We start from the raw sequence: 57,671 nt of genomic DNA on the forward strand, positions 1-57,671 counted from the left end.
GTCGAAGGCAATCAAGCGGGCGCGTCATCTGGCACTTTTGCCGTTTGTTATTAAATAGCGTGTTTTGGATGGCTTTTGGGATGGCTTGCAGGCCGCTCCCTTAAGTTGCCAAACTTGCCGGAAACAGTTTTGGGCGCATCAGTACGCTGATGGCCCAGCCAAAAGGTTCCAGCCATGCAAAAAGATGCCTTACTCGCCATAGCCGCAGGGCTTGCAAGTGCGGTTCTGCATCTTTCCACCCAGTGGAGCGTGATTGGCGCATTGTTTTTTACCCTTCTGGCCCCACTGCCTTTGTTTATGGCGGGATTTGGGCTGGGACTTACCAGAGCATTGCCGGGACTTGTCGTCGCAGGCATTGTTGTTTGGGGGGGAGCCGATTTTAATCGGTTTGTTTTGTTTTTAGCAGCCGACCTGTTGCCGGTGGCTTTGGTTGTACGGTTCGCCCTTTTAAATCGCCAAACGGGTGATAGCGAAACCGACGTACAGTGGTATCCGCCGGGTCTGGTTCTGACCTGGATTGCACTGTACGGGGCCGGGGCCTTTGTTTTGGCGATGGTGATTACCGGATCAGGCCCAGGTGGGCTTCAGGCATCGGTGAACCAATATGTGGACGGATTTCAGAATCTGTTTGCAAAAGCAAGCCAGAACAAGCCGGCTTTGGTTCAGATGCTGGATTCCATCAAGCGGGTGTTTCCCTTCTTGGTGGTCACATGGTGGATCATCATTGTCGCCGCCAACGCGGCCTGGGGGCAAAAAATTCTGGTCCGATTGGGCCAAAACCGGCGGCCAACGCCGGATTTCAGGACCATTGAACTGGCGCCATGGCTGGCGTCTGGAATGGTTGCAGCCACAGTGGCTGGATTGTTAGGATCGGGATGGCTGGGCTTTGTGGCAACCAATGTTGCCCTTATCCTCGGTATCCCCTATTTTCTCGTCGGACTTGCGGTCATTCACGCTGTTTCGACGAAATGGAAAGGGCGGACGGCTGTTTTATTAAGCGTCTACCTGATGTTATTTATGTTTGGATGGCCGGCACTGTTAATTGCCGGATTGGGTGTTATGGAGCCTTGGGCTAGGGTTAGGGCGCGTTATGGTGCGCCAAACCACACAGACCGGGCCTGATTGGGTTAATGAAAGGAAGATCGTAATGGAAGTTATTTTGCTGGAGCGTATTGAGAAACTGGGACAGATGGGTGACACCATCACGGTCAAGCCGGGCTTTGCCCGCAATTACCTGTTGCCCCAAAACAAAGCCCTTCGCGCGACCAAAGAAAATCAGAAAAGTTTTGAAGCGCGGCGCGGTGAACTCGAAGCTGCCAATGCCGAACGACGGAGCAGTGCAGAAAAATCTGCGGGCACGATTGATGGCATTACGGTGATTTTGGTTCGCCAAGCCAGTGATTCAGGCCAGCTTTATGGTTCTGTCCGTCCCCGCGATATCGCTGCTATTTTGCGCGAAAAAGATGCCGAGGTTGACCGCACCCAGATCCGGCTTGATATGCCCATCAAAATGGTTGGCATCCATACCGTCCGTGTGGCCATCCACCCGGAAGTGGTCGTGGAAGTCACCGTCAATGTGGCACGTTCTGAAGAAGAAGCAGAACTTCAGGCCCAGGGTAAATCCATGATTGGCTCCGGTGCCGCCGATGCTGTTGCGGAAGCCGCCTTTGCAGACGAAGCAGACGAAAGCGCCGACGAAGAATTAGCTGAAGACGGTGCAGAAGAAATCGCTGAAGATGGCGCAGAAGACGTTGCAGAAGTTTCCGAGACAGAAGAAAAATCTTCCGAAACGGAATAACCAGACTGTTCCTAAACCGCCCAGGCGTTCCAGCACGCCTGGGCGGTTTTGTTTTATCCCCATAGTTATCAAGGTGTGGATTATTTTTTTGAGCATATGCAAATTGCTTGATGCTCCGATCCACGTAAGCCTGTACCCTCTCCTTCATGGTTGATCTAACGCCCGAACAGAATGTCACGCCGCTTCGCGGTAATGGCCCCCACGATACTTACGTTGATGTGCCCGATCTGCCCCATAATTTTGAGGCAGAACAAGCCCTTTTGGGTGCCATCCTTATCAACAATGAAGCCCACACCCGGGTTTCCGAATTTCTGCTGGGCGAGCATTTTTATGATCCCGTTCATGGCCGCATTTATGATGCCTGCGCAAAATTGATTGAACGCCATCAGGTTGCCAATCCGGTTACGCTGCAAAGCTTGTTTGAGGGCGATGAAGCCCTGAGCGATGCGGGGGGAGCCAAATATCTTGGCCGTCTCGCCGCTACTGCCGTCACCGTGATCAATGCGGGGGATTATGGGCGAACCCTGTTTGACCTGCATCTGCGGCGCAAATTAATCGAATTGTCGGGCGAAATCCGCACCGAAGCCGCCAGCCCCGATCTAGATACCTCCGCCATCCGCCAGATTGAAACCACGGAACAACACCTGTTTGATCTGGCCACCACCGGTGAATATGAAGGCGGGTTTCGGTCCTTTACCGATGTCCTGACCACCACCATTGAAATGGCCGAAGCCGCCTATAAACGTGACGGCAAGCTGACGGGGACAACCACCGGGTTCACAGATATGGACAAGCTTTTAGGCGGGTTGCAGCCATCCGATCTGGTTATTCTGGCGGGACGCCCATCCATGGGCAAAACCGCCCTGGCCACCAACATTGCCTATAATGCAGCCAAGGCATGCCGCATGGTGGTCAACGAACAAGGCCAAAAAACTGTCGCTGACGGTGCGGTTGTCGGGTTCTTTTCCCTTGAAATGTCATCAGAACAATTGGCAACGCGTATTCTGGCCGAAGCCTCTGGCATATCATCTGACCGCATTCGCAAGGGCGAATTGTCCAATAAGGAATTCCAGAAAGTGGTCGAAGCCAATCAGGAACTGGCGCGCATTCCGTTCTTTATCGATGACACCCCTGCCCTTTCTATTGGCCAGTTGCGCACCCGCGCCCGGCGTCTGAAACGCCAACACGGGCTTTCGATGATCGTGGTGGATTATCTGCAATTGCTGCGCGCCACCCTTGACCGTTCCAGTGAAAACCGGGTTCAGGAAGTTTCCGAAATTACCCGTGGCCTGAAGGCATTGGCAAAGGAACTGAATGTGCCGGTGGTAGCCCTGTCACAGCTATCGCGTGCGGTTGAACAACGCGAAGACAAACGGCCCCAATTATCAGACCTTCGGGAATCTGGCTCCATTGAACAAGACGCCGATGTGGTGATGTTTCTCTATCGTGAAGAATATTATCTGTCCCGTCTTGAGCCAGAAATGGGAACAGAAGACCACGAAAAATGGCAGATGCGGATGGAAGAAAGCCACAATTTGGCAGAAGCCATCGTTGGCAAACAGCGCCATGGCCCGACCGGAACCATCAAGATGGTCTTCACCGGCGAATTGACCCGCTTCAGTGATTACATCCCACCTGACCGTCTGCCCGATCAGAACGTGCCCTTCTGATCCCATGTCATTGCAAGATCAGGCATCAAGCGCCGGCGGCATTCTCACCATTGACCTTGATGCCATCAAAGCCAATTACCACCAGCTGAATGATCGGCTGAGAGATGGCTGTACGCTGGGTGCCGTGGTCAAGGCCGATGCTTATGGATTAGGGATGGCGCGCGTTGCACCCGCACTTTGGTCCGCAGGCTGCAAAACTTTCTTTGTGGCACTGATGCATGAAGGCCTGGCGCTTCGTGCCTTGCTGCCCGATGCCCAAATTCAGGTCTTTAACGGCACCGATGCGGAAAGCGCACCGGCAATGGCTGCGGCCGGGTTAATCCCCGTGCTCAACCATCCGGGACAGATTGAAGCCTGGCACATGGAAGCCACACGTCTTGGCAAATCCCTCCCCGCCATAATTCATGTCGATACCGGCATGACCCGTCTGGGTCTGGATGGCCAAGAGATCAAGGCGCTGGTTGAAGCGGGCAAGCACCGGGATGGCCTCAATATTGGTACCATCATGAGCCACCTTGCCTGTGCCGATGATGCGGATCATGCCATGAATGCCCATCAGCTTGAAAATTTCAAAACAACCCTCAAAATCATGGCCCCATTGGGCGATCTGGGCGCAAGCCTCGCCAATTCATCCGCCATCTTTCTTGGGGATCAATATCACTTTGATCTAACCCGTCCTGGCTCTGCCCTTTACGGCATCACCCCCCATGGATTGAAGGATGGCACCCCCCCGAACCCGATGGCGCAAGTCATTACATTACAAGGAAAAATTCTTCAAATCCGTGGAATTGACACGCCATCAAGCGTTGGTTATGGTGCCACCCATCAAGCAGAGAAAGGCCAAAAAATTGCCATCGTTGGGGTCGGTTACGCCGACGGTTATCTCCGCTCTCTTTCGAATTCGGCCACTGCCATCCTTGGCGGCATCCGGGTTCCCGTGGTAGGCCGCGTATCCATGGATTTGATCACTCTTGATGTTACCAATGTTCCCGACCAGGTTGCCCGTCCCGGCGCCTTGGTGGACCTGATTGGACCGGATCATTCCGTCGATACCCTCGCGCGCGAAGCAGGCACCATTGGCTATGAAATCCTGACGGCTCTTGGCCCCCGGTTCCACCAAAACTATTTGGAAACCGCATGAGCGACGCTGCAAAAGCCAGAACAACAAAAGACGGAGCACCCCCCCCCGAGCCAATCATTGTTCGGATGCTGGCCCCGTTTGGTCGCGTCTTTCTGGACTTTCTAGCCACCGTTGGAAAATTATCCATCTTTACCGGGCGCGCCCTTCGCCATTCTGTCACAGCCCCCTTTTATTGGCGCCTGACGCTCCGCCAGATGATCGACATCGGCTATTATTCACTGCCCGTTGTGGGCATGACAGCAATTTTCACCGGCATGGTTTTGGCCTTGCAGAGTTATTCCGGGTTTTCACGGTTTTCTGCCGAAGGGGCCGTTGCGACCGTCGTGGTTTTATCCATGACCCGGGAATTAGGCCCCGTGCTGGCCGGGCTGATGGTTGCCGGGCGCATTGGCGCCTCTATGGCTGCCGAAATTGGCACCATGAAGGTCACCGAACAGATCGATGCCTTAACAACGCTTTCGACCAACCCTTACAAATATCTGGTCGCCCCCAGGCTTATTGCCGGGCTTTTGATGATGCCTTTATTGGTGGCGGTGGCCGATATCATTGGCGTGTTTGGCGGGTTTTTGATTGCGGTTAACAAACTTGATTTCAATGCTGCCAACTATCTGACCCAGACCTTTGAATTTCTGGAAACAAAAGATGTGGTTTCTGGTCTGGTTAAGGCTGCCGTTTTTGGCTTCGTCATCTCTTTGATGGGGTGTTATCACGGCTATAATTCCAAGGGCGGTGCTCAGGGTGTGGGAACGGCCACCATCAATGCCGTGGTTTCATCGCTGATTTTGATCTTGATTTTCAACTACATCATCACGGAAATGTTCTTCGACATATGACCGAAATTCCGCCAAAAATTCGCCTTCGGGGTGTCAAAAAATCTTTCGGTCCAAAGGTCGTGCTCGATGGCGTGGATTTAGATATTGCTGTGGGCGAGTCCGTCGTGGTGATCGGTGGATCCGGCACTGGCAAATCGGTAATGCTTAAATGCATTCTTGGCCTTTTGGAACCCGATGAAGGGTCCATACAAATTGACGGCCAGGAAGTCACCGACATGTCCACTGCGGACCGTGAACAGATGATGACTAAATTTGGCATGTTGTTTCAGGGCGGCGCATTGTTTGACAGCCTGCCGGTTTGGCAAAACGTGGCCTTTGGCCTGATGCAGGCGCAACGCATGGATGCCGATATTGCCCATGGCATTGCCATAGAAAAGCTTGCCTCCGTTGGGCTTGGCGCGGATGTGGCAGCCTTATCGCCTGCAGAATTATCCGGCGGCATGCAAAAGCGTGTGGCACTGGCCCGGGCGATTGCCACACGCCCGGAGATTATCTTTTTTGATGAACCCACGACCGGCCTTGATCCGATCATGGGTGATGTCATCAACGACCTGATCGTCAAATGTGTGCAGGAATTGGGCGCATCCACCCTTTCCATTACCCACGACATGGCAAGTGCCCGAAAAATCGCCAACCGCGTGGCCATGCTGCATCAGGGTGAAATTGTTTGGCAAGGGCCGGTTGCCGACATCGATCATTCAAACAATGATTACGTTGATCAGTTCATTCATGGGCGGGCCGAAGGTCCCATCCAGATGCAAATTTCATCATGATGGTTTCAAACGCGGGACACTGATCATGGCGCAACCGCAATCAAGATATGTATGCCAGCAATGTGATGCCCAGCACCGCCAATGGATGGGACAATGTACCACCTGCGGTGCCTGGAATGCTGTGGTCGAAGAAGCCGTCCCCACCGCAACCCCCGGGTCTGGCCTTAAAAAGGCCAAAAAGGGCCGCACGATTGAGCTGGAAGGCCTGAAGGGTTCCACCAGCCCCCCCCAACGGTTTTTGACCGGAATTAAGGAACTGGACCGGGTGCTGGGCGGTGGGTTGGTCCCGGCATCAACCATTTTGGTCGCAGGCGATCCCGGCATTGGCAAATCCACCTTGTTGCTTCAGGCCAGCGCCAGACTGACCGAAGGCACCACCCTTTATATTTCAGGCGAAGAAGCCACGGCACAATTGCGCATGCGGGCGCAACGAACGGGCTTGGCTGATCAGCCTGTGCGCCTTGCCGCGGCCACCTCCATCAACGACATCCTGACCACGCTTGAGGCCATCCCGGTGGCAGAGAAACCCCGGCTTTTGATCATTGATTCGATCCAGACCATGTATGTGGACGGGCTGGAATCGGCCCCTGGCACGGTCAGCCAGGTCCGCGCCGCTGCCCAGGGGCTGATCGCTTTGGCCAAACGCACAGGCATTGCCATCATCATGGTGGGCCATGTCACCAAGGAAGGGCAGATCGCAGGCCCCCGGGTGTTGGAGCACATGGTTGATACCGTGTTGTATTTCGAAGGAGAACGCGGCCACCAGTTCCGGATCTTGCGCGCCGTCAAAAATCGCTTTGGCCCGACCGATGAAATTGGTGTGTTCGAAATGACCGATGCAGGATTGAGCGAGGTCGCCAATCCATCGGCGATGTTTATGGGGCGCGGCCCCAGTGATGATGCAGACGGCGATCAGGGCAGCCCGGTCCCAGGTGCCGCAGTGTTTGCCGGTATTGAAGGCACCCGCCCCGTCTTGATCGAAATACAGGCCCTTGTGGCCCCATCCAGTCTGTCATCACCCCGACGCGCCGTAGTGGGTTGGGATTCAGCACGCCTCGCCATGGTGATTGCCGTTTTAGAGGCGCGCTGTGGCATGGTGCTATCGGGACATGATGTCTATCTCAGCGTCGCGGGCGGGCTTCGGGTTTCTGAACCAGCAGCCGATTTGGCCGTGGCAGCCGCGTTAATTTCATCGCTGACAGATAGCCCGGCCCCCAATGCCACCCTGTTTTTCGGTGAAGTTGGGCTTTCAGGAGAGGTCAGGCCCGTAAATGGGCGCGAAGCACGGCTTAAAGAAGCCGCAAAGCTCGGGTTTAAGAATGCCGTCTTGCCCTTCAACCCCCCATCGGGGACGGGTCGCAAATCAGGCAAATCCGGCAAACCCGTCAGTGGCATTAAAACAATAGAATTAAGGGTCCTGAGCGAATTGTTACCGTTATTCGCGAATGCACCGGGCACCCCCGGGCAAGGGCGCGTTACCCAGATGAAACCTCGGCAAAAAATGGCCGGGGATTAAGGATCACGTTTTACCATGGCAACTGAAACCATTATCGATCTAGTCATTGTCGGCATTGTCCTGCTTTCAGGCCTGTTTGCGCTGTTCCGGGGGCTGGTCAAGGAAGTGCTTTCCATAGGCAGCTGGACCGGTGCCGTTTTTGTTACCCTTTATGGGTTTACCCCTGTACGGCCCATTTTCAGAGACCTGATTTCCTGGCCCGGGGCCGCCGACATCACCACATGGGCAACCCTGTTTATCGGCAGCCTGTTCATCTTCTCATTGATCGCCCACCAGATATCCAAACGGGTCCAGAATTCGGCCATTGGTGCCCTGGATCGGACCCTTGGATTTGTTTTCGGATTGATACGAGGGGTGCTGATCTCTGTGGTCCTGTTTATGGCCATCAGCTGGGCCGTGGGCACGACGGATCAACCCCGCTGGTTCCGCCAAGCCCGCACGTTGCCTTTGGTTGCCGCCAGTGCAGAACTGATTTTAGCCCTGGTTCCTGACACCGTTCGCAAGTCCCTGCCCAAAATCACCAAGCCAGAGCCAGCAACAAAAGAAAAAGAAATAACAAAAACAGGACAACAGGGATATCGCCCTTCGGTTCGCCGTGGTATGGAACGCTTGATTGACGGAACCCAATAGGGAAATCATGACCGATCCTCGCCTGCCAACGACAAATCCTTTTGAAGACGATGCCTTCCATGATGAATGTGGCGTTTTTGGAATCTCTGGCCATGAGGATGCTTCGGCACTCACGGCATTGGGCCTGCACGCCTTGCAGCATCGCGGGCAAGAGGCCGCTGGCATGGTCAGCGTTCATAACAACCATTTCCATTCCCATCGCGGTCTTGGCCATGTTGCCGATAATTTCTCCAGCATAGAAGCCATTGCCCGTTTGCCAGGGATGTCAGCCATTGGACACAACCGCTATTCCACCAGCGGCGACACGGTGGAACGCAATATCCAGCCTTTGTTCGCCGATTTTGAATTTGGCGGCTTTGCCATTGGCCATAATGGCAATCTGACCAATGCTGTATCTATCCGGCGTGAACTGGTCAAACGCGGCAGCCTGTTCCAATCCACCACCGACACAGAGGTGATCGTTCACCTGATCGCCACGTCGACCTATGTCACCGTCATCGACCGTATCATTGATGCCATCAAGCAAATCGAAGGGGGCTATTCTCTGGTCGCCATGACCCATGACACATTGTTTGGCATTCGCGATCCCTTAGGCTTGCGTCCGCTGGTTCTTGGCAAGCTTGATTCTGCCTATATCATGGCATCAGAAACCTGCGCACTGGATATCATCGGGGCTGATTTCATTCGCGATGTGGAACCCGGCGAAATTATCATCATCAAAGACGGCCAAATTGAAAGCCTGCATCCCTTCCCGCCCCAGGCAAGTCGAAATTGCATTTTTGAATTCATTTACTTTGCCCGCCCTGACAGCGTTATGGAAGGTCGCAGCATCTATGAAACCCGCAAACGCATCGGGGTAGAACTTGCACAAGAAAGCCATATCGATGCCGATGTGGTGATCCCCATCCCCGATTCCGGCACACCCGCAGCCATTGGCTACGCGGCACAATCAAAAATTCCTTTTGAATTGGGCATCATCCGAAATCACTATGTCGGGCGGACCTTTATTGAACCAACAGACCAAATCCGCCATCTTGGGGTTAAGCTCAAACACAACGCCAACCGTTCTTACGTTGAGGGCAAACGCGTTATTTTGGTTGATGACAGCATTGTGCGGGGCACCACGTCCCTGAAAATTGTTGAAATGATGCGAAATGCCGGGGCCCGTGAAGTCCATATGCGGATCGCCAGCCCACCGACGGTTAATCCTTGTTATTACGGTGTCGATACGCCGGAAAAAAGCGAGTTGATTGCAGCCAACATGACGCTGGAAGAAATGCGCCAGGCCATTGGCGTCGACACGCTGGCCTATCTTTCCATTGATGGCTTGTATCGGGCCATGGGTGAGCCGGGCCGCAACAAGGATTGCCCCCAAAATTGCGATGCCTGTTTTTCTGGCGACTATCCTGTCCGTTTGACCGATCAAGAGGGCGGGTCCCAGTCCGCGCAGCTTTCGCTGTTGACGGAAAACTCTGCCAAACGATGACAAAATCTGGTCGACTTGAAGGTCGCATTGCCTTGATCACCGGCGCATCACGGGGAATCGGTGCCGCAGTGGCCCGGTTCATGGCCCGTGAAGGCGCACACGTAATTGCCACCGCCCGAACCCAGGGTGGATTAGAAGAAATGGATGATTCCATCCGTGCATTTGGTGGATCAGCAACGCTGTTTCCCGCAGACCTGACCGATGGAGATGTCATCGACCAAATGGCTGTGGCCATTCATGAACGGTTCGGGCGCATTGATATTCTGGTTGGCAATGCGGGCATCCTTGGACCGCTTTCCCCCATGTCCCATATTGACCCCTCCGCATGGGATGAGGTCATGGCGATCAATTTAACAGCCAATTGGCGGCTGGTTCGAGCCTTTGATCCCTTGCTCCGTCTTTCTGATGCAGGGCGGGCCATCTTTGTGACCTCTGGTGCTGCCGATGGCCAACACGCCTATTGGGGGGCCTATGCCGCCAGCAAAGGGGCCCTTGAAATTATGGTCAAAACCTGGGCCCAGGAACTTGAAAACACCAACATTTTAGCCAACCTTCTAAATCCGGGGGGCACAGCCACACGGATGCGGGCAGAAGCCTTCCCCGGCGAAGACCCAGCCAGTTTGCCCACGGCCGATGCCATTGCTGAAGCCTTCATACCCATGGCCATGGAAAACTATGACAAAAATGGTGTTGTGGTGAATGCCCGCGAGGCCATCCAAAAATAGCCCTAGCTTTTTTTGCCGCCTTTTGGCGCATAAGGGTTTTTCCCTGCACGAAGGGTCAGACGCAAAGGAACCCCTGACAGACCAAAGTTCTGGCGCAGGGAGTTTTCCAAATACCGAACATAACTCGCCGGCACTTTATCCGGTCGACTGGCAAACAGCACAAAGGTTGGCGGGCGACTTTTCACTTGGGTGATATAGCGCATGGGCAACTGGCGCCCCCCAACTGCGGGCGGCGGATGATGTTCCATGGTGTTGGAGAACCAACGGTTCAGCTCCCCTGTGGGAACCCGTTTATTCCACACATCAAATGTCTTGAACACCGCCGCCATCAACGAGCCAAGATTGCGCCCCTCCAGTGCAGACAGAGTCACCGTTTCCACCCCCTTGATTTGGGGCAGGGATGTTATCAACCTGTCTTTAAGAGTTTCTAGCTGCGCGACCGGATCGTCTACCAAATCCCATTTGTTGGCTGCAATAATCAGGGCACGGCCTTCATCCACCACATGGCGGGCAATGGCCAGGTCTTGGCGTTCCAACATGACTGTGGCATCAATCACCAGCACGGCCACTTCGGCCAGACGAATGGCACGGATCGTTTCTGTCCCAGATAGTTTTTCCAACTTTTCCGTAACATTGGACCGACGCCTGAGCCCGGCTGTGTCCACAAGCCGGACGTTGCGGTCTTTATATTTCCAATCTACGGGAACGGCATCGCGGGTGATCCCCGGTTCCGGCCCAGTCACCAGGCGATCTTCCCCGATCAACCCATTGACCAGGGTTGATTTGCCAACATTGGGGCGACCAACAATCGCCATCCGGAGAACCCCATCGGAGGTTTCAGGTAAATCGTCTTCTTTGGTTTCCGGTGGACCAAAATCGATTTTTGCAAAGGCATCGACAAGGGCATCATAGAGAACCCCCATGCCATCGCCATGTTCCGCAGACACCATAATCGGTGTCCCCTGGCCCAGCGAAAAGCCTTCCAGCGCCCCTTGCTTGCCGGTTATGGCTTCGCATTTGTTGGCGATCAGAATAACCGGCTTGCCGCTTTCCCTTAGCCAGCGAGAAAAGTGTTCGTCCATCGGAGTCAGCCCTTTGCGGGCATCAAACACCATCAATGCCAGATCGGCTTGCTCTAAACCATGTTCGGCCTGTGCGCGCATTGCGGCCTCAACCGTGCCCTGACGCGCTTCTTCAAGGCCAGGTGTATCCAGCAGGCGGAAATCAAGATCCCCAAGATGGCCATCCCCTTCTTTCCAGTCCCGGGTGACCCCGGGGCTTGGCTCGACGATGGCGATATGCTTCCCCACCAGCCGATTGAACAGGGTTGATTTGCCCACATTGGGGCGGCCAATAATTGCTACGGTTACGGTCATAATTCAGCGCCTATATACGACACCTGATTAGGCGCCCATAGGGTTTATCTCCAGGCGTAAAGGTCTGCGTCTTCGGTCAAGACATACAAGGTATTGCGGGCCACCAGAGGCGAAATGCCCACCCCGTCGGATAAGCGAATTTGTCCCAACAGATCACCGCTATAGGGGGAAATTGCCAACACTTCTCGATTGGTCCCGGCAAGGACAAGACGGTCCCCGGCCAAGATCGGACCCGACCAGGAAATGCGGCCTTTCAGATTTTTTTGGTCTTTATAAACAGGCAAAGAGCGCGACCAACGAATGCGTCCATCTTTGCGGGTCAAACACACCAAAATATTGCCCGTGGTCAGAAGGTAAATGAATTCGCCCCCAACCCATGGACTGTTAATGGCCGCGATCTTGCGTTGCCAAATTCGCACGCCTGTGTTGAGGACCAGAGAAAGCATTTGGCCTGCATTGTTCACCACAAAAACACGACCACGATCAATAATCGGGGCGCCCCGAATATCGGCAATGGTTGCAATGGCACTGGTCCGGCGCGTCTTTGTCAGAAAATCTGACCATAATTCACGCCCGGTGCTGCTGCGTAATCCAAAAATTTCGCCCGAAGAATACGCGACCACAAGAACCCCCGCATGGTAAGCAGGTGACGCACCCCCCAAAAGGGCCGCCTGCTCTGCTGTTCCCCGGTGTGTCCACATGACCTTTCCAGAACCCGCATCAAGCGCATGGGTTCGATTGTCGATAGAAACCGCATAGACCCGCCCGTCAGAAACAGTGGGGGCGGATCGGAAGGGTGCGGAAAGCTTGCGCCGCCACAGCAGATCACCCCGTTCTGCATCCAGTGCCAGAACCTGGGCAAATCCGGTGGTGGCAAATAATTTTCCGTCAACAACCGCAAGGCCTGCACCTAAGGTGCCATCACGCTCTTCTTTGGGGCGCAGATCACGACGCCATATACGCTTGCCCGTATCACCATTAAAGGCGGTTACCCGGGCGTGGGCATCCATCACATAGATCCGGCCCTTTGCATCCACAACCGGTTGGGACAAAAGGCGGTGTTCCTTAGCCGACCCCCGACCAGCACCAACCCGGAACAACTGCCTAGGCGCCGCTGCCAGTGCCAGATGATAAGACGTGTGGGTAGGGCCTCCACCAACCTGGGTCCAGTCGGGGTTAGCCGTTGGGGGTGCGGTAATGACGGGCATTTTAGAAATTTCAGGATCAGCTAGATACGCCGCCCCCTGAGCCATGACAGAAATGCGCTCACCCGGCAGGGGTTTTACCTTTTTCTTGGCCAAAATCCCACAGCCGCCAAGCATCAAGGACACGGCAAGAATGACAAACAGCTTTCCAGAGACGCTCAAGCGTTCAGGACGTCCCGGATTGTTCCGATCTGTGGGCATGCCCCAAACGGTGACCATCAAAGTCCCTAACCGCCAATGATTGCCAAAGATTCTGCGGCCCGCGCACGAAGCCGTGGCGGAGTCGCTGGATCATCGGCCAGGCGTTTATAAATTTCTTTGGCGCCCTTTTGGTCCCCACGTTTTCCAAGCAACATAGCCGTAATTTCAAGGGCCGAAAACCGCCATGGGCTGGTTTTCAGCGTCAGGGGTTTAATCCGGGCGATCAGGGCTTGGGGGGCAGCATTGTCAGCCATATTCAGGGCATAAAGCACCAGCGCCAAATCGCGCAACATTTCATCTATGGCACTGTTTTTGGAAATGCCGTCGTAAACCTTGGCTGCTGCCGATGTGTTTCCCATGGATGCCAGCAAAGCGGCTTCACGGAAATGGGCCAGATCGCCAAAACCGCTCGCGCCATTTTTGCTAATGTCCCGGAATGCAGCGAGGGATTCCTTCGTCTTGCCCAAGGCCAACAATTCACCGGCAGCCATGTATTCAAGGCCGGTTTTTGTTCTCTCATTGGTTTGATACTGACGCCAACCAATAAAGGACGAGACCGAAATCAACCCCAGAAGAACCACAGCAAGCGCATATCTGCCATATTTGCTCCACAACGCAAGCTGGCGCTCACGTTTTAGCTCTTCATCTACTTCATCAATAAAATTATCCATTGGCAAATCCACTAATTTCAACACGTTCAGGCATCAGCGCCGCTACCATAACCATACCTTGAAGGCCGGGCAAGGCCGGGCAAACAGGCTCTTTTCCCCTGATTTCGCCGATCTATCTGATCGCGAACCTAAATCCCGTAATTTTAAGAGAAGGGAACCTAGACACCGGGGTCAGAATCGACAACAATAATCGGTGCCTATTGGTTTTTAGGCCTTAACCATTTTCAGTAAGGAGCAGCCACCCCCCCGATGCCAAAGGTTCTCCGCCTCTCTGATTACCGGCGCAAGAAGGGCATTTTCTGCTTTTCCCGCCAAGAAATGGTCTTGTTGTTATCTGTCTATAGCCAGCGAGTCATCTCCGGAGAATGGAAGGCCTATGCCATCGATTATGAAGGGGGGATGGCCCAGTTCTCAATCTACGTCCATGCCAATGCCCAACCGCTCTATGCGGTGGTCAAATTCGCCGCCCCCACAAACCGGGTTCGCAAATTTGTGGTTTTCAAAGGCAGTAAGAAAATCGCCCAAGCCGACACCCTGTCCGCAGCCCTAACTGTGTTCAATCGGAACCTGAAACTGGTCTCTTCCTGACGCGCTTAACCGGCTCGCTTAACCAGTTCTGTGAATCAAGTGATACCCAAAATCGGTTTCCACGATTCCCGATGTTGCCCCGACGTCCATTCCGAAAACGGCTTCGTCAAAAGCGGGAACCATCTGGCCGCGACTGAATTCCCCAAGATCACCGCCTCTGGCGCCTGATGGGCAATCCGAATTTTCCTTCGCCAATTCCCCAAAATCACCACCAGCGGATAACGCCTGTTCCAATTCCTGGATTTTAGACAACGCTTCTTCCTTGCTGCGATCTGCACTGGACCGCATGGACCCTTCATACATCAAAAGGATATGGGATGCTTTTACCTGATCTGACATTGTCCTGCCTCATCTTGTTTGTGTCGTGTTGAATTCATTTTACTGTATTCTTTATTCCCACTCAATAGTGCCCGGTGGTTTGGAAGTTACATCATAGACCACTCGGTTGACGCCCCGCACCTCATTGACGATGCGGTTGGAGACACGCCCCAGAAAATCGTGATCAAACGGATAATAATCCGCCGTCATACCATCGGTGGAGGTCACCGCGCGAAGGGCCAGCACATATTCATACGTGCGTTCATCGCCCATGACGCCCACGGTGCGCACCGGCAACAACACGGCAAATGCCTGCCAGATTACATCGTATAAGCCCGCCTTGCGGATTTCTTCCAAATAGATCACATCGGCATTACGCAGAATTTCCAGCCGTTCCCGGGTAATTTCACCGGGAACCCGAATGGCCAGCCCCGGGCCCGGAAAGGGGTGTCGCGAAACCATGTGGTCGGGCAAACCCAGTTCACGGCCGAGTTCGCGGACTTCGTCTTTGAACAATTCGCGCAAGGGTTCGACCAGATCCATATTCATGCGCTCAGGCAGCCCACCAACATTGTGATGGGATTTAATGGTCGCGCTGGGCCCGCCGGCAACAGATACCGATTCAATCACATCGGGATACAAGGTTCCTTGTGCCAGAAAATCGGCCCCGCCAATCTTTTTGGCTTCGGCCTCGAACACATCGATAAAGGTGGCGCCGATAATTTTGCGCTTTTGTTCGGGGTCGGTAACGCCCGTGAGTTTATCCAGAAACAAATCCGTCGCATCATTGTGGACCAGTGGAATGTTGTAGGAATCGCGGAAGGCCTTAACCACGTCTTCTGCTTCGCCTGCGCGCAACAACCCGTTATCAACAAATACACAGGCGATCTGGTCGCCAATGGCTTCATGAAGCAAAACGGCGGCAACGGACGAATCAACACCGCCGGAAACGCCGCAAATAACCCGTTTGTCCCCCACTTGTTTGCGGATGGCCTCAATGGCTCTTTCCCGGAAAGCCCCCATGGTCCAATCCCCCGAAAGCCCGGCCACCTTGGACAGGAAATTACCGATCAAAGCCGCCCCATCTGGGGTATGCACGACTTCTGGATGGAACTGGAGGCCATAGAATTTGCGGTCAACATCGGCGATGGCCGCATACGGTGCCCCTTCGGAACTCGCAATGGCTTCGAACCCTTCGGGCAGGGCCATGACACGGTCGCCATGGCTCATCCAAACCTCTTCGCGCGCGCCCACAGTCCAGACCCCGTCTAGCAGGGGCGCGTCTTTCAGAATATCGATATAGGCCCGGCCAAATTCGCGGTCATCAGCATTTTCGACCCTGCCGCCCAATTGGTTGACCATGGTTTGCTGGCCATAACAGATGCCAAGCACCGGAACCCCATGGGTAAATGCCTCATCAGGGGCGCTTGGCGATGATCCGGCAATGACCGATGCTGGCCCGCCTGAAAGGATAATGGCAGCGGGATCAAGGGCCTTGATGGCGGCGGCCCCTTTATCAAAGGGCACAATTTCGCAATACACCCCTGCTTCGCGGACACGTCGCGCGATAAGCTGGGTTACCTGTGAACCAAAATCAAGAATCAGAACTGACTGATGCGTTGTCATAGGGCCGCCCTAGTCCTTGCCCCTGTAATTCGGTGTCTCTCGGGTGATGTCGATATCATGGACATGGCTTTCGCGAAGTCCTGCACCCGTAATCCGAATGAACGAACAATTTTTTTGCATTTCTGACAGCGTGCCATTGCCGGTATAGCCCATGGCGGCCGACAAGCCCCCGATCAATTGATGAATAACCGTACCTGCGGGGCCTTTATAGGGCACGCGGCCTTCCACGCCTTCTGGAACCAGTTTCAGGCTGTCAGAGACTTCTTCCTGAAAATAACGATCTGCTGATCCCCGGGCCATGGCCCCAACAGAGCCCATGCCGCGATAGGATTTATAGGAACGCCCCTGAAACAGGTAAACTTCCCCCGGGCTTTCATCGGTGCCCGCCAACAAGGACCCCACCATGGCGCAATCGGCCCCGGCAGCAATGGCCTTGGCCAGATCCCCTGAATATTTAATGCCCCCATCGGCGATGACCGGAATGTTGTTTTTGCGACATACCTCAACCACATCCAGAACCGCCGTCAGCTGCGGAACACCAACGCCTGCAACGATGCGGGTGGTGCAGATAGACCCCGGCCCAATGCCAACCTTAACCGCATCGGCACCGGCATCGATTAAGGCCTGCGCCGCATCGGCCGTTGCAATATTCCCCGCCATCACCTGAACCTGATTGGAAAGGCCTTTGACCTGTTTGACCGTGTCCAGGACACCCCTGGAATGTCCATGGGCGGTATCGACCACCACCACGTCCACTTCTGCATCCAACAAGGCCTCGGCACGGGCGATGCCCGGCTTGCCAACCCCGGTGGCGGCTGCCACACGCAGGCGACCTTGTTCATCCTTACACGCGTTCGGATGCAATTGGGCCTTTTCCATATCCTTGACCGTTACCAGGCCAATGCAACGGTAATCGTTATCAACCACCAAAAGCTTTTCGATCCGGTGTTGGTGCAGCAACCGCTGGGCCGCTTCCATCTTCACCCCTTCGGGCACAGTCACCAGATTGTCGCGGGTCATCAGGCTGGCGACGCTGGCCTTGGGATCGGTGGCAAATCGCACATCCCGGTTGGTCAGGATGCCAACCAGCTTTCCGGGCTGGCCTGCGCCATCATTCTTTTCCACAACGGGAATGCCGGAAATATGATGATCGGCCATCAGGCTCAACGCATCGGCCAGGGTCGCGGTCGGCGCAATGGTGACCGGATTAACCACCATGCCACTTTCGAATTTCTTGACGGTCCTGACCTCATTGGCCTGGGCCATAATTTCAAGATTTTTGTGGATCACGCCAATGCCACCGGCTTGGGACAAGGCAATGGCCATGGCACTTTCCGTCACGGTATCCATAGCGGATGAAATAAGGGGAATGCCGAGTGTGATGGAGGCTGTCAGCCTGGTTCCGGTATCAACCTGATTGGGAAGTACGCTTGACGCAGCTGGAACCAGCAATACGTCATCAAATGTTAGGCCTTCTCGGATATCCATGCCACCCTCGGAAGTTCGGTTGGCGCGTTATGTTACATATAAGCGCCTTTTTGCCAAGCGGATTGCGTGCGTTTAACCGTATTTTCCGAAAACAGGTACAAATCTGGGGCTTTACGCCCCTTTGAACCCCAAGGCGATTACATAGATTTCGGCCGATTCTTTTCTGCTGGCAGGCGGTTTGACGTGGCGAATTTCGGTAAAATCACGTTTGAGCATATCCAGCAGCCCTTTTTCTGCGCCCCCGCGCAAAACCTTGCCGACAAATATCCCACCCGGCGACAGAACCTCGCGGGCAAAATCATAGGCAGCATCCAGCAATCCCATGATGCGCAAATGATCCGTCTGGGCATGGCCCATGCTGGGGGCTGCCATATCCGACAACACAACATCGGCCTTTCCCTTCAGGGCCGCGTGGATCAATTCCGGGGCGGATGGGTCCAGAAAATCAATGGTCAGTATCACCGCACCGGTAATTGGCTCTGTTTCCTGAATGTCCACGGCAACGACATTACCGGCCCCGCATTTTTCAACGGCCAGTTGGGACCAACCGCCCGGGGCGGCACCCAAATCAAGGATTCGTTTGCCCGGTTTCAGAAAGCGATATTTATCATTCAGCTCCATCAGCTTGAATGCGGCGCGGGATCGGTATCCCTGAGCGCGTGCCTTGGCGACATACGGATCACGCAATTGGCGTTCCAGCCAGTTCACAGAAGACGTGCCCCGGCCGCGTGCGGTGCGCAATTTTTTGGCGGTAGCCTTTTTGCCCGCAGATTTAGGAACCAGTTTTTGACCGGGCGTTGCCCTTTTTTTAGCAGCCTTTGCTTTGGCATTCGGGCCGGTTGGTTTTACCCCGCCCTTTTTTTTGATGTTGGCCATTGCTCAGGCCCCGCGTGTAAGACCGGCGGGGCGATCCCCATCAAGCCCCATCAGGCCACACAGAATGCCTTCGCGCAGGCCCCGATCCGCCACCCGCAACCGGCCCACGGGCCAGGATAAACAGATGGCTTCTAAAATGGCACAGCCGGCAACGACCAGATCAGCGCGGGTTTCACCAATGCAGGGTTCCTTCGCCCGGCCTTTGGGGTCAAGGGCCATCAGGTGATCCCTGACCGCATTAATTTCATCAAATTCAAGATAGCCGCCATCGACCCGCATCCGATCATACGCTGGCAGGCCCATATGAATGCCAGCCAAGGTGGTCACGGTGCCGGAACTGCCCAGCATCTGCACCGCGCCGCGCGCGATCGCCTCAGAGATTGCATTGCGGGCGCCAAAACCCGCGATCGCTGCCTGAATAACGCCGGTAATGGTATCAAATTCAATTTTCGAAATGTTGTCGCCACCATGAATTTCCGAAAGGTTCACAACCCCGATGGGCAAAGACAGGCTGTCGATCAACCGCGCACCGGCACCGCCTTGGGGGGTTTCAACCCACAGGATTTCCGTTGAACCACCGCCGATATCAAACACCAGCCCGTATTCGAAACCCGGGCGCAATAACGGCGCACAACCGGCCAGCGCCAGACTTGCTTCTTCTTGCGTCGTGATGATCTCAAGGGTCAGCCCGGTTTCAGACCGGATGCGTTTCAGAAAATCGTCACAATTAGCCGCCCTGCGGCAGGCCTCGGTTGCCACATTGCGGGCCTTCAGAACCTTTCTCCGCGACATTTTTGACGCGCAGATGCGCAGCGCCCCAAGGGTGCGCTCCATGGCCTCATCGCTCAACCGACCATGGCGCTCCAATCCTTCGCCCAGACGCACGATTCTGGAAAAGGCATCGACCACCTTGAAGGCCCCCTGATAGGGTTCAGCAACCAACAAGCGACAATTGTTGGTGCCAAGATCAATGGCCCCAAACGTCTCCCTGTTTTGATGCTCACCCTTGGCGGAACCCTTGGTCGTGCCTTTGGCAGAATCCTTTATCGTGCCTTTGGCAGAATCCTTTATCGTGCCTTTGGCACCGGTGTTATGTGTAAGCTGATCGGTTTTCATGGGCCAAAGGTACTGAAACTTTGCGCCTACGGGAAACAGTAACTCGCAATTAATGGAAAAATGATGCCCAAGGATCGAAACAGGGCGCTTTATCACGGTTTATTCAGGCCCAACTCTGAACGGATGCAGATATTTCACCAATATCTTCCTCGCATCTTGTTCAATTCGGGCCTCATGTGGTAAAAGCCCCACTTCTAACGGCTTTTGTCCCCCTGCCTATCGGGGTGCCACAAAAACCCGATTGGGGAATAGTTTAACGGTAGAACGAGTGGCTCTGACCCGCTTAGTCCTGGTTCGAATCCAGGTTCCCCAGCCAATCTTATTTTTTATATCATCAGGTCATGAGCCAACAGCGGACATAAGAAGGCGCTGGTGTCTGGATGCTGATAGGGACTTAGGGACATTCAGCTACGACTACGCCTGATCGAGAACCTGACGAATCTTCTGGGCAAGGTCTGCCTTGCGGTAGGGCTTCTGAAGCAGTTCGGCTTCTTCATCGAAAGCGCTCATATCGACGTTTCCAAGATCGGTGTATCCCGATGTGTAAAGAACCACGATGCCGGGATAGCGTTTCCGGACCTCAGCCGCGATCTCTGGCCCACTCATCCCGCCCGGCAGGACCACATCGGTGAACAACAGGTTAACCCGGGGTGCTGTCTCCAAAACCTTGAGCGCAGATTTACCATCCGTCGCGGCAAGGATCTCATAGCCAAGCCCGCTTAACAGCGCGACCGACAGGGTGCGAACATCGGGATCATCTTCGACCACCAAAATGGTCTCGCCACGGGCTTGGGGCGCATCTTCCTGTTCCACCTGATTTGGGGAAAGTTCAGACCCATCGGACCGCGGCAGATACAGCTTGATCGTCGTGCCTTTCCCTACCTCGCTGTAAATCGTCACCTGGCCATCCGATTGTTTGATGAACCCGTACACCATGGAAAGCCCGAGACCCGTGCCCTGTCCCACCTCTTTGGTGGTGAAGAAGGGATCAAAGACATGGTCGATTACGTCTTTTGGCATGCCGGTCCCGGTATCGCTGACAGCAACCATCACATATGCGCCCTGTGCCACATCAACTTGTGCCGCCGCGTAATCATCGTCGATGCTGACGTTTGTGGCCTGTATGGTGAGCGTCCCGCCCGACGGCATGGCATCCCGGGCATTGATAGCAAGATTTAGGATCGCACTTTCCAACTGATGGGGGTCCACCTTACACAGCCAGAGGTTATCTTCACCCGTGACCTTGATCTCAATGGTCTCTCCCAGGGCGCTGCGCAACAAGTCAGTCATGCCACCTGCCAAAACACCTGCGTCAACCACCTTCGGGAACAGCGTCTGTTTACGGGAAAATGCCAGGAGTTGATTCGTCAAAGCCGCGCCGCGATCACTGGCATTGAGAATGGTGGCAAGGAAGGGCCGCACATCTCCACCGCGCTCGGCCTCTTCCAGCGCCAGTTCAAGATTACCGATACTGACGGCCAAAAGGTTGTTGAAGTCATGGGCCACGCCGCCAGTCAACTGTCCAACCGCCTCCATCTTTTGGGCTTGGATAAGTTGCTTCTCTGCCTCACGCCGCTCGGTGATATCCGTCACCGTCGAGATGTAGCCGCCATCCGGCGTTCGCGTGCGTTCGTAAAAATATGACCGGCCATCGGGGAGGGTGCGCTCGATTGTTTCCACTTGGACAGCATTAGAGAGTTTTTTCGCTACAATGGCCTCAACTTCGCCTTCACCGTAGAACCCTTGCCCGGCCCTATAGCGAATTAGTTCCTCCCGCGTCATACCAAGACGCATGAAATCGTCTGGAAGTCCTGCAATCGCTGCATACTGCGGATTGAAGGAAACTAATTTCAAATCACTGTCAAAAACTGCAATGCCCTGGACCATATGCTCAAAGGTAGCTTCAAGGAGACGGGATTGTTTCGCCGCTTCCTGCTCCGTCAGTTTGCTGCTGGTGATGTCAGTCAGCGCCAATATGTAGCCGCCGCCCGGTGTCGGCGTGCGTTCGTAGGAATAGGACCGGCCATTGGACAGGGTGTGCTGCCGGCCTGCTTGTTCCGGGCCGCGATTGAGTATTCTGTCAATATTTGCATCAATGTCAGGAGCATCCCAACCCCTTAGAGTTGCCTGTGAACGAAGGATTTCATCACGGCCCATGCCCACCTGTATAACGCCTGATGGCAAACCGAGGATTTCCCCATATTGGGGATTGAAGGCAACCAACGTGTGATCGACTGTGAAAACCGCAATGCCTTGGGTCATGTTCTCAAAGGTGACTTCGAGGAGATGGGATTGTTTCCCCGCTTCCTGCTCCACCCGCTTCCGTTCAGTAATGTCGGTATAGGTGACAACACAACCGCCCCCCGGCATCGGCTGACGGTTGTGGATGTAAACCATTCCGTTGGGGAGCGTGCGTTCATCGCTCCGCTCACTCGAATTTTTAGCCCGTTCAAACCGGTCTTTGATGATTTTTTCGACATCCCCCTCGCCGTAGTCTCCCCGCTCGGTGCGATAGCGAATAATCCCTTCTGTGCTTAGTCCAATATGTAAGAGTTCCGGAGGGAGATTGAACAGTTTGGCGTATTGCTCGTTGTACCGCGTAAGCCGCATGTCGCCGTCAAACACCACGACCCCTTGGGACAGGGTTTCGACGATGGTCTCGAGTTCTTCAGTCCTCCCATGTACCAGCTGCTCAGCCTGATGAAGGGTGGTGATATCGGTGAAGGTGGCTATACTTCCACCGTCTGGCATTTCTCGTCGGTAACGTATGAAGGTGGTGCCGTCGGGGAGTGTCCGCTTTTTCGATAGTTCGGATGCGTTTCTGCGCCGCTTTTTAACGAGATGTTTGACCTGTTCTTCGATATTCCCTTCGCCGAAATGGCCCTGCTCTACGCGATAGCGCATAATCTCTTCAAAAGGCATACCAAGGCGCAGAAAACCAGGAGGGAAACTGAATAGGTTAACAAATGTCTGGTTAAAACGAACCAGCCTCTGATCGGCGCTATAGACCACGTAGCCTTGAGCCATGCTCTCGAGTATGGCCTCGTGAAGCTTTAAATCTCGCGCAAGTTCTGCAGATTGTTCTGTTATCTTATCATTATCAGAGGGCGTCATTTAGCTCACATATATAATTACCACACTGTCAGTGAAATTATTACGGCGCGACCTCAGGGCGCATCATTATGCTAATGACACCCTATCGCGTAATATATTAATTTTTATATATTTAAAAATAACTTTGGCTGCCTCTCGTTCTTTAAGAAGGGCCGATCAGACTGAAAAGTCTTGCTTTAGCATCAATTTTTGTCCGCTTTAGGCCAAAAAGAACCATTGCGTTAACCGGGGTTCATCAGTGAACGCTTTTCGGCGGTGACATTTCCTGCAGTTCTTCAACGGCCTTGAAAACAGAAAGTGCCGCATTGCTCGATTAAATTGCCATCATCACCCCCCCATACAATCGCGATGTTGCCTCTTGGCGGGTTCGCTGTAAAATCGGTGGAAACGTCTAAGAACAGGGGAATCAAAAATGGCGCGTTATTCTATTGGCCAGCCGATGACACAGGTTGAAGCACCGAGGTTGTTGGCGGGCAAGGGGAGGTATGCCAATGACATCACCCTGCCCGGCCAGGCCCATGCGGTATTTTTGCGATCCCCCCATCCCCATGCGGAGATTAAAGCCATTGATACGACCGGTGCCCGCGCCATGGCCGGTGTCATCGAGATTTTAACCGGCGAAGATTATGAAAACGATGGTCTGGGCATGGTCGATGGCGCGTCGCCCTTCAAGCGCCGCGATGGGTCCCCCATGTTTAGGCCCCCCCGGCCCGCCATGTCCAAAGACCGCGTGCGCCATGTCGGCCAAACCGTCGCCATCATCATTGCCGAAAGCATCAACGCGGCCAAAGACGCCGCAGAAGCCATTGAGGTCGATTACGCCCCCTTGCCCGCCCAATTTGATACCGGCACGGCCATTGGGCTGGACAATCCCACGGTCTGGGACCAAAGCCCCAACAACGAATCCTTCTTTGTCGATGTGGGCGATAGTGATGCGGTGGATGTGGCATTTGAAACGGCCGCACACGTCGTTAGCGACACCTTTACCGTCAGCCGGGTTGCCGCCAATTCAATGGAGCCCCGGGCTGTCGTTGCTGATTATGATGTGGGGCGGGGCCACACCACCATTTATGCCTGCAACCAGCGCCCCTTTGTCTGGCGCACGATGATTGCAAAACACGTGTTTGATATTCCGGAAAGCAAATTGACCCTGATCGCCAATGATGTCGGTGGGTCCTTTGGCATGAAGGGTGGGCTGTATACCGAAGTGCCGGTGGTGGCCTGGGCATCCAAGCGCGTGGGACGCCCGGTGAAATGGAACTGTGAACGCAGTGAAGGCCATATCGCCGATGATCAGGCCCGCGACATGGTGGTCAAAGCCGAGCTGGGCGTGGATGAAGCCGGCAAGTTTGTCGGCGTTCGGTTTAATTCCTTTAACAATGTCGGGGCATTCCTGACCACCAACGGGGCCAATTCAACCCGTGGCGTGGCGCGTGCCCTGTGCGGCACCTATATCATGCCGACCATCTATGGCACCGGTACGGCGGCGCTGACCAACACCGTGCCCGTTGCCAATTACCGGGCACCGGGTGGGGCGCCAGGGACTTATGTTCTGGAACGCATCATCGATATGGCTGCGCGCAAAGCGGGCATTGATCCAGCCGAAATCAGGCGCAAAAACCATATACCGGCAGATGCCATGCCCTATACCTTGCCCACGGGTGCCAGTTACGACAGCGGCGAATTTACGGCATTGATGGACAAATGCCTGAAGCAGGCCGATTACGAAGGCGTTGATGTGCGCAAGGCAGACGCCAAAAAACGTGGCACCCTTTATGGGGTGGGCATTTCATCGACGGTTGATCCATCCGCGGGACCGGGGCCAGAAACGGCCGAGCTGCGGTTTGATCCCAGTGGCACCGTGACCGTGTTGGTTGGGTCCACAGCGGGCGGTCAAAGCCATGCCACCATTTATACCCAAATTGTTTCCCATCATTTGGGCATTGATGCCGATACCATTTCTGTGGTCGAAGGCGACACCAGCAGGCTTTCCTGGGGCACGGGCACCGGGGCGGCACGGACCGCCACCATTGCCGGCAGCGCGGTTTTTAAATCAACTGAAAAAATCATCGCCAAAGGGAAACGCATTGCCGCCCATTTGATGGAAGCCAGCCTTGACGATATCAGCTTTGAAGACGGCACCTTCAAGGTGGATGGCACAAACCGATCCATCGATTTCACCGAAGTGGCCCAGGCCGCGTTTAAACCCGGAAAAATGCCCGATGATCTTGAACTTGGCCTGTTTGAAACCGCAACCTGGTCGCCAGAGGTCAACAACATTCCCAATTCCTGCCATGTCTGCGAGGTGGAAATTGATCCCGAAACCGGCACAGTTGAAATGTCGCGCTATACAGCCGTTCAGGATGTTGGGGTTGAGCTAAACCCCAACGGGGTTCAAAGCCAGGTCTGTGGCGGCATCGCCCAGGGGGCAGGACAGGCATTGATGGAACAGATGGTCTATGACCCAGAAAGCGGCCAGGTTCTGACCGGCTCATTCATGGATTATACCATGCCCCGTGCCATTGATTTTTGCCACTTTGAACTGGGCTCTCATCCGGTGCCCACCACGCAGAACCCGCTGGGGGTCAAAGGTGCGGGGGAATGCGGAACCGTCGGTGCATTGTCTTCGGTGATGAACGCGGTCAACGATGCATTGGCACCTTTGGGCATCGATAATTTTGCCATGCCCGCAACGCCGGACCGTATTTGGCGCGCCATCCACGATTCCCAATCAGCATAAAAACAGCGCATCAGGCGTTTTTTATGCCCATAAAGCCGCCGGGCGGCCAATTTAGCCCTGAATTATTCATTTGTTTTCAAGGGCTTATATCGATTCTTTATGCTTTCTTTACGGGGCATTAGCAATCGCTATGATATGCATAATTATATACTTCTTTAGCTAGGGGCCATAATTACAGAAGAAGCCTGAAAATACCGCCCACGTTTTGTCTACGCTTTTTGGATTTCACCAGCTGCGAATACGGTCTTATGCACACGCGACTAAGATATGCACGGTGCCTTGTTATTGCCCTGATGGGCCTTTCAGCATTTGCGGTCCCCCAAACCAGTTTCGCCCAAACACCAAGCCCAAAAGCCCTTGAGCATAATTCGCGCAACATTATTGCAGCCATCCCCCGTTCATGGCCACCAGACTACAGCGTGGACAATTATGGCAATCCCAGTGGCTTCGCCATAGACATCATGAATGCTGTCGCGGATCAGATCGGGTATTCCGTTGAATACCGGATCGCACCGAATTTCCCCGAAGCCACCAAAATGTTTGATGCCGGCAAGGCCGATGTTATCCCCCTTGGGGGCATCACGGCCGAACGTCTGAAAACGTCCACTTTCACCGCTCCTGTGGAAACATTTCATCTCTCTATTATCACCCGTAAAAGTACCCATAATTTAAACCGCCAGGATAGGTTTCGGGGCCTTCGAATTGGCGTTGTCAGAAATAATATCGGCGAAAAATTCATGAACAAACACAAGGATGCCATCCTTGTCGTTCACGAAGACATTCAAAAAGCCCTGTTCAGCCTTTTATCGGGGCGTGAAGAAGCCATTATTTTTCCACGTTCCGTCATCATGCGTCTTGCCCACCAAATTGGTGTCGATGGCCAGATCAAGGTATCGGGACCACCATTGCTGGAAATCAAACGCGCCATCCGCATTCATAATCGTCGGCCCGAGCTAGCAAAAGTTTTGGTCCCGGTGGTTGAAAATTTTGTCCACTCCCCCCAATACCACCAGATTTACCTGAAATGGTACGGCACCAATCAGGTTTTCTGGACCGCAGAACATATTGGATGGGCCGTGGGGGCGATCATAATTGGGGTTTTGGTTTTGATGGCCGGATGGCGTTACGCATCGGTCTTTATCCTGAATAAGGAACTTCGTAATGCCATTGCATTACGGGAACAGGCAGAAAAGCAAAGTACGGATCAAACCAGAATTCTGAAAACAACCATCGATGCCATGGCCCAGGGGTTTGTTGCCTATGATGCCGATTTAAGGCTGATTTCATTCAATCAACGGTTCGAAAAACAATTCAACTTTCCAAAAGGGTTCCTTCACCTTGGCCTTTACCTTGAAGACGTGATTCGCAAAACCGGCCCGCATAATTTTAGTGGCCAAGGCAATGACAATGACAAAGTCATCCGGCACCTGGCGCGTGCCAAAGAGCCTGTTGAGCGCACCGGAGAACGCGAAACCGATGCGGGGATCACTTATGTCTATCACCGGACCCCCTTACCTAATGGCGGGTTTGTTACCACCTACACAGACATTACCGAACGCAAACAGACGGAACGTGCGCTTCAGGAAAGCGAAGAACGCTTTCGCAAAGCCTTTGATAATGCCCGTGTCGGGATCGCAATCAGAAACCTTCGTGATGACACCCTTACCGTCAACCCGGCGCTTGTAAATATCTTGGGATATTCTGCCGCTGAAATGAAGCGCATGCGGATGAGAGACATTACGTTGCCCGAAGACTGGTCACAACATACTCTCGAACGTGAAACCCTGATGGCTAAAGGGACAATCAGATACCAAAGTACCATGCGTTATATGCGCAAGGATGAATCCATTGCCTGGATCATTAATGATCGATCTATGGTCAATGATGATGAAGGAAACCCGCTTTACGTTATCAACGTGAACCAGGATGTCACAGAGCAAAAACTGGCCGAAGAAGAAGCGGTAGCGAAAAACCTGTTGCTGGAAACCACCATGGGCACCATGGCCCAGGGCCTGGCTGTTTATGATGCCGACCTTCATTTAATTCGGTTTAACGATCATGTCGGCGAAATTCTTGGCCTGCCCAAAGGGTTTCTGTACGAAGGCATGCCAATGGAAGAAATCCTTCGGGAACGCAAAAAAATGGGCCAATACGAAGGCCGCGACATAGAAAAAATCGTTCATGATCATTACGATGTTCTGGGTGGGGATACCTTTCTGGAACGGACCGCGGAACGCAGAACGAACCACAAAGGCACTGTCTTCATTACCCATCACAAACGGATGCCCGGCAATGTTCTGGTCACCACCCTCACAGATATAACCGATCTGGCCAAGGCCGAAGGAATTGCCGCTGAAAAATCAGCACTTCTGAGCACAACCTTCAACAATGTTGATCAGGGAATTTCGGTATACAATTCGCAGTTGGAACTTGTTGCCTACAATCAGCGCTTTGTTGATTTGGGTGAGTTTCCACAAGACATGATAAAACTGGGTAAAAATTATGAAGACTTGATTCGTTTCAGTGCGGCTCGAAACGGGCTTAGCCCTTCTGAAATTGACCAACAGGTTAGAGATCGGCTGGAAAGTATCCAGAAATGTGAAAAATATGAAAATGAAATCACCCACAATTCCACTGGCACAACCATTCTGATTCATCGCACCACCATGCCCGGTGGTGGTTTCACAATCACCTTCACTGATGTCACGGAAAGAAAGGTGGCAGAGGAAAAAATTCGGATTGCCATGGAAGACGCCGAATATGCCAACCGCACCAAAAGTGAATTTCTAGCCAACATGAGCCATGAATTGCGCACGCCGCTCAATGCGGTTATCGGTTTTTCAGACATCATGAAAAATGGCAGTTTTGGGCCTCTTGGAAACGAAAAATATCTGGAATATGCAGAGGACATTCACAATTCAGGTCAACACCTACTTAGCCTCATTAACGACATTTTGGATCTTTCAAAGGTTGAAGCTGGCAAGATGGACATCAGCGAAGAAACATTTGATCCAATGGTGGTTATACAGTCTTGCCTGAAAATGATGCGAGGCCAGGCCCGCAACGGCGGACTCCATCTTGGCCTTGAGAACCCGGATACCGCTATTGCCCTTTATGCCGATCAACGAAAATTCAAACAGATCATCCTTAACCTGCTTTCCAATGCCATAAAATTTACCCAGCGCGGTGGCCACATTACCGTCAAGGTATGGGCACAAACCCACAATGGTTATATTGTTCAGGTCATTGATAACGGGAATGGCATCCCTGCTGAAGATATCCCCCGGGTATTACAGCCATTCACCCAGATCGAAAGCCTTTTGAACCGTCGACATCAGGGCACCGGGCTGGGACTTCCCCTGACCAAGCAGTTGATTGAGCTACAAGGCGGCACATTGGATATCCAAAGCGAAGTTGGCGTCGGCACGATTGTCTCCGTGCGCTTTCCAAAAGACCGCATCGTTCCAGATGCAAATACAGAAAGCATGCGACACCCTCCGGTCGCATAAACGATCGCCCGCACACTATTCAGTGTTGCCACTGCCTACATATAACGCAGCAGCGTTTTCATCTTTTTTTCAAAATCCTGAGGCGAAAAGGGTTTCGCAATATAGGCATTTACGCCAAGGTCCCGGGCTTCGGTAACAGATTTAATATCTGATCGGCCCGTCACCATCATAAAGGGCATGTCTGGTGCAATGACACGCACCTGTTTCAAAAGTTCTAAGCCGGACATGCGGGGCATTTGCCAATCACAAATGATCAGGTCCACCATATCGATCTCAACACCCAAAAAGTCGAGGGCAGAGCGGCCGTCATTGGCGGTAAAAACCTGATTGACCCCCATGCCGGAAAGAATCACTTCAACAAACCTTCTGGCCTGTGAAACATCATCCACAAGCAGAACATTTATATCATCAATACTTTTTGCCATTTTATTAGCCCCCTGAACATTCCATCACCTAGCGGTTTTGGCCTGCCCCATTTCCCCACATCCGTAGCGGCTATTCAATTCCGCTATGGCCTCCGTTATCGCTTCTTCAAGAACTGAAATCAAGGCGAGAGACTCTGTTTCATCTCCCACACCAGCACTGGCTTCAATTTTGCTGGCAATAAAATGTACCCGCATCAAACCAAGGTTGCCACACGTGCCCTTAAGACTGTGGGCAATATCCTTTAATGCAACCATATCCAATGTTCTTGCCGCTGCATTGATGTCAACGATCCCCTGTTCAGCAGAAACAACCTGCGAGCTCACAAGGTCCATAAATTTGTCTTCAGGCAAAAAGGATTGCCATTGCCCGATCACCTCAAAATCCAGAATTTTATTGTCTTCCAGACATTGTGCTTCTGTCTCGTCCGAACCAACATCCATTAAAACATCAAAATCATCCTCTTCCACACCATCGTTGATCCCCTCTGGGGTCTCAACATCACGATAGTGTTGAATGAGTGCGATCAGTTTGTTTCGATCAATTGGTTTGGGAAGATAATCATTCATCCCAGATTCCAGAAACCGTTCCCGGTCTCCCTTTATGACATTGGCCGTCACTGCAATGATTGGCACCTTTTGATTTAGCCCGGGCTCTGACCTGATTTTCAAAGTCGCCTCAATTCCATCCATTTCTGGCATGGAAATATCCATTAAAACCAGGTCGTAGGATGCCAATTCAAGGGCATCAATGGCCTTAACCCCATTGTCTGCAACATCATATTTACAACCCAGCTGTTCCAAAATTGCAGTGATCAAAATTTGATTGGTAATATTGTCTTCCACCACCAAGATATGGTTTTTGGCCATATCCATTTTATTCTGGCTTGTGGCCATTGCCGTATGGCTGCCGCCATCCATTTCATCCCCACGGGGTGCCCCCAAACGCACCGCAAACCAGAAGGTCGACCCTTCACCAAGGCAACTTCTGGCACCGATATCACCGCCCATCACTTGAGCCAGGTTTTTTGAAATAGCAAGGCCAAGTCCGGTGCCACCAAACCGTCGGGTTGTTGAACTGTCTGCCTGGGTAAATTTTTCGAATAAACTTTCGATCTTATCCTCAGCAATGCCAATGCCGGTGTCGATCACTTCGAACATAATTTTTTGATCAACACTGTAGGGCCTATCCAGCCCAATTTTAAGGGTGATGGAACCATTTTCAGTGAACTTGATCGCATTCCCAACAAGGTTCATAAGAATTTGTCGAAGGCGGGTGGGATCACCGGAATAAATGTCACCAATTTCCGGGGCCACCTGCAAATGCAATTGAATGTTCCTGTCCTTGGCTGGAACCTTTTGAAGATTGATGACACTTTTCAGGGTTTCATTCAGCGAAAAATCAATCTCTTCCAGTTCAAACTGGCCCGCCTCCAGTTTCGAGAAGTCCAAAACATCATTCACAATACCCAGCAATGCTTTCGCTGCATCTTGGGCCGAATTGACATAAAGCGTCTGTTTGTCATCAAGGTTGGTATTCAGAAGAACATCATTCATCCCAATCATGCCATTCATGGGCGTGCGAATTTCATGGCTCATGATGGCAAGAAAATCCGACTTGCTCTTATTGGCGGCCTCGGCTTCGTCGCGCGCCTGTTCCAGCGCACCTGCCATACGGGTCAATTCCTGTTTCTGAAGCTCAAGCTTTGATCTGGTGATTTCCAATTCATTGATACGACCACGCAATCTCGATTGCGATGTCTTCAAACGTTTTGTCACCACATTCAGCGCCCCAAGGGGGAATTGCCGCAAGCCAAGAAAAATCCCGATGCCCAGAACAAATGCAAAAAGGAAAATCCAGCCCAATGGGATCAAGGATGGTCTCAAGCTATCTGTGATGGTCAGTGTTGCAACGAGGCTCTTACCATTAAAAATACCCACTTGATGGGAAACAGTTGGCCATTCAGGCTTGCTGCCTGATTGCAAAATAGGAATGCCATCAATTCCGAAAATACTGATCTCACCTTGCTGCCTGTCCATGGCACCAAGGTTTTGAATTTGACTCTGCGTTCCCCATTGGTGCGGCGCAGAAGCGACCAATCGTGACACCCTGCCTGCAACTTCTTTGGCTTCAATATTCAGGATGCTGGTTTTGTGGTGATACGCATTAAGGGCAAAGAAAAATGGAATTGATAACGCAATGATCAATGCCCCAAGCATGGCGATCAGGGTGATGGTCGTCTTCAAGGTTTGAATTTCGGAAACATCAATGGAACCATCGGTACGGTCCGATGATTCTCTTTCCAATTCCCCTGATTGGGGCTCCATATAAGGCCCCAGCGTATCTCCAGCCATCTTTTCCTGCATTCAGGCCCCCAGCCGAACCTATGTCCGAAGGGATATCCCCACTAATCCGGTGAATTTATGGCTTCAGGCTAACCATCCGGAGTTAAAAGAGTATTAGGCTTAAAAAATGGTGTTTGTTGACGAAACGGGTGAATTTCCCGAAATTCACTAAAGACATCGTGATATTTAAAATCTCTTTGTTTTTAAAGGGTTTTTCTGGACAGCCCTGTGGCCTTACACTGATAATCAGAGGACAATAATTAACGTGTTTGTTTCAAATTTCTATTTCATTGGGGAAAACCATGGCCGACCTGAATCTTGATATTGCCATCAGCGATTATGATCATGTTCGCGACTTTACCGATGGCAAGGTCAAAGCACCGGGGATCAGCCTCAACCATTTTGATCTTCCTGTAGAAGATATCTTTGAACGGTTTACCAACACCCGCGAATGGCACGTCTCTGAAATGTCTATGGCGCGCTACGTCTCCCTGATATCCCAGGGCGCAGACAATCTTTCCGGCATTCCTGTCTTTCCGTCACGGTTCTTTCGCCAACATGCTGTTTATGTTGCCTCTGATGGGAACATTGATAAACCCGAAGATCTGGCCGGGAAAAAAGTCGGCATCCCGGAATGGGTCCAAACTGCAGTGGTCTATACACGGGCATGGCTGATGCACGACATCGGCATTCCACTCAACGACATCGAATGGGTGCGCGCTGGAATCAACAGCCTTGCCAACTGGAGCCAGATCAAACCGGTTCTACCCCAGGGCATTCGTTACACAGAAATCAATGACCGTTCCCTCATGGACATGCTGATTGACGGCGAGCTTGATGCCGTCATCTGCGCCCACCCCCCGGACCTGTTTCAAGCAGGCGATCCACGGATACGGCGGTTGGTAGAAAATTTTCGGGCCGTGGAAGAAGGTTATTGGGAAAAGCATCGCATTTTCCCAATCATGCACACTGTTGCCATTCGGGGCGACACCTACAATCAGGACCCCTGGATCGGTCCGGCCCTGTTCGAGGCCCTGAGTGAAGCCAAAAACCGCAGTCTGGCCCGCGCCCTTGATGGCAATATATGCCGCTTCCCCATTCCCTGGTGTTTCGATTATGCAGAAAAATCAAAGGCAATGTTTGGTGATGATTTCTGGCCCTATGGCATTGAGGCCAACCGCACAACCCTTGAAGCCTTTTTACAGTTCTGCAACGAACAAGGGGTGACACACCGCAAAGTGAACGTTGAAGAAATGTACCCGGAAAATGTCAGAAAACTTTAAGGGTTAATCCTTGCCTTCTGAACTTCCATCCGCTTTTTCATCAAACATGAAGTCACCCTCACCAGCTTCGCCCCCGTTATCACCATCGCTCAACGGTGATCCCGGTTGTTCAAGATCGCTGGTCGCCTTGTGACGGGCATGGGACCTGACTGAAAATGGAATCGTCACAAGATACGTGATCAAGACCACCGACAGCGTGATCCACGTTTCTGTCACCAGCAAGGCTGCGACCAGACCGACTAAAAGCAGGAAAGGCAGCACATAACGGTGGGGCACCTGAATGCGTTTGAAAGAATATGTTGGTAGCTGGCTGATCATCAAATAGCCCACCAGTATCGCCACCATTCCGTTGACCACGGGAGACGCTAAAAAATTGGCCCCTGTTTCCAAATGCAGCAACATGGGTAACAAAAGCAATCCACCGCCAGCGGGGGCCGGAACACCTGTGAAATAATTAGAGGCCCAAGATGGCTGGTTCGATCCCTCAAGCTTGGTATTGAACCGCGCGAGCCTGAGCGCCACACACACGGCAAACACCAAGGCAATCACCCAACCAAGGCCTTTCAAACTTTGAAGGCTCCAAAGGAACACGACCATCGCAGGTGCCACACCAAAGCTGACAAAATCAGATAACGAATCCAGTTCCGCCCCGAATTTTGTTGCGCCACCAAGCAGCCTGGCCACCCGACCATCAAGGGTGTCCAGAATTGCCGATACTAAAATGGCCAGCGCCGCCATGTTCCACTGGCCCTGAAATCCATAACGAATGGCCGTCAGCCCGGCGCAAAGCGCCAGCACCGTCAAAATATTGGGAATAAGGCGATTAAAAGGGAGTGCTTTCAATCGTTGCCCTTGGCGTGCTGCGGCCGGACGCAATCGAGGTTTTCGTGTCATGATACCGCATTCCCTTTTTTATGATCCCCCGAAATGGCAATAACCGTTTCCCCTGCCACCATGGACTGGCCTTCGGTCAGCTTTGGCTCCATCCCATCAGGAAGATAGACATCCAACCTGCTTCCAAAACGGATCAGGCCAAACCTTGCACCGGCCTGGACATCATTGCCCACCGTTAAGGTTGAACGAATACGCCTGGCGATCAAACCTGCAATCTGTACAAAGACAATATCATCCCCATTAAGCGTTTTCATGCGCACGGACTGGCGTTCGTTATGAATGCTGGCCTTGTCAAAAGAAGCATTGAAAAAACGCCCAGCACGATAGTGGACAACTTCGACCTTGCCGTCTGCGGGAACCCTGTTCACATGCACGTTAAAAACATTCATGAAAATGCTGACCCGGGTCAATGGCTCAGACCCCATCCCCATCTCTTCTGGTGGGGGTGCCTTGACAATAGGCAAAAGTTTTCCATCTGCCGGTGAAATAATAGCCCCCGGAATATCCGGTGGGAAACGGTCAGGATCACGGAAGAACCAGATGCTCCACAGGGCAATGATACCCCCTGGAAAGCCCAACGGAGGCCAAGCCCACCATGCCAGGGCTGCCACGGCAACAAATCCGGCGATTATCGGTAATCCTTCACGATGAACGGCAATGCGCATTTTAATTCCAGTAATAATAAAAATCCAAACCCGGCCCTTACCCACAAAAGCTAAAAGCAAGGGATACTACCCGATCATCCATACATTGCGAAAGCATCGACTGTACAGATTTCATATGCCATCTCGTCATCTGGCCTAAAATAACGGTTCTGGCCATGGCGTTCTTTTACAAAGTTTACCGTTTATAAAGGATGAATTTGCTAAGCATAGTCATGGATTCAATGCTGACTTCCAAAAGTACAACTGAGAACGGCTACACGACATTGCCTACGCTGACTGAGAGTGGCCAAATGCCGCATATTTTTTCAGGTAACGAGACCCCTGACGTTAAGAACGAAGCAAAATTATGTTTCGTCTACGGAGAACTTCCCGTTAACGGCGCTGTTAGCGCGAATGATGATGGCTTCGAGCTAAAACTCACCATTACATTGGGAAACATTCCCTACTCTGTAGAATCTTCGGAAGAACGCAAAACCCTTTTGGATATTACTTACCGTCTGGGAAGGGCGACCGATGATATGGTCATCATTGATCCCCACCAAATCATCACAGTGCAAAATAGCTGCACCCTGTCTGAAAAACTATCTGCTGTCACATTGGTGAGCGCCATCATTCGTTTGCTTACAGAAATGCGCCCGGCCCTGCTTGTCCTGTCTGATTACATGCCCGGATTATCTGAAATCCTTGGCCTTCAGGATAAAAATGAAGCAGATACAGAAGCAGCGTTTACAGAGACTGACCCGGCTTCAGAAACATCCTGAACTAAATCCTATTTACCCTCTCCCCCTTTTGGGATCGAGAATATCTGACCTGGAAAGATTAAATCCGGGTCGCGGATTTGCGCCTTATTGGCTTTGTAAATAACCGTATATTGAATGCCCTGGCCATAACTGCGCCGGGCAATACGCCACAAGCTGTTTCCCGGCTGCACAACGACAACCTTCATATCAGGCAGATTTTCTGGTTTTTTGGCCCTTTGAAAGGGTATTTCGATGCGGCGGGCAACCTGTCCTGCATCTCCCAATTCATCCAACCGAAGCCGGTACGTGCCGGGGGCCACAACACCCCCAGGCGAAAAGGCCCAACGCCCATCCTTGCCCCCGACAGATTTTCCCAAAGGTTTGTTATCAAGATAAAAGCGCAATTGAGCATCCGCGCTTGCCCCGCCAGCCATTTTAACACGGCCCAAATCATCGTAATCAATCACATCAATGGAAAGCCCGGCCTGATCGGCGTTGCCCCCACTGTCACCCGGAATTTGAAGAATTTTGCTTGGCGCTGGGCCACTGCCATTACCCGAATTGGGCCCGGGACCCGGAATTTTAAGGGCTAAAACACCCGATTGGCCCTCACCCATACGTCCGGCAATATCCCGGCCTTTTTCAGGCACGACCAAAATAACTTCTCCGCCAACGTCCCGGGTCTTTCCATCATCTGTCTGGATACGAAGCCGCAACCGTCGAGTGCCTGATTTAAAATGTTTTTCAGGCACAAGCACCCATTCGCCTTTCTTGTCGGCTTTGACCTTACCGACAAGGGTATCGCCATCCAGAACCCGAACCTCGGCCCCGGGCATGGCACGGCCGGCGATAACAGCATTTCCTTCCGGGCTGACCCGAACAATATCGAAACTGCCTCTGTTATTGCGAGCCTCAATTTCTGGTGCGGAAAGCCCCGAATTGGTTTTAGGGACCTTTGGCTGTGGCACCGAAGGCTTCGACCCCGAGGGATTAGACATAGCGGCATCAATCGCGGGAGGCTGTGCCCCATCCTCATCACTGGAACCCATATAAAAATTCAGCAATAAGGCCGCCACGAGAACAACCGCGCCGGCAATGGCACTGATGAGAGCCCTGTTCACGCTTGCAGTCCTTTCAGTCATGAATTGCTCCGAAACCCGGAACAGGAAAAGTGATGAGCGGCTAGCCTAAACGCTTGCCAGGGGTGGTGCAATGCAGAGGAAAACCCCGCCCCGATGCAAGAGAATGCGCAGGGTCATTCCTTCGAGACATCATTTTCAATGCTTTTCAGGCTTTTAAAGTAGATGGCAATGGCTTTTTGGTCGCGTTCAATTAAGTGTGACGTTCCATGTTCAACCACTTCGCTCATCTTTCCTTCTACAAAATCCCCATCGGGCAGCCCACCTTCTGATAATAAATCCATCATTTCAGAGTGTGACCAGCGGCCAATTCCGGTTTTCAGCGCAGGGGTAATGTTTGGTACGGATTTCCCGCCCGGGCCAATTGCTGCCCCGGCCATTGATCTGGCACGATCCAGCCCCCCCAGCATGGTGCGCGGTGTGTGGCATTCCCCACAATGGAACAAGGCATTGGCCAAATAGGCCCCCCGGTTCCACTCGGCTGATGCGACATCGGATTTTTGGGATGCCGGCACATGAGCCGGGGGCGCATAGGGGGCTGTCACATAAGGCCCCTGTTTGAAATACAACAGTTTCCAGAACCACATTCCGGCGCGCATGTTGAATGGAAACCGAAGCGCATGGGTTTGAGACGGTTTTGATACCGGCTTCAATGAAAAAATATACGCTTTAAGGTCGGCTAAATCCCCGTCATGAATCAACGTATAGGCGGTATAGGGAAAGGCTGGATAATAGTGTTGCCCCGAAGGAGAAACCCCTTCGCGCATGGCCTTTTTAAAATCTGCATCGCTCCAGCTGCCAATGCCAAATTTTTTATCCGGGCTGATATTGGGCGCGTAAAAAACACCAAACGGGGTTTCAATTGCAGAACCGCCGCCAAGCAATGGGCCTTTATTTTTGGTATCCGTGTGGCAATTCCGGCACCCCCCTGCGGCAAACAGATAGGCCCCGCGCGCCAGGGTTTCAGAAGATGGCCCAAAAGCCAATGCATGACCGGGTACGCCCATAACAAGGACGCCCGTAACAAAGACAATTACGAACCAGACAGCACATATATGAAAAACAAAGCGGTAAATCATGGAAGTAGGGCCACGAGAAACCCCGCGGCCCTTTCATCCTTTATTTCTTCTTTGGCTTAGGCCCACGAAATGGCTTGTGACATCCCTTGCACCCGGCCCGAACAGCCTTGACCGCAGCCTTGATGGCGCCCCCATCCCCTGCCTGGGTGACCTGGACCATCTTGGCCGTTGCCTTGGTGAACGCTTTGGCTTTCGACTCAAACTTTGCCCAATCTGACCAAATTTCCGGCTTGGCCCGGTTTTTCATCATGTCGGAACCAGTTCCCTTGGGAAACATGCCAAGAAATTTTTTGCCAGCAGCATGAATGGCCACCGCCTGTGCCGCGCCTTTAGGTCCAACCTTGGCCTTTTTTGCCAATTTGCGGATTTTCTTGAACGTCTTGGACGTGGATTTCATAAGCTTTATGCGCGCCTTGACCGTATCGGCAACCGCTGCGACCTGAACCCCGGCCTGGGACCCATAAACACCCTTTTCAGCACTGTTTGCGACTGGAGCAAATGAAACGCCCACGGCCAAAGCCGTGACCGCGACAAAAGATGTAATTGAAATCAATTTTAACATTGAAGCCTCCGATAAATTTTTATGATTTTTTTTAGTATCTTAACCCTGTATTTTTAATTCCAGTGTCATAACCCCACATAGCAGTCCATCATCCAATTATAGCGGAATCATGGCATAACCGTTTGCGATTATTATCGTATTCATCTGTTTATCACCACCAAATGTTTTCTGATTAACTGCGCATGTTGCTTACTTGGAAAGGGCCTAAAAATGGCAGACATAAAATCTATATGCATCTATTGCGGCTCTTCCATGGGCAATGACCCCCGTTATAACGAAGCAGCAGACCTGCTCGGTCGTTTGATCGGCGAGGCTGGATTGGAACTGGTTTATGGTGGCGGCAAGGTCGGGCTTATGGGCACGGTCGCCGATGCGGTCCTGAAAGCTGGCGGGCGGGTAACCGGCATCATCCCCAGCAACCTTAAAAAGGTTGAACTCGCCCATGATGGGTTAAGCGAGATGATCGTCGTCGAATCCATGCATGAGCGCAAACGCATGATGTTTGATAAATCAGATGCCTTTGTCACCCTTCCCGGTGGCCCCGGAACTCTGGATGAGACCATTGAAATCATCACCTGGCGTCAACTTCGCCTCCATGCCAAACCCATTGTTATCGTTGATGATGGCGGTTACTGGCAGCCCCTTTTGGACCTGATGGAGCACACCATTGAAAATGGGTTCGCCCACGATGTCTTCCGCACCTTCTATACGGTGGTTTCCAGCCCTGAGGAAGTGTTGCCCGCCATTGAAGAACTCCCTGAATCCTTCCTTGAAGAACGCCCCGAACGCCTTTAGGAACAGCCAAAAGCCACGTTTTTTCAGGCATCAATCCCGGAGGGACTTGCACTCCCGGGCAGGTCTGATATCTTGCCGAATTATTTCGGGCACTGGTTGGCTGATCACGCCAACCTGCTTCTTCATTAACAACATCCAATCAGCACCGGGAGGACCCCCCATGGCCAAAATTAAGGTCAAAACGCCTATCGTCGAACTTGATGGCGACGAAATGACCAGAATCATCTGGCAGTTCATCAAAGAAAAATTGATCCTCCCCTATCTTGATGTCGACCTCAAATATTATGATCTGGGTGTCGAAAGCCGCGACGCAACTGGTGATCAAATCACCATTGATTCCGCCAAAGCCATCCAAAAATATGGCGTTGGGGTCAAATGCGCGACCATCACCCCCGATGCTGGGCGGGTGAAAGAATTTAATCTCAAGGAAATGTGGCGTTCCCCTAATGGAACCATCCGCAACATCATCGGCGGCACCGTGTTTCGCGAACCGATTTTGTGTGAAAATGTGCCGCGTCTGGTGCCGGGCTGGACTCAGCCGATTGTCATTGGACGTCATGCCTTTGGTGATCAATACCGCGCCACGGATTTCAAGGTGCCCGGCAAAGGTAAATTGACCATCAAATTTGAGCCCGAAGACGGCGGCGACATCATCGAGCGGGAAATTTTTGAATTCCCAAGCTCTGGCATTTCGCTCAGCATGTATAATCTGGATGATTCAATCCGGGGCTTTGCCCGTTCCTGTATGGCCTATGCCTATGAACGCGGATGGCCGCTGTATTTCTCGCACAAAAGCACCATCTTAAAGGTCTATGACGGGCGTTTCATCGAGATTTTCCAGGAAGTCTTTGATGCCGAATTCAAAGAAAAATTTGAATCAAAGAACATCGTCTATGAAGACCGCCTGATTGACGACATGGTCGCTTGCGCCATGAAGTGGAATGGTGGCTTTGTTTGGGCCTGCAAGAACTATGATGGCGACACCCAGTCCGATCAGGTTGCGCAGGGCTTTGGCTCATTGGGCCTGATGACCAGCGTCTTGATGACGCCCGATGGCAACACCATCGAAGCCGAAGCCGCCCATGGCACGGTCACACGTCATTACCGGGAACATCAAAAGGGCAACCAGACCTCTACCAACCCAATCGCATCCATCTTTGCGTGGACACAAGGTCTTAAATACCGGGGCAATTTCGATGATACCCCCGATGTTGTGGCCTTCGCCGATGCGCTGGAAGCCGTCTGTATTGAAACCGTTGAATCAGGCCACATGACCAAGGATCTGGCGGTCCTGATCGGTCCTGATCAAAAATGGCTCAACACGGAAGAATTCCTCGATAAGCTGGACGAAAACCTGCGAAAGAAAATGGCCTAAAGGCAGATTTTCAACAGGAAGTATTTTTGAATATTGACTTGGAGGGCTCTCATTTTGAGGGCCCTCTTCGTAAGTGGGGTTTATGGGGCTTATTGATCCATCAACGCAGCAATGGCATCAAAGGCCCCATCGGCACCGCTGGCATCGCTGCCGCCCGCCTGGGCCATGTCGGGACGCCCGCCACCACCCTTGCCACCCAGCGCCTCTGAGCCGGCCCGAACCAGATCAACCGCATTAAAGCGGTCCACCAAATCTTCGGTCACCCCAACAACGATAGACGCCTTGCCATCCATGGCGCTGATCACGGCATAAACGCCAGACCCCTGTTTTTTGAACGCATCGACCATGGATTTAAGGTCCTTTGCCGGAACCCCATCCAGAACCCGGGTCACCAATCGCACCCCGGCCACTTCGCGGGCATCATCGGGCTCATCACCGGCATCGCCACCCGCACCACTGGCACCGCCACTCAGGGCGAGTTTTTTGCGAAGGTCTGTCACTTCCCGTTCAAGGGCACGGCGATCATCCAGCAATTGCTTTGCCCGGGCTGGAATATCCTGGAGGGGGCTTTTGAAAACATCTGCCGTTTGCATCAATAAATTCATATTGGCGGCGTCATAGGCATCTGCAGCCGCACCCGCCACGGCTTCGATCCGCCTTATCCCTGCGGCCAGACCCGTTTCACTGATAATGCGAAAACCGCCGATGTCGCCGGTGCGACTGACATGGGTGCCGCCACATAATTCCGTGGAATACTCGCCCATGGCAACAACCCTGACTTCGTCGCCATATTTTTCACCAAACAATGCCATGGCGCCCGCATCGACCGCTTCTTTCGGGGTCATGATGCGGGTGTGGACATCCATATTGGCCCGAATTTGTGCATTTACATCAAACACCACTTGGGCCAGTTCATCGGGTTTCATTGGTTTGGGATGGCTGACATCAAACCGCAAACGATCAGCAGCCACCATGGAACCCTTTTGGGTCACATGATCCCCAAGATGCGCACGCAGCGCTGCATGAAGAATATGGGTGGCGGAATGGTTGGCCCGAAGCCCATTGCGCTTATTCCCATCCACCCGCAATTCGACAACATCCCCTTTGGCAAGTTTGCCCCGGGTCACAGTTCCCATATGGACAATCATGTCGCCCAAACGTTTCTGGGTGCTTTCAACGGTAAATTCAGTGCCGTCTTTTGAAAACAAGATGCCGCAATCGCCTGATTGCCCCCCCGATTCGCCATAAAAGGGCGTCTGGTTGGTAATGATGGCGGCGGTCTCACCTTCAGTGACATCATCTTTAAGGTCGCCATCAACCAAGATGGCCGTGATGGCGCCTTCGGCAAATTCGGTGTCATAGCCCAGGAATTCTGTCGCGCCCAGGGTGTCACGGAGTTCAAACCACACTTCTTCGGTGGCCGCCTCACCACTGCCAGACCAGGCCGCGCGGGCGTCTGCGCGTTGGCGGTTCATGGCTTCATCGAAACCGTCTGTGTCCACACCCCGCCCTTCTGCACGCAAGGCATCCTGGGTCAGGTCGAGTGGAAAGCCGAAGGTGTCGTATAATTTAAAGGCAACATCGCCCGGCAATACGGCCCCGTCAGGCAATTTTTGGGTTTCTTCTGCCAACAGGCCAAGCCCCCGCTCCAAGGTAGTGCGGAACCGGCTTTCTTCCATTTTCAGCGTTTCTGTGATCAACGCTTCGGCGCGTTTGAGTTCCGGGAAGGCCTGACCCATTTCTGTAATCAAGGCTGGTACCAATTGGTGCAACACGGCATCGGTGCAGCCCATGATATGGGCATGGCGCACGGCGCGACGCAGAATGCGACGCAGAACATAACCCCGGCCTTCATTGGACGGCATCACCCCATCAGCGATTAAAAAGGAAACCGAGCGCAGGTGATCGGCGATCACCCGGTGAGACACCCCATGGGGGCCTTCTGTGGCAGTTTTGGTTACATCGGCCGAAGCCTCAATCAGGTGGCGAAACAAATCAATGTCATAATTATCATGCTTGCCCTGCAAAACCGCAGCCAGGCGTTCAAGACCCATGCCTGTATCAATGGATGGGCGAGGCAGATCACGGCGGGTATCTTTATCCACCTGTTCATATTGCATGAACACCAGATTCCAGATTTCAATAAAGCGATCACCGTCTTCGGTAGCAGACCCCGGTGGACCACCTTCGATTTCGGCCCCGTGATCATAGAATATTTCCGAACACGGCCCACAAGGCCCGGTTTCACCCATGGACCAGAAATTATCCGATGTTGGAATGCGGATGATGCGATCTTCGCTTAGACCCGCAATTTTCTTCCACAGGTCAAACGCCTGATCATCATCATGATAGACCGTCACCAGAAGCTTCGCCGGATCAAGGCCAAATTCCTTTACCAGTAAATGCCAGGCCTGCTCGATTGCGCGTTCCTTGAAATAATCGCCGAAGGAAAAATTGCCCAGCATTTCAAAGAACGTATGATGGCGCGCGGTAAAGCCAACGTTTTCAAGATCATTATGTTTGCCCCCGGCGCGCACACATTTTTGCGAACTGGCCGCACGAGGAATGTCCCGGGTCTCGATGCCGGTAAAGACGTTCTTGAACGGCACCATGCCCGCATTGGTAAACAACAAGGTTGGATCGTTATGGGGAACAAGGGGGCCAGAGGCGACAATTTCATGATCTTTTTCCCTGAAATAATTCAGGAATGCCGCCCTTATATCATTGGTGCTGGTCATAAACATCTCGTTCCTGTTTAAGGCCCCGGTAAGGCAACTTCCCTCCCACCGGCTCAAGCCCCTGCTTTTACAGGGTATGGCGGCAAATTTCAAAAGCTATCCGCGCTTAAGGACTGGAAGTTTTTGATCTTTGGAAACGCTAAATATGGTTTTGGACTAAAAAGCCCCCGCCATTTTCATGGCAGGGGCTGAGATTAGGGGTAACAAACAAAGGTGGACCGGGCATTTCAGGCCCCATGTGGTCCATTATTTATCGTCGTCTAAACCATCAAGGTTGTCTTCATCGTCATCTGTGTCTTTGGCTTTTGGCGATTCTTTCAGCATGGCTTCGGAGACCAGACCCGCGTTTTCACGAATAGATTGTTCCAGAGATGCTGCCATTTCCGGGTTTTCCAAAAGAAACTTTTTGGCATTTTCCCTGCCCTGTCCAATGCGGGTTTCTCCACACGAGAACCAGGTGCCGGATTTTTCAACCAGCCCGGCCTTGACCCCAAGATCGATCAATTCACCGCGCTTTGAAATGCCTTCGCCATACATGATATCAAATTCCACGGTCTTAAACGGCGGTGCGACCTTGTTTTTCACCACTTTGACCCGGGTTTGGTTACCAACGATGTCTTCACGATCCTTAATGGCACCGATGCGGCGAATATCAAGACGGACAGAAGAATAAAATTTCAGCGCATTTCCACCTGACGTGGTTTCGGGATTGCCAAACATCACACCGATCTTCATACGGATCTGGTTGATGAAAATCACCATACATTGTGATTTAGCGATGGAACCGGTCAATTTACGAAGGGCCTGGCTCATGAGCCGGGCCTGAAGGCCAACATGGTGATCGCCCATTTCGCCTTCTAGTTCTGCACGTGGCACCAGGGCCGCAACTGAATCAACCACCAACACATCCACAGCACCGGAACGCACCAACGTATCGGCGATTTCAAGGGCCTGTTCCCCGGCATCGGGCTGGGAGATCAGCAATTCCCCGACATCAACCCCCAATTTTTGGGCATAGACCGGGTCAAGAGCATGTTCGGCATCCACAAAGGCGCAAGCGCCCCCATTTTTCTGGGCCTCTGCCACCACATGAAGGGCAAGGGTTGTCTTGCCCGATGATTCAGGGCCGTAAATCTCAACCACCCGCCCCTTGGGCAAGCCGCCAATGCCAAGGGCAATGTCCAAACCAAGAGAGCCCGTAGAGATGGCTTCAATCTCTTCGAGCGGGGTGCCTTGGCCAAGCTTCATAATTGAGCCTTTGCCAAAGTTACGTTCGATCTGGCTGAGTGCCGCCTCTAACGCTTTTTCTTTACCTGAATTTTTTTTGTCCACGAGATGCAACGCCGTCGCCATTAGAAAATCTCCTTCGTTTATTTCATATGGGCGGGGCCAACACAACTCAGCAATTTCTGAGTCCTAATTTTATTTGACCCCAGCGTGTCCCGGCCCCACGCCCCTGTTCCCTAACCTTCCGGGAATACATTTGTTCACATTTTGTTCTCATGCACAAGGGGTTTTATTAAGTTGTTGAATAACAACAGATAATCAATTCATGTTCTGTTTTTATTCACGGCAATGCTTGCCTTTTTCGCCAGTATTTGGGGGGGGGCCTATTACGCCAGCACGTCTTTGACTTTGCTGGCGAGTTGTTCGAGGGAGAAGGGTTTGGAGAGGAAGTGGATGCGGTCCTCGCGTTCGATTTCCTCGCGGAAATCGTCTTCAGCGTAGCCTGAAATAAAGATCACTTTCATCATCGGGTTTTGTTCGCGCACCTGGCGGATCAGGCTAGGGCCATCCAGGGTGGGTATCACCACATCGGAAACAATCAGGTCTACGGGCTCTTTGGTACTGGCCAGAACCTCCAGGGATTGTTCGGCGGGAAGATATTGGTTCCAGCAACACAATTTCTTATGAAAAAATTGTTGAGGCCCGCATTGCTTACGGCGACCGAGGACGAATGTCAGACGTCCAACAGCCACGCTATGGCACCCGAATCTTCGATATCATATATCCGTTCTAATACGTAACGAGCGCAACTGAAAAGGCCGGGGCAAAAACCCCGGCCTTTTTCATGTAATCTTCAAGAATTGGCATCAGAAACTGGGTCTAGTCATCCCTGTGTGTTCTTTCCAGGCGCTCATGGCGTTCCTGGGCCTCTATGGAAAGAGTGGCAATCGGCCGCGCTTCCAGACGCTTCAGGCTTATGGGTTCATCCGTTTCTTCACAATAACCGTAAGTACCCTCTTCAATACGATTCAAGGCATCATCAATTTTGGATATCAGCTTGCGGGCACGATCCCTAGTCCTGAGTTCAAGCGAACGATCAGTCTCCAAAGAAGCACGGTCTGCAATATCCGCCTCTTGAAACCCACCTTCCTGGAGGTGTTGCAACGTTTCCGAAGTTTCACTCAGAATGTCTTCTCGCCAAGAAAGAAGTTTCTTTCTAAAATATTCTTTTTGCTTGGCATTCATGAACGACTCATCTTCAGATGGCCGATAATTACGCGGAAGCTTTACAGGCATTTGGAATCCCACCCACGATAGACGAACAGACGAAATGGCGCGGAGTATATAAAATACAATGGCCCTTCCGCAAGCCCGGTTTTTTAAAAAATTTTTATTTAATTTCAAGTAGTTATTTAGGGGGGTGCTCTCAATCAAGTGTGGCGTACTTGGCCAACTCGATTTCTGCCCGTAATTCCACCTGATCCAGAATTTCTGAAAGCGCCGGATCATCCACCATTTGGCGCTTATTCCTGACCAATTCAGCCAATTTTTCCAACTGCCGACGTGAAAATGCGTCAACCAACAGGCCGTAACGAAGTTCATCTAAACGATCGAGGATATCTTCTGCCCGTTGTTTAGCCTTCGCTGGACGGTCTCTCGCGGTATCGACTTCCTGGATCGCCAAAAGCGAATCGACAGCAGAAACACCTGCAGCGCGACAAACCCCACTGGATACGGAAGCTTCTTTGGCATTCATATGATCGCCAAAACTCTTCGACGAAGATCCCTTCGACTGGGATGAACGGCGAACTGACGTCAATGACGGGGAACCCATCCGGGGAATTTTTATCGTAACTTGCTCACGGTTTGCGCTGGCAAGGAAACCATCCTGCTTCCGATGCGTATGATGATCGCGCCTGGTTAATATGGTGTAAATCACTGGTTTTTATGGCTCGACCCTGCTTTAGCCGGGGAAAAAAATTGCCGCCCATGGCGGTATTGCTTGCCCAAACAACCAAAAATGCCACTTCAGAACATTCAAAATTATATTTTTTTCCTTTTATAACAATATGTTATCTGAAATGCTATCTTGGCACGAAATTCGCTGAACTAAGGGGGACAGAATTCTGTGAATTAACTCATTTGGTGCCAAAATGTCATTATCATCTGCCGGATTATCCCGTTTCAAACCCAATAATAGCCAGCGCCGGTTTGCTGCCCTTTTCTTTCTGGTCCTGACCGCCGCCATTGCAATCATCTGGCCCGGCCAGGGAAAAGCATCCTCGCGGATTAAAGACATCGCCAGTTTCGAAGGCATTCGGGGAAACTAGTTGGTTACGGCATTGTTGTTGGTCTCGGCAGCACCGGTGATGGCCTCACAAACGCCCCGTTCACCAAACAAAGTCTTATCGGCATGCTGGAACGCCTTGGTGTCAATATTAATGGAAGTTCTGTAATTCTGGGGTCCAGCTTATGGTCCATTAAATTATCACATTTAGAGTTGCAGCATTCATAATGCAATTAGCGCATACGAAGAGCGATAAAAAAAGGTTAAGAGCAATGGTTGATACTCCAGAAAACATAAACCCGTCACCCACACCTGGAAATTTCGTTCGCCATCCTGACTGCCCTGAATGGGGACTTGGACAGGTCCAATCGGTCATTGGAGACAGGATCACAGTTAATTTTGAACATGCCGGAAAACAATTAATTTTAGGCAATATTATAACCTTACTGTCTGATACCCCGGCAAAGTAAGTTCCCCATTCCGCTTTAATAATTATTCTGGTGCGCATCCATCGGCCAAAAACTGATTGGCACATTCAAGATCATCAGGCGTGTTAATATTAAAAAAGGGATCAATGGTTGGTGCCTTGAATGAAACAGTTACAGCATCTATAGATTCGGAAAAATCCAGCAATCTATGTCGCCCAGGCGCATCAATAAATGCCCGCAATGGTTGCCTTATGTGCCTTGGCCATAAACCGAATACAGGATGGGCTCGCCCATTCGATGAGGCAATAACAGGTTGCCCATTGTGCTTTGCTGCGGTCATCAACCGATCGACCATATCTTCTGGGAAAAATGGAGAGTCCACGGGAAAGGTTGCAATCCACCCCCATTGACGGAACTGACCTGCATTCCCTTCCATCCAATCCAGAACTGACAACAATCCTGCAAGCGGACCAGCGTATTCCGGAATACCATCGGGAATAACAGGAATTCCCTTTTCTTTAAAACGCTCAGGGTTCTGATCGGAACTAACCAATAGATCACCAACCTGTCTATTTGCCCGATCCAAAACATGGTCTATCAGAGGCCGCCCCCCAAGCAATTCGAAACATTTATCCCGATTCCCGAACCGACTTGACCGCCCCCCCGCAAGGATAAGGCCGATGGTTTCTGTGCCCTGTGATGCAGATTCCAAATCATCCAGAAACATAATTTAAACCCTCGCCATTTGAGCGCTTCATCATAGTAGCCTGCCCGCTATGAACGAAGACAACCGATAATGCGTTATGAAACTCGGCTAAGATCATACTTTGTGAATCAACTTTATCCCATTGAATAAACTTGATGATTCATAAATACGTGTTCACTATCTAAGCGTTAATTTTAATTTAATGGTTTCCTGACTGTAAGTTTTCACGGGAATCAGACATTAAAAGTGCGTGATAAATCAATGTCTCCGATCCATGAGATTGAAGACAAATATGTTTTCGCAGTGGGGGGATATTCCACTTGGGAGCATCAACAATGAAGGACGGAATGGTCTCGCAAGCCTGTTAAGTGCGTGGATCATATAACCGTCTATGGGGTTCAGGGCGTAATGAGTGCTGCAAATAATAAATTCCGCGACCTTCTGCAGGGCACTATTCAAGAATCGGGGGCTGTGTCTCCCGATAAATCCGGTGCACAACAAATGCGCCCATTCCCACAAGGAACAAGTGCCGAGACACCGTTAGCCTCCAAAGGTCCAGAATATGATGCCTTGATGGCAGCGCTTCTTGACCGAGCTGCCCCTCTTTATGTGACCGACACCTCAGGCAAGCTTGTTTCTGCCAGCAATGCTTTTCGTGAACTCGCTCCCCTGCTATTTAAAACAAAGGGCCATGAGAAACTGCGGAGTATTGATGACACGCCTCCCGGCCTGATGGATATCATCGAACGTTTGTACGTTGATGGTGAAGAAATTCGGCGCTCCGATACCGTGAAATCTGATGGAGAAGCCAATACCGAAGACCGCTATTTCATTTCCCGTCACTTCTCGATTAAAAACACTGAAAATACCCTAATCGGATTTGCGGGGATTTATGAAGACGTCACATCACTGTCCCAGGCAAATCAAAAAGCCGGTGAAATGGAAAGCTGGCTTCAAGATGTCATCCGCTCTTCTTCTGACTGGTTGTGGACTGTAGATCATAATTTCAATCTGACCTTCATTACGCACCGGGTATCAGAAATTTTGAACGTCCCGGCCCAGGTTTTTCAGGGACGGCATCTTTTCACCCTCGGTGAATTTGATTCTGAAAACTCTGAGATACCAGATACCAAGAAGGATATGGAAAATTTCCGCCCGTTTAGGAACAGGCCTTTCTTGATGCCAACTGAACAAGGTGACATCCGATACGTTCATTTAAGCGGCGTCCCAATTTTTAATGAAATAAGTGGCAGGTTTGAAGGATTTAGAGGGACAGGAACCGATGTAACCCGAAGATTTAAAGCGGAAAAGTCGGCCCTTGAAACAAGGGTAAAACTTGAAGATGCCTTTGAAGCGCTACGAAACAGAAATGAAGAACTGGCGGGTGCCCTTGAACAATCCCAGGTGGCAGACAAGGCCAAAATGGATTTTCTGGCCATGATGAGCCACGAACTGAGAACCCCACCGAATTGTATTATAAGATTTTCAGACGCCGCCATAAAAAGGATTCATGGACCTCTTGATACAGCTTATAGCGAATATTTTTCGTCAATTCATGAAGCGGGATCACATCTTCTTGGAATCATAAGTGACATTCTTGATACCGCTAATATCGAAAATAGCGAAGTGTCAATAGAGACCACCCCGGTACGCATATGCGATCTGGTAACAGAAGCAACATCAATGGTGCGACCAAAAGCCAGCGGGAAAGATCTCAATGTTGTCATGGGCGATATCCCAAATAATCTTATCGCAGATATGAATAGGCTCCGTGGTCGACAGATTCTGGTGAACCTTCTTGGGAATGCTATCAAATTTACACCTGATCATGGCAGCATTGGCATTGATGTTTCTGAACGCCAAGATGGCCACATTGCCATAACCGTCTGGGACACCGGCATTGGCATCCCAGATGCTGAAAAAAAACGTATTTTCGACCGTTTTTATCAAGTTGATAAAAACATCTTTGCCCGGGGCATTGAAGGAACAGGACTGGGGTTGAATATCTCCCGCCACCTTGCTCGCCTGATGGGAGGGGAGGTTATTGTCGAAAGTGCCGCCAAGGGCGCACGTCTCACCTTTCTATTATCCCTAAAAACCCACTAAAACTGTTGGTAGCCACCAGTTTCAAGATTTTTTGCATCTTACTACCGGACCACAAGGAGTAGAACATCCTTGGTTCCCCCGTGCCTTCGATTTATAATGTCTAATCTGAAGAAATGCACCCAAGGACCCCCCATGATAGATCCATTTGGACGTTCCATAAGTTATTTACGCGTTTCGGTTACAGACCGATGTGATTTTCGCTGCCAGTACTGCATGGCAGAGGACATGACTTTTTTGCCAAAATCAGAAGTTTTAAGTTTGGAAGAGCTAAACCGGCTCTGCACAACCTTTGTTGATCTTGGCGTCCGAAAGCTTCGCATCACCGGGGGGGAACCTCTGGTCCGTAAAAATGTCATCACCTTGTTTGAAAATCTTGGGCGACACCTTCAATCGGGCGCCCTGGATGAGCTAACCCTTACAACCAATGGCTCCCAACTTTCTCGTTTTGCGCGTCCTCTTGCCGAGATCGGGGTACGCCGTATCAATGTTTCTCTAGATACGCTTAATCCAGAGAAATTTCGGGCCCTGACCCGCTGGGGGGATATCAACAAGGTGCTGGCAGGAATTGATGCCGCCCTCGAAGCTGGCCTCAAAGTCAAAATCAATACAGTTGCCCTTAAAGGGATCAATGATGATGAACTGGATCATTTGGTCCAATGGTGTGGAGATCGCAAATGCGACATGACCCTGATCGAGACCATGCCTCTGGGTGAGATATCAGAAGATCGCACCAATAACTACTTGCCACTTTCTGTCGCCAGAACAGAACTTGAGAAAAACTGGACCCTGAATGACACAGAGTTTCGGACAGGCGGGCCATCGCGTTATGTACAGGTCGAAGAAACGGGTCAATTGCTCGGCTTCATAACCCCGCTTACCCATAATTTTTGTGAGGGGTGTAACCGGGTTCGGGTTACCTGCACGGGCACGCTCTATATGTGCCTTGGCCAGGAAGATGCCGCCGACCTTCGCACGCCACTTCGGGCGAGCGATGACAATGGGCTTCTTGTCGAAACCATCCACGATGCCATTGCAAGAAAACCCAAAGGCCATGATTTCGTTATAGATAGACGGAACAGTCGCCCAGCACTTTCCCGCCATATGAGTGTCACTGGCGGTTAAAAGCCATAAAACCTAAAGGAATTTAACAGTGGCAGAATTACTCGGCCTTGGCCTAAGTCACTTCGGTGGGTACATGTTCTCTGATGAGGATATGTCCGCAAGAATCAAGCACCGCCTGGAAGAAGGGTCCCTGCCCGAGTCACTGATGACCCCAGCTGGGTGGCCAGCGCACATGCGCGACGAATGGGGGAACGACGAAGGGGCCAGCTTTGCTGCCAGGCACCGTGAACAATATTTTTCTGGCCTTGATCGTGTTCGCCAGGCACTTGATGCCTTCAAGCCGGATGCAGTCATTATTTTTGGTGATGATCAATATGAATGCTTCAGAGAAGACCTGATCCCTGCCTATTGCCTTTTCATGGGCGAATCCTTCAAGTCAAAACCATATCTTCGTGCCCGTGGTCTAGGTGGGAAAACGCCCAACATTTGGGATGATCCCTTTGATCTTGTGAACACTATACAAGGGGCCCCAGATGTTGCCCGGTTCCTTATCAATGCGCTTTTAGAAGAAGGGTTTGATCCCGCATACAGCTACTCGTTGCCACATCAGGAATACTTGGGTCATGCCTTTACAAACACCTTGATGTTTCTTGACCACCAAAGAAAGGGCTGGGATTATCCGGTCCTTCCCTTTGCTATCAACGCCTACGGATCTGCCTTGATTAAGGCCAAAGGTGGACTGGTGGAAAAAGGTGCCAAGGCCCAAGATAGAATGCCCGACCCTTCTGCCCCCACCCCTAAACGCTGTTTTGAATTAGGTCGAAGCATTGCGCGCATCCTGGAACCAAGCCCATGGCGCGTCGCCCTTGTTGCATCAGCCAGTTTCTCCCACGCTTTTTTGACTGAAAAAAACCACGGTTTCTACCCAGACTTAGATTCTGATCTCTCCCGGTTTGACGAACTGAAGTCTGGAAATTATCTTGCCTGGAGAGATTTGCCCCTTTCCACGCTGGAAGATGCTGGCCAACATGAGCTTGTCAACTGGTGCCCCATGATCGGTGCGATGGAAGAAGTCGGCCAAAAACCAACCTATTGTGAATTCATGGAAAGTTTTCTCATGAATTCAAACAAATGCGTAGCTGTTATTCCCCCCGCCGATTAAGTTGATAATAACAGGCAGGATTTTAAAATTGATCCTCGGCAGCACATATTCAACAATTCTCCACATGACCATTCTTGGCACCCTTTTGTTCGGGTTTCCCAACATGAGCATTCCATGGCCAGAGTCGGAAGCCCCGGATGAGACACAACTTCGTGTTGTTGTTTTATCAAAGCAGCAGATCCAGGAACTGAAGAAGCAACACCCCAAAAACACCATCCCTCGCAAAAGGCTGCCCACACTTAATTCCAAGAAAGACGTGGCCAAGCAGCCTAATTCCAAGCAGCAAAACAGCCCATCAAAGGGTGTGCGCAAGCCTGGAATACTTGTTGGAACGATCTCATCCAAACAAACGTCAAAAATGCCCCCCCAAAAAAGACCTTCCTCAGAATCTGAAGGGGCACCCGCAAAAAAGAATAATGCATTGAAGGCCTTCACTGGCATATCGACAACAAAAAACCTCCCAACTCCGAATGCGCCTACGCCCCAAAATGGGAAAGCCCCTATCAAAGCAAGCCTCCAAAATACGCCTCCCCCCTTGTCCGCCCTCTCATCCTTGTCAAAGCCAGCAGCCTTTCACCCAGCCCCTCCAAATGATGCAATTTCAAAACTTTCTAGAGAACTTGCTGATAAAATTCCGCGATTAAAATCCCTGCGTGAAGCCACCATCGACACAAAACAAACAAAAGAAAAAAATCCAGCACTTGAACAAACAGCCAAACGTTTAAAAAGCCGCTCAGAAGAAGGCTACGCTCATGCTCAATATTCTTTGGCAGAAATGATTCTCACAGGAGATGTTTCAGATGGTGGACAAAAGAAGGCTATCCAGCTTTTAAACCGTGCAGCCATTGGGGGGTATCTGCCGGCGCAGCTTGCCTTAGGTATTCTTTCCGCAGAGGGTAGAATTATGGAACGCAATGTAGCTGAAGCACATACTTGGTGGGCAATTGCAGCAGATCAAGGCATCAAACAAGCTCGAGAAGCTTTGCATAAGCTCGAGAAAAATATGACCTCACGAGATGCCGTGGAGGCCCGAAAACGAAACTTTCAACTACGACAGGTCCTGGTTCTTATTCATGGATCAGATCTTAAGAAAGCATCTAAATCAGAACTGAGTGATCGGCTCCGGGTTGCAGCAACACTTGGCGATGTTGAATCTGTCCATGTGCTCTTGGCCCAAGGTGCAGATGCCGATGGCACAGATGAAGATGGTCGAAGTGCAGTTATTGAAGCCGCATGGCGTGGCTATATAGATATTGTAAATACGTTGATAAATGACGGTGCCAATTTAGCCGCTACTGACAATACCGGAAAGAATTCCCTCATGTGGACTTCCATCAATGGGCATCATAATGTCGCAAAAAAATTAATTGCCTCTGGCATTCCCATAAATGCCAAAGATAAAGAAGGCATAACGGCCATTATGCGCGCAGCATGGAATGGTCATGTTGAGACAGTGCAAACACTTCTCAAGGTAAAGGCAAACCCCCATTTAAAGGACAAAAAGGGGCGTACAGCGCTGGATTTCTCCATCCTGGAAGGCAATATAACCATTGTAAATATCCTCAAAAAAATCCCCCCTCCCCGCTAGAGATTTGCTACTAAACGTTCAAAACAATAATGTCTTGGTAGCGATCCACTTAGGAACGTGTAAAGTTTCAGATATAATGCTTACGTTTCACTGACAAACCCCGGAGAGCCTCAAGGTGCGTTACAAGAAAGTTTCCTTTGTTGCTGCAGAAGCACCACAAGCAATACAGGCGCAGGTGGCGCTTACCAAATTATATGGGAATTGCCCCCCGGATCAGGCTGATGTGATTGTCCCCCTTGGTGGGGATGGTTTTATGCTGGAAACATTACACCGGTTTATTGATCAAAATATTCCCGTTTACGGCATGCATAGAGGTAGCATCGGCTTTCTGCTGAATAGTTATGAAGAAACGAACCTTTTATCGCGTCTTGATTCTGCAGATGCCGTTACACTGCACCCATTGCGGATGCAGGCAAAGACCGTCTTAGGGGAAATCCATGAGGCACTGGCCATCAATGAAGTTTCTCTGCTCCGCCAATCCCGCCAAGCTGCAAAAATTCGTATCAAGCTTGATGGTGTAACGCGCCTGGAAGAACTGATTTGTGATGGTGTACTGCTGTCCACCCCGGCAGGAAGCACCGCATACAATCTTTCCGCCCATGGCCCAATCATCCCCATTGGGACTGATCTTTTAGCCCTTACACCAATCAGTGCATTCAGGCCCCGCCGATGGAGAGGTGCACTTTTAGCGGCATCCACACAAGTGACCTTCGAAACCCTGGAATTTGACAAACGGCCAATCAGCGCTGTTGCTGACTTCACGGAAATTCGCGATGTCACAGAAGTTAGCGTCTCCGAAGACCAGAGCCATTCTCTAACCCTTTTATTCGATACCGAACACAATCTTGAGGAACGGATCATCCGGGAACAATTTTTGCCCTGATCCTGAAAATGCACAAAGCCGCTGGCTATTTATCACCTGGGGCTTTTTCATTTGGTGGAAGAAATTCTATCCTTCGACAATCAAGCGATAATTAATCGTCGGATTCAAAGGACAGGAATAGAAATATTCCCCAGACCTTAGCGAAATCCGGTAATCCTTCGTCACCCCTTTATTCAACCCGCCACCTGATACGCTGGGCAATGTAATTCGTCCCAAACCACGCCCCCTTAACCAAAACCCTAGGGGATAGGGAACATTCTTATTTGTTACTCGAAAAATATATTTTCCCGGTTTTAGACGATAAACCTTGGATTTTTTTAATCGCTGGGCACCGGTCCTCTTATTAATGTCATGACAATCTTCAGACTTGGTCGTGTGAAACATATGATTGATGCCATTTTCAGATTCAACAAACTGACATCCCGTCTGCGTCAACGTTATAATGCTCGGTGTATCAGCCGCCCTTACCGGGCCTTCAATTACAAACACCGCAATAAAAAGGGCTGAAATACGCCATAGGATTTTCATAATAATTCCCCGTAAAAAGCCCTGATCTGCCAAGGCACCACTTGTTCATATGTAATTTATATGGAGTAGCCTCCACATCAAAATCACCTTGCTGCACATTTTCGTGAACAATCCCAACAAACACCCAAATATAACATTGCTATATAAATTGACGCACACGCTCAGAACCTATTAACTCATTGAAATATCATGATTATCAAGGTTCACACCCTATGAATGCATCCTCTGCTCGTTGGAAAACGCCTGTCGTCATCTTGCTCTTTGGCACAATTGTTCTCATTCTTTCAATTGGGACACGCCAAACCTTTGGCCTGTTTATGGAACCTATTTCAAGCGCCCAAGGATGGGGCCGGGAATCCCTCGCATTTGCTTTCGCTACCCAGAATTTGGTATGGGGGCTAAGCCAACCCTTCATCGGTGCCGTTGCTGACAAGTGGGGTTCAGGAAAAATTATTGCGGGTGCGGGTATCCTTTATGCCTTGGGCCTTTACATGATGTCGCAGGCAACCAGCCCGGGTGATGTTCTTTTATCGAATGGCCTCATGATTGGCTTTGCCCTTTCCGGTTGTGGCTATCCCATTATTTTGGCAATCGTTGGGCGTTCGGTTCCTGAAAAACGCCGAAGTCTTTTCCTGGGCATCGCCAGCACCGGTGGCTCATCAGGGCAATTACTGGTGATCCCCATGGCCCAAGTATTCATTTCCAATTATGGGTGGGTAATGGCCCTGATCCTACTTGCCCTCATGACCGCTTTCATGGTTCCCCTTGCTGCCGCCCTGACAGGAAAACCAAAAATGCCAGAAGGCGAGAATACGGAACAAACCTTACGCCAAGCCCTGGTCGAAGCACGTGGGCATTCCGGTTACATTCTTTTAACCAGCGGGTTTTTTGTTTGTGGCTGGCAAATCGGGTTTGTTACAGCCCACATGCCTGCTTACCTTTCTGATCATGCTATCCCCATATCCATCGCGGCGCTATCGCTCGCCGTCATTGGATTTTTTAATATTATTGGAACATTCACCGCCGGGGTACTGGGCGGGTATTTTCGTCAAAAATACCTTCTTGGCATCATGTACTTTTTGCGATCCGCTTTGTTCCTTGTATTTCTTTTCATGCCAATCAACACGACAACCGTTCTTATTTTTTCGGCCGTCCTTGGGCTCTTGTGGCTTGCAACAGTTCCCCTAACCTCTGGCCTGGTCGCCCACATATTTGGTGCACGCTATATGGCGACCCTCTACGGGATTGTATTTCTAAGCCACCAAATTGGCAGCTTCTTTGGCGTCTGGTTGGGTGGCATTCTCTATGATCAAACGGGAAGCTACAATTTAATCTGGTGGGGATCCATCGGGCTTGGCTTAATTGCATCCCTACTGCATGTCTCGCTGAATGATGAAAAAGTAGCACGTCCCCTAGCATCCCCAACCAACGCTTAAGCCTTCACCCAGCAAGTGGCATCACCAAATCCGCATCATCATTTGCGGGACTGTTTACACGACGGCTGACAGGATAGCACTGCATTTCCTCTGCCGGGAAAGGCAGGAGAAGCGCCTCAAGGACTTTGGGTGATTGTGGCTCATCTTCCCCCAACCATGCACCATAGTATTCTGGTGACAAAATCACCGGCATACGGTCATGGATTGGGCGGACCAAAGCATTCGCCTTGGTGGTAATGATAGAAAAAGACAATATTTCATCGCCATGGGGGCCCATCCACTCATCCCACAACCCTGCAAAACCATGGGGTTCCTTTGTTTTAAGGGAAAAGAAATGGGGCTGCTTTCCGTCTTCGGTTTTCTGCCATTCATAAAAACCATCTGCCGGAATCAAACAACGGTGCTGACGAAAAGGCCCCCGATATGCCGGTTTAATCGCAGCAGTCTCTGCACGTGCATTAATCATCGAAAAACGCGTATCTGGCCCCTTTGACCACGATGGCACCAGCCCCCATTGCATGAAGCTGAATTCCCGCCCACCTCGGGCAGATTTTCGAACCACTGGCAAGGGTTGGGTCGGGGCACAATTATAGTGCGCTGGGAAATTTGGTAGCGCCCCCGTTACACCCAAAAACTTCGCTAATGTATCAGGCGGCGAGCTGATGGCATATCGACCACACATTACTCAAGGCGCACGTTCTTGGAAAAATCATAATCAGATGACGATCCACAATTGAAATCCCATTCGATCTCTGATTTGTCTCGTGCGGGGTCAAATAACCACGCAAGGAATTCAAGTTGTGTGGCCCAGGCAGTCTCC

Annotated in this window: 50 protein-coding genes, 1 tRNA gene and 1 pseudogene (2 of these 52 cut by a window edge); 28 read left to right on the forward strand and 24 right to left on the reverse strand. The window is 51.5% G+C overall.

All coding sequences use genetic code 11. The features are described 5' to 3' along the window. The 11 genes from HOJ08_00290 to HOJ08_00340 all read left to right on the forward strand — a co-directional run. Positions 1–58 carry the 3' portion of a 30S ribosomal protein S18 gene (locus tag HOJ08_00290; protein MBT5671875.1) on the forward strand. Its footprint begins 182 nt before the window's first position, so the window shows 58 of its 240 coding nt (coding positions 183–240); its start codon lies off the left edge, out of view; it ends in the stop codon at positions 56–58. Between the two features lie 116 nt (positions 59–174). After that, positions 175–1,122, forward strand: coding sequence for a DUF2232 domain-containing protein (locus HOJ08_00295; GenBank protein ID MBT5671876.1), 948 nt, complete (start codon positions 175–177; stop codon positions 1,120–1,122). Between the two features lie 25 nt (positions 1,123–1,147). Then, on the forward strand, positions 1,148–1,798 hold the full coding sequence (gene rplI, locus HOJ08_00300; protein ID MBT5671877.1) for a 50S ribosomal protein L9: 651 nt from the start codon (positions 1,148–1,150) through the stop codon (positions 1,796–1,798). 146 nt (positions 1,799–1,944) lie between these two features. After that, the gene (locus tag HOJ08_00305) at positions 1,945–3,468 is read left to right on the forward strand and encodes a replicative DNA helicase (GenBank protein MBT5671878.1); all 1,524 of its coding nucleotides are present in this window, start codon (positions 1,945–1,947) and stop codon (positions 3,466–3,468) included. A 4-nt stretch (positions 3,469–3,472) separates the two neighbouring features. Beyond that, positions 3,473–4,609: an alanine racemase gene (gene alr / locus HOJ08_00310; GenBank protein MBT5671879.1), complete on the forward strand. Its 1,137-nt coding sequence runs from the start codon at positions 3,473–3,475 to the stop codon at positions 4,607–4,609. Next, positions 4,606–5,442, forward strand: coding sequence for an ABC transporter permease (locus tag HOJ08_00315; GenBank protein MBT5671880.1), 837 nt, complete (start codon positions 4,606–4,608; stop codon positions 5,440–5,442). The genes alr and HOJ08_00315 overlap by 4 nt, the downstream gene beginning before the upstream one ends. Beyond that, on the forward strand, positions 5,439–6,215 hold the full coding sequence (locus HOJ08_00320; protein MBT5671881.1) for an ATP-binding cassette domain-containing protein: 777 nt from the start codon (positions 5,439–5,441) through the stop codon (positions 6,213–6,215). The genes HOJ08_00315 and HOJ08_00320 overlap by 4 nt, the downstream gene beginning before the upstream one ends. Before the next feature lie 25 nt (positions 6,216–6,240). After that, positions 6,241–7,731: a DNA repair protein RadA gene (gene radA / locus HOJ08_00325; protein ID MBT5671882.1), complete on the forward strand. Its 1,491-nt coding sequence runs from the start codon at positions 6,241–6,243 to the stop codon at positions 7,729–7,731. A 15-nt stretch (positions 7,732–7,746) separates the two neighbouring features. After that, positions 7,747–8,361 (forward strand): CvpA family protein, encoded by a 615-nt coding sequence (locus HOJ08_00330; GenBank protein ID MBT5671883.1) that lies wholly within the window; start codon positions 7,747–7,749, stop codon positions 8,359–8,361. Between the two features lie 22 nt (positions 8,362–8,383). Continuing rightward, positions 8,384–9,847: an amidophosphoribosyltransferase gene (locus HOJ08_00335; protein MBT5671884.1), complete on the forward strand. Its 1,464-nt coding sequence runs from the start codon at positions 8,384–8,386 to the stop codon at positions 9,845–9,847. After that, entirely contained in the window at positions 9,844–10,572 is a 729-nt protein-coding gene (locus tag HOJ08_00340; GenBank protein ID MBT5671885.1) for an SDR family NAD(P)-dependent oxidoreductase, read from the forward strand. Before HOJ08_00335 ends, HOJ08_00340 begins: the two co-directional genes overlap by 4 nt. A 2-nt stretch (positions 10,573–10,574) precedes the next feature. On the opposite strand, the gene der is transcribed toward HOJ08_00340, so the two are convergent. The 3 genes from der to HOJ08_00355 are packed head-to-tail and all read right to left on the reverse strand — an operon-like array spanning position 10,575 to position 14,025. Continuing rightward, positions 10,575–11,948, reverse strand: a complete 1,374-nt coding sequence (gene der, locus HOJ08_00345) for a ribosome biogenesis GTPase Der (GenBank protein MBT5671886.1) — start codon at positions 11,946–11,948, stop codon at positions 10,575–10,577. 44 nt (positions 11,949–11,992) lie between these two features. Beyond that, positions 11,993–13,372 (reverse strand): PQQ-binding-like beta-propeller repeat protein, encoded by a 1,380-nt coding sequence (locus HOJ08_00350; GenBank protein ID MBT5671887.1) that lies wholly within the window; start codon positions 13,370–13,372, stop codon positions 11,993–11,995. Positions 13,373–13,380: 8 nt separating this feature from the next. Continuing rightward, the gene (locus HOJ08_00355) at positions 13,381–14,025 is read right to left on the reverse strand and encodes a tetratricopeptide repeat protein (GenBank protein MBT5671888.1); all 645 of its coding nucleotides are present in this window, start codon (positions 14,023–14,025) and stop codon (positions 13,381–13,383) included. 249 nt (positions 14,026–14,274) lie between these two features. Here HOJ08_00355 and HOJ08_00360 point away from each other — a divergent pair, with 249 nt between their 5' ends. Beyond that, positions 14,275–14,613 (forward strand): DUF2794 domain-containing protein, encoded by a 339-nt coding sequence (locus HOJ08_00360; protein MBT5671889.1) that lies wholly within the window; start codon positions 14,275–14,277, stop codon positions 14,611–14,613. A gap of 18 nt (positions 14,614–14,631) precedes the next feature. Here the strand turns inward: HOJ08_00360 and HOJ08_00365 are convergent, their stop codons facing one another. The 5 genes from HOJ08_00365 to HOJ08_00385 all read right to left on the reverse strand — a co-directional run bounded on the left by HOJ08_00365 (position 14,632) and on the right by HOJ08_00385 (position 20,037). Further along, complete coding sequence (locus tag HOJ08_00365; GenBank protein MBT5671890.1) at positions 14,632–14,952, reverse strand: parvulin peptidyl-prolyl isomerase; 321 nt, start codon at positions 14,950–14,952, stop codon at positions 14,632–14,634. Between the two features lie 51 nt (positions 14,953–15,003). Further along, positions 15,004–16,557, reverse strand: coding sequence for a glutamine-hydrolyzing GMP synthase (gene guaA / locus HOJ08_00370; GenBank protein MBT5671891.1), 1,554 nt, complete (start codon positions 16,555–16,557; stop codon positions 15,004–15,006). A 9-nt stretch (positions 16,558–16,566) separates the two neighbouring features. Further along, a complete protein-coding gene (guaB, locus tag HOJ08_00375; protein MBT5671892.1) occupies positions 16,567–18,045 on the reverse strand; it encodes an IMP dehydrogenase in 1,479 nt (492 codons plus the stop codon). A 111-nt stretch (positions 18,046–18,156) separates the two neighbouring features. Beyond that, positions 18,157–18,921 carry an RlmE family RNA methyltransferase gene (locus HOJ08_00380; protein MBT5671893.1) on the reverse strand — a complete coding sequence of 255 codons (765 nt, stop codon included), beginning with the start codon at positions 18,919–18,921 and terminating at the stop codon, positions 18,157–18,159. 3 nt (positions 18,922–18,924) lie between these two features. Beyond that, positions 18,925–20,037: a Ppx/GppA family phosphatase gene (locus tag HOJ08_00385; protein MBT5671894.1), complete on the reverse strand. Its 1,113-nt coding sequence runs from the start codon at positions 20,035–20,037 to the stop codon at positions 18,925–18,927. Between the two features lie 242 nt (positions 20,038–20,279). Here HOJ08_00385 and HOJ08_00390 point away from each other — a divergent pair. Next, positions 20,280–20,353: transfer RNA gene (locus tag HOJ08_00390), tRNA-Gln, on the forward strand. Positions 20,354–20,451: 98 nt separating this feature from the next. Here HOJ08_00390 and HOJ08_00395 read toward each other — a convergent pair. Continuing rightward, complete coding sequence (locus tag HOJ08_00395) at positions 20,452–23,151, reverse strand: PAS domain-containing protein (GenBank protein MBT5671895.1); 2,700 nt, start codon at positions 23,149–23,151, stop codon at positions 20,452–20,454. A 412-nt stretch (positions 23,152–23,563) separates the two neighbouring features. Between HOJ08_00395 and HOJ08_00400 the strand changes: the two genes are divergently transcribed. Both HOJ08_00400 and HOJ08_00405 read left to right on the forward strand, forming a co-directional pair. Continuing rightward, the gene (locus HOJ08_00400; GenBank protein ID MBT5671896.1) at positions 23,564–25,891 is read left to right on the forward strand and encodes a xanthine dehydrogenase family protein molybdopterin-binding subunit; all 2,328 of its coding nucleotides are present in this window, start codon (positions 23,564–23,566) and stop codon (positions 25,889–25,891) included. 248 nt (positions 25,892–26,139) lie between these two features. Then, the gene (locus HOJ08_00405; protein ID MBT5671897.1) at positions 26,140–29,400 is read left to right on the forward strand and encodes a transporter substrate-binding domain-containing protein; all 3,261 of its coding nucleotides are present in this window, start codon (positions 26,140–26,142) and stop codon (positions 29,398–29,400) included. 35 nt (positions 29,401–29,435) lie between these two features. Here the strand turns inward: HOJ08_00405 and HOJ08_00410 are convergent, their stop codons facing one another. Beyond that, the gene (locus HOJ08_00410) at positions 29,436–29,825 is read right to left on the reverse strand and encodes a response regulator (GenBank protein ID MBT5671898.1); all 390 of its coding nucleotides are present in this window, start codon (positions 29,823–29,825) and stop codon (positions 29,436–29,438) included. Between the two features lie 24 nt (positions 29,826–29,849). After that, positions 29,850–32,177, reverse strand: coding sequence for a response regulator (locus HOJ08_00415; protein ID MBT5671899.1), 2,328 nt, complete (start codon positions 32,175–32,177; stop codon positions 29,850–29,852). Positions 32,178–32,470: 293 nt separating this feature from the next. Here HOJ08_00415 and HOJ08_00420 point away from each other — a divergent pair, with 293 nt between their 5' ends. Beyond that, positions 32,471–33,451 carry a 4,5-dihydroxyphthalate decarboxylase gene (locus HOJ08_00420; GenBank protein ID MBT5671900.1) on the forward strand — a complete coding sequence of 327 codons (981 nt, stop codon included), beginning with the start codon at positions 32,471–32,473 and terminating at the stop codon, positions 33,449–33,451. 3 nt (positions 33,452–33,454) lie between these two features. On the opposite strand, the gene pssA is transcribed toward HOJ08_00420, so the two are convergent. Next, on the reverse strand, positions 33,455–34,345 hold the full coding sequence (gene pssA / locus HOJ08_00425; GenBank protein ID MBT5671901.1) for a CDP-diacylglycerol--serine O-phosphatidyltransferase: 891 nt from the start codon (positions 34,343–34,345) through the stop codon (positions 33,455–33,457). Then, entirely contained in the window at positions 34,342–35,010 is a 669-nt protein-coding gene (locus HOJ08_00430) for a phosphatidylserine decarboxylase (protein ID MBT5671902.1), read from the reverse strand. The genes pssA and HOJ08_00430 overlap by 4 nt, the downstream gene beginning before the upstream one ends. Positions 35,011–35,300: 290 nt before the next feature. On the opposite strand from HOJ08_00430, the gene HOJ08_00435 reads away from it, so the two are divergent. Then, entirely contained in the window at positions 35,301–35,771 is a 471-nt protein-coding gene (locus HOJ08_00435; protein ID MBT5671903.1) for a hypothetical protein, read from the forward strand. 8 nt (positions 35,772–35,779) lie between these two features. On the opposite strand, the gene HOJ08_00440 is transcribed toward HOJ08_00435, so the two are convergent. The 3 genes from HOJ08_00440 to HOJ08_00450 form a co-directional block, all read right to left on the reverse strand. Continuing rightward, positions 35,780–36,892: a LysM peptidoglycan-binding domain-containing protein gene (locus HOJ08_00440; GenBank protein ID MBT5671904.1), complete on the reverse strand. Its 1,113-nt coding sequence runs from the start codon at positions 36,890–36,892 to the stop codon at positions 35,780–35,782. 113 nt (positions 36,893–37,005) lie between these two features. Further along, a complete protein-coding gene (locus HOJ08_00445; GenBank protein ID MBT5671905.1) occupies positions 37,006–37,896 on the reverse strand; it encodes a cytochrome c in 891 nt (296 codons plus the stop codon). Between the two features lie 112 nt (positions 37,897–38,008). Beyond that, positions 38,009–38,530, reverse strand: coding sequence for a cytochrome c (locus HOJ08_00450; GenBank protein MBT5671906.1), 522 nt, complete (start codon positions 38,528–38,530; stop codon positions 38,009–38,011). Positions 38,531–38,740: 210 nt separating this feature from the next. On the opposite strand from HOJ08_00450, the gene HOJ08_00455 reads away from it, so the two are divergent. Together HOJ08_00455 and HOJ08_00460 are read left to right on the forward strand one after the other, a co-directional pair. Beyond that, entirely contained in the window at positions 38,741–39,325 is a 585-nt protein-coding gene (locus HOJ08_00455; GenBank protein ID MBT5671907.1) for a TIGR00730 family Rossman fold protein, read from the forward strand. Between the two features lie 160 nt (positions 39,326–39,485). After that, positions 39,486–40,700 (forward strand): NADP-dependent isocitrate dehydrogenase, encoded by a 1,215-nt coding sequence (locus tag HOJ08_00460; protein MBT5671908.1) that lies wholly within the window; start codon positions 39,486–39,488, stop codon positions 40,698–40,700. An 89-nt stretch (positions 40,701–40,789) separates the two neighbouring features. Here HOJ08_00460 and alaS read toward each other — a convergent pair whose 3' ends face one another. Together alaS and recA are read right to left on the reverse strand one after the other, a co-directional pair. Beyond that, positions 40,790–43,438, reverse strand: coding sequence for an alanine--tRNA ligase (gene alaS / locus HOJ08_00465; protein ID MBT5671909.1), 2,649 nt, complete (start codon positions 43,436–43,438; stop codon positions 40,790–40,792). Positions 43,439–43,684: 246 nt separating this feature from the next. Continuing rightward, positions 43,685–44,791, reverse strand: a complete 1,107-nt coding sequence (gene recA / locus HOJ08_00470) for a recombinase RecA (GenBank protein ID MBT5671910.1) — start codon at positions 44,789–44,791, stop codon at positions 43,685–43,687. Positions 44,792–45,305: 514 nt separating this feature from the next. On the opposite strand from recA, the gene HOJ08_00475 reads away from it, so the two are divergent. Continuing rightward, positions 45,306–45,458 (forward strand): hypothetical protein, encoded by a 153-nt coding sequence (locus HOJ08_00475; GenBank protein ID MBT5671911.1) that lies wholly within the window; start codon positions 45,306–45,308, stop codon positions 45,456–45,458. A gap of 86 nt (positions 45,459–45,544) precedes the next feature. Here the strand turns inward: HOJ08_00475 and dksA are convergent, their stop codons facing one another. Both dksA and HOJ08_00485 read right to left on the reverse strand, forming a co-directional pair. Then, complete coding sequence (dksA, locus tag HOJ08_00480) at positions 45,545–45,961, reverse strand: RNA polymerase-binding protein DksA (GenBank protein ID MBT5671912.1); 417 nt, start codon at positions 45,959–45,961, stop codon at positions 45,545–45,547. Positions 45,962–46,091: 130 nt separating this feature from the next. Then, positions 46,092–46,484, reverse strand: a complete 393-nt coding sequence (locus HOJ08_00485) for a flagellar assembly protein FliX (protein ID MBT5671913.1) — start codon at positions 46,482–46,484, stop codon at positions 46,092–46,094. A gap of 334 nt (positions 46,485–46,818) precedes the next feature. Between HOJ08_00485 and flgI the strand changes: the two are divergent. Both flgI and HOJ08_00495 read left to right on the forward strand, forming a co-directional pair. Then, positions 46,819–47,114, forward strand: a pseudogene (flgI, locus tag HOJ08_00490) (flagellar basal body P-ring protein FlgI). A gap of 131 nt (positions 47,115–47,245) precedes the next feature. Next, complete coding sequence (locus HOJ08_00495) at positions 47,246–47,422, forward strand: DUF3553 domain-containing protein (GenBank protein MBT5671914.1); 177 nt, start codon at positions 47,246–47,248, stop codon at positions 47,420–47,422. Positions 47,423–47,444: 22 nt separating this feature from the next. Here the strand turns inward: HOJ08_00495 and mobA are convergent, their stop codons facing one another. Then, positions 47,445–48,107 (reverse strand): molybdenum cofactor guanylyltransferase, encoded by a 663-nt coding sequence (mobA, locus tag HOJ08_00500; protein ID MBT5671915.1) that lies wholly within the window; start codon positions 48,105–48,107, stop codon positions 47,445–47,447. A gap of 387 nt (positions 48,108–48,494) precedes the next feature. Between mobA and HOJ08_00505 the strand changes: the two genes are divergently transcribed. From HOJ08_00505 to HOJ08_00525, 5 genes are all read left to right on the forward strand, one after another. Further along, complete coding sequence (locus HOJ08_00505; GenBank protein MBT5671916.1) at positions 48,495–50,192, forward strand: PAS domain-containing protein; 1,698 nt, start codon at positions 48,495–48,497, stop codon at positions 50,190–50,192. Between the two features lie 96 nt (positions 50,193–50,288). After that, positions 50,289–51,314: a GTP 3',8-cyclase MoaA gene (moaA, locus tag HOJ08_00510; GenBank protein MBT5671917.1), complete on the forward strand. Its 1,026-nt coding sequence runs from the start codon at positions 50,289–50,291 to the stop codon at positions 51,312–51,314. Positions 51,315–51,486: 172 nt separating this feature from the next. Beyond that, on the forward strand, positions 51,487–52,416 hold the full coding sequence (locus tag HOJ08_00515; protein ID MBT5671918.1) for an extradiol ring-cleavage dioxygenase: 930 nt from the start codon (positions 51,487–51,489) through the stop codon (positions 52,414–52,416). A gap of 28 nt (positions 52,417–52,444) precedes the next feature. Then, positions 52,445–54,004: a hypothetical protein gene (locus HOJ08_00520; GenBank protein MBT5671919.1), complete on the forward strand. Its 1,560-nt coding sequence runs from the start codon at positions 52,445–52,447 to the stop codon at positions 54,002–54,004. 115 nt (positions 54,005–54,119) lie between these two features. Next, positions 54,120–54,887, forward strand: a complete 768-nt coding sequence (locus tag HOJ08_00525) for an NAD kinase (protein MBT5671920.1) — start codon at positions 54,120–54,122, stop codon at positions 54,885–54,887. A gap of 66 nt (positions 54,888–54,953) precedes the next feature. Here the strand turns inward: HOJ08_00525 and HOJ08_00530 are convergent, their stop codons facing one another. Next, positions 54,954–55,415, reverse strand: a complete 462-nt coding sequence (locus HOJ08_00530; protein ID MBT5671921.1) for a hypothetical protein — start codon at positions 55,413–55,415, stop codon at positions 54,954–54,956. 212 nt (positions 55,416–55,627) lie between these two features. On the opposite strand from HOJ08_00530, the gene HOJ08_00535 reads away from it, so the two are divergent. After that, complete coding sequence (locus HOJ08_00535) at positions 55,628–56,851, forward strand: MFS transporter (GenBank protein ID MBT5671922.1); 1,224 nt, start codon at positions 55,628–55,630, stop codon at positions 56,849–56,851. A gap of 4 nt (positions 56,852–56,855) precedes the next feature. On the opposite strand, the gene HOJ08_00540 is transcribed toward HOJ08_00535, so the two are convergent. Together HOJ08_00540 and HOJ08_00545 are read right to left on the reverse strand one after the other, a co-directional pair. Beyond that, positions 56,856–57,533: an SOS response-associated peptidase gene (locus HOJ08_00540; GenBank protein ID MBT5671923.1), complete on the reverse strand. Its 678-nt coding sequence runs from the start codon at positions 57,531–57,533 to the stop codon at positions 56,856–56,858. Then, positions 57,533–57,671, reverse strand: the end of a protein-coding gene (locus tag HOJ08_00545) for a dienelactone hydrolase family protein (protein MBT5671924.1). 674 nt of this gene lie beyond the right edge of the window; the window shows 139 of its 813 coding nt (coding positions 675–813); the start codon falls outside the window, past its right edge; the stop codon is at positions 57,533–57,535. Before HOJ08_00545 ends, HOJ08_00540 begins: the two co-directional genes overlap by 1 nt.

This window comes from Rhodospirillales bacterium (assembly GCA_018666775.1).
GTDB lineage: Bacteria > Pseudomonadota > Alphaproteobacteria > SMXQ01 > SMXQ01 > JABIXC01.

What these genes read in the sequence shown, in the direction of transcription:
- HOJ08_00540 (MBT5671923.1), bottom strand. Translation starts at nt 57,533, where the DNA reads ATGTGTGGTCGATATGCCATCAGCTCGCCGCCTGATACATTAGCGAAG.
- HOJ08_00530 (MBT5671921.1), bottom strand. Translation starts at nt 55,415, where the DNA reads ATGAAAATCCTATGGCGTATTTCAGCCCTTTTTATTGCGGTGTTTGTA.
- HOJ08_00340 (MBT5671885.1), top strand. Translation starts at nt 9,844, where the DNA reads ATGACAAAATCTGGTCGACTTGAAGGTCGCATTGCCTTGATCACCGGC.
- HOJ08_00350 (MBT5671887.1), bottom strand. Translation starts at nt 13,372, where the DNA reads ATGGTCACCGTTTGGGGCATGCCCACAGATCGGAACAATCCGGGACGT.
- HOJ08_00420 (MBT5671900.1), top strand. Translation starts at nt 32,471, where the DNA reads ATGGCCGACCTGAATCTTGATATTGCCATCAGCGATTATGATCATGTT.
- HOJ08_00355 (MBT5671888.1), bottom strand. Translation starts at nt 14,025, where the DNA reads ATGGATAATTTTATTGATGAAGTAGATGAAGAGCTAAAACGTGAGCGC.
- HOJ08_00360 (MBT5671889.1), top strand. Translation starts at nt 14,275, where the DNA reads ATGCCAAAGGTTCTCCGCCTCTCTGATTACCGGCGCAAGAAGGGCATT.
- guaA (MBT5671891.1), bottom strand. Translation starts at nt 16,557, where the DNA reads ATGACAACGCATCAGTCAGTTCTGATTCTTGATTTTGGTTCACAGGTA.
- HOJ08_00385 (MBT5671894.1), bottom strand. Translation starts at nt 20,037, where the DNA reads ATGAAAACCGATCAGCTTACACATAACACCGGTGCCAAAGGCACGATA.
- HOJ08_00305 (MBT5671878.1), top strand. Translation starts at nt 1,945, where the DNA reads ATGGTTGATCTAACGCCCGAACAGAATGTCACGCCGCTTCGCGGTAAT.
- HOJ08_00395 (MBT5671895.1), bottom strand. Translation starts at nt 23,151, where the DNA reads ATGACGCCCTCTGATAATGATAAGATAACAGAACAATCTGCAGAACTT.
- HOJ08_00405 (MBT5671897.1), top strand. Translation starts at nt 26,140, where the DNA reads ATGCACACGCGACTAAGATATGCACGGTGCCTTGTTATTGCCCTGATG.
- HOJ08_00330 (MBT5671883.1), top strand. Translation starts at nt 7,747, where the DNA reads ATGGCAACTGAAACCATTATCGATCTAGTCATTGTCGGCATTGTCCTG.
- HOJ08_00450 (MBT5671906.1), bottom strand. Translation starts at nt 38,530, where the DNA reads ATGTTAAAATTGATTTCAATTACATCTTTTGTCGCGGTCACGGCTTTG.
- HOJ08_00415 (MBT5671899.1), bottom strand. Translation starts at nt 32,177, where the DNA reads ATGGCTGGAGATACGCTGGGGCCTTATATGGAGCCCCAATCAGGGGAA.
- HOJ08_00445 (MBT5671905.1), bottom strand. Translation starts at nt 37,896, where the DNA reads ATGGGCGTACCCGGTCATGCATTGGCTTTTGGGCCATCTTCTGAAACC.
- der (MBT5671886.1), bottom strand. Translation starts at nt 11,948, where the DNA reads ATGACCGTAACCGTAGCAATTATTGGCCGCCCCAATGTGGGCAAATCA.
- HOJ08_00315 (MBT5671880.1), top strand. Translation starts at nt 4,606, where the DNA reads ATGAGCGACGCTGCAAAAGCCAGAACAACAAAAGACGGAGCACCCCCC.
- pssA (MBT5671901.1), bottom strand. Translation starts at nt 34,345, where the DNA reads ATGACACGAAAACCTCGATTGCGTCCGGCCGCAGCACGCCAAGGGCAA.
- guaB (MBT5671892.1), bottom strand. Translation starts at nt 18,045, where the DNA reads ATGGATATCCGAGAAGGCCTAACATTTGATGACGTATTGCTGGTTCCA.
- HOJ08_00460 (MBT5671908.1), top strand. Translation starts at nt 39,486, where the DNA reads ATGGCCAAAATTAAGGTCAAAACGCCTATCGTCGAACTTGATGGCGAC.
- HOJ08_00535 (MBT5671922.1), top strand. Translation starts at nt 55,628, where the DNA reads ATGAATGCATCCTCTGCTCGTTGGAAAACGCCTGTCGTCATCTTGCTC.
- recA (MBT5671910.1), bottom strand. Translation starts at nt 44,791, where the DNA reads ATGGCGACGGCGTTGCATCTCGTGGACAAAAAAAATTCAGGTAAAGAA.
- dksA (MBT5671912.1), bottom strand. Translation starts at nt 45,961, where the DNA reads ATGCCTGTAAAGCTTCCGCGTAATTATCGGCCATCTGAAGATGAGTCG.
- HOJ08_00400 (MBT5671896.1), top strand. Translation starts at nt 23,564, where the DNA reads ATGGCGCGTTATTCTATTGGCCAGCCGATGACACAGGTTGAAGCACCG.
- moaA (MBT5671917.1), top strand. Translation starts at nt 50,289, where the DNA reads ATGTCTAATCTGAAGAAATGCACCCAAGGACCCCCCATGATAGATCCA.
- HOJ08_00515 (MBT5671918.1), top strand. Translation starts at nt 51,487, where the DNA reads ATGCGCGACGAATGGGGGAACGACGAAGGGGCCAGCTTTGCTGCCAGG.
- rplI (MBT5671877.1), top strand. Translation starts at nt 1,148, where the DNA reads ATGGAAGTTATTTTGCTGGAGCGTATTGAGAAACTGGGACAGATGGGT.
- HOJ08_00505 (MBT5671916.1), top strand. Translation starts at nt 48,495, where the DNA reads ATGAGTGCTGCAAATAATAAATTCCGCGACCTTCTGCAGGGCACTATT.
- HOJ08_00440 (MBT5671904.1), bottom strand. Translation starts at nt 36,892, where the DNA reads ATGACTGAAAGGACTGCAAGCGTGAACAGGGCTCTCATCAGTGCCATT.
- radA (MBT5671882.1), top strand. Translation starts at nt 6,241, where the DNA reads ATGGCGCAACCGCAATCAAGATATGTATGCCAGCAATGTGATGCCCAG.
- HOJ08_00435 (MBT5671903.1), top strand. Translation starts at nt 35,301, where the DNA reads ATGCCGCATATTTTTTCAGGTAACGAGACCCCTGACGTTAAGAACGAA.
- alaS (MBT5671909.1), bottom strand. Translation starts at nt 43,438, where the DNA reads ATGACCAGCACCAATGATATAAGGGCGGCATTCCTGAATTATTTCAGG.
- HOJ08_00380 (MBT5671893.1), bottom strand. Translation starts at nt 18,921, where the DNA reads ATGGCCAACATCAAAAAAAAGGGCGGGGTAAAACCAACCGGCCCGAAT.
- mobA (MBT5671915.1), bottom strand. Translation starts at nt 48,107, where the DNA reads ATGTTTCTGGATGATTTGGAATCTGCATCACAGGGCACAGAAACCATC.
- HOJ08_00455 (MBT5671907.1), top strand. Translation starts at nt 38,741, where the DNA reads ATGGCAGACATAAAATCTATATGCATCTATTGCGGCTCTTCCATGGGC.
- HOJ08_00320 (MBT5671881.1), top strand. Translation starts at nt 5,439, where the DNA reads ATGACCGAAATTCCGCCAAAAATTCGCCTTCGGGGTGTCAAAAAATCT.
- alr (MBT5671879.1), top strand. Translation starts at nt 3,473, where the DNA reads ATGTCATTGCAAGATCAGGCATCAAGCGCCGGCGGCATTCTCACCATT.
- HOJ08_00295 (MBT5671876.1), top strand. Translation starts at nt 175, where the DNA reads ATGCAAAAAGATGCCTTACTCGCCATAGCCGCAGGGCTTGCAAGTGCG.
- HOJ08_00430 (MBT5671902.1), bottom strand. Translation starts at nt 35,010, where the DNA reads ATGCGCATTGCCGTTCATCGTGAAGGATTACCGATAATCGCCGGATTT.
- HOJ08_00365 (MBT5671890.1), bottom strand. Translation starts at nt 14,952, where the DNA reads ATGTCAGATCAGGTAAAAGCATCCCATATCCTTTTGATGTATGAAGGG.
- HOJ08_00410 (MBT5671898.1), bottom strand. Translation starts at nt 29,825, where the DNA reads ATGGCAAAAAGTATTGATGATATAAATGTTCTGCTTGTGGATGATGTT.